The organism is Lysinibacillus sp. BNK-21, from assembly GCF_048684915.1.
Taxonomy (GTDB): Bacteria; Bacillota; Bacilli; order Bacillales_A; family Planococcaceae; genus Lysinibacillus; species Lysinibacillus capsici.
The window spans coordinates 346,030-403,700 of sequence record NZ_JBLQTS010000001.1 but is presented as its reverse complement, the minus strand read 5'-3'; the positions used below and the strand labels follow the sequence as shown (position 1 = coordinate 403,700).

At 38.4% G+C, this 57,671-nt stretch carries 53 protein-coding genes, 3 rRNA genes and 5 riboswitches (2 of these 61 only partly in view); of the genes, 12 read left to right on the top strand and 44 right to left on the bottom strand.

The window, feature by feature from the left end:
- The 26 genes from purL to ACMGGO_RS01885 form a co-directional block, all read right to left on the bottom strand.
- Positions 1 to 129: the 5' end (the start) of a phosphoribosylformylglycinamidine synthase subunit PurL gene (gene purL, locus ACMGGO_RS02010; protein ID WP_112116715.1), read on the bottom strand. The gene continues 2,106 nt to the left of window position 1, outside the view; only the first 129 of its 2,235 coding nucleotides appear in the window; its start codon is at positions 127 to 129; the stop codon falls past the left edge of the window.
- A complete protein-coding gene (gene purQ, locus ACMGGO_RS02005) occupies positions 116 to 799 on the bottom strand; it encodes a phosphoribosylformylglycinamidine synthase subunit PurQ (RefSeq protein WP_048394895.1) in 684 nt (227 codons plus the stop codon). Before purQ ends, purL begins: the two co-directional genes overlap by 14 nt.
- A 2-nt stretch (positions 800 to 801) precedes the next feature.
- Entirely contained in the window at positions 802 to 1,050 is a 249-nt protein-coding gene (purS, locus tag ACMGGO_RS02000; protein ID WP_004225741.1) for a phosphoribosylformylglycinamidine synthase subunit PurS, read from the bottom strand.
- 2 nt (positions 1,051 to 1,052) lie between these two features.
- On the bottom strand, positions 1,053 to 1,763 hold the full coding sequence (gene purC / locus ACMGGO_RS01995; protein WP_048394896.1) for a phosphoribosylaminoimidazolesuccinocarboxamide synthase: 711 nt from the start codon (positions 1,761 to 1,763) through the stop codon (positions 1,053 to 1,055).
- Between the two features lie 128 nt (positions 1,764 to 1,891).
- Positions 1,892 to 3,187, bottom strand: coding sequence for an adenylosuccinate lyase (purB, locus tag ACMGGO_RS01990; RefSeq protein ID WP_004225746.1), 1,296 nt, complete (start codon positions 3,185 to 3,187; stop codon positions 1,892 to 1,894).
- A 13-nt stretch (positions 3,188 to 3,200) separates the two neighbouring features.
- The gene (purK, locus tag ACMGGO_RS01985; protein ID WP_004225748.1) at positions 3,201 to 4,325 is read right to left on the bottom strand and encodes a 5-(carboxyamino)imidazole ribonucleotide synthase; all 1,125 of its coding nucleotides are present in this window, start codon (positions 4,323 to 4,325) and stop codon (positions 3,201 to 3,203) included.
- Positions 4,322 to 4,810 (bottom strand): 5-(carboxyamino)imidazole ribonucleotide mutase, encoded by a 489-nt coding sequence (purE, locus tag ACMGGO_RS01980; protein WP_004225751.1) that lies wholly within the window; start codon positions 4,808 to 4,810, stop codon positions 4,322 to 4,324. Before purE ends, purK begins: the two co-directional genes overlap by 4 nt.
- A 208-nt stretch (positions 4,811 to 5,018) precedes the next feature.
- A riboswitch (purine riboswitch) is annotated at positions 5,019 to 5,117 on the bottom strand.
- Positions 5,118 to 5,210: 93 nt separating this feature from the next.
- On the bottom strand, positions 5,211 to 5,405 hold the full coding sequence (locus tag ACMGGO_RS01975; RefSeq protein WP_036076850.1) for an NETI motif-containing protein: 195 nt from the start codon (positions 5,403 to 5,405) through the stop codon (positions 5,211 to 5,213).
- Between the two features lie 140 nt (positions 5,406 to 5,545).
- Positions 5,546 to 5,812 (bottom strand): hypothetical protein, encoded by a 267-nt coding sequence (locus ACMGGO_RS01970; RefSeq protein ID WP_066038204.1) that lies wholly within the window; start codon positions 5,810 to 5,812, stop codon positions 5,546 to 5,548.
- A gap of 148 nt (positions 5,813 to 5,960) precedes the next feature.
- Positions 5,961 to 6,076 (bottom strand): 5S ribosomal RNA (gene rrf / locus ACMGGO_RS01965).
- A 111-nt stretch (positions 6,077 to 6,187) separates the two neighbouring features.
- Positions 6,188 to 9,115: ribosomal RNA gene (locus tag ACMGGO_RS01960) — 23S ribosomal RNA — on the bottom strand.
- Positions 9,116 to 9,297: 182 nt separating this feature from the next.
- Positions 9,298 to 10,849, bottom strand: a 16S ribosomal RNA gene (locus ACMGGO_RS01955).
- Together the 16S, 23S and 5S rRNA genes form the textbook arrangement of a ribosomal RNA operon.
- Before the next feature lie 425 nt (positions 10,850 to 11,274).
- Positions 11,275 to 12,576, bottom strand: coding sequence for an NCS2 family permease (locus ACMGGO_RS01950; RefSeq protein ID WP_004230532.1), 1,302 nt, complete (start codon positions 12,574 to 12,576; stop codon positions 11,275 to 11,277).
- 131 nt (positions 12,577 to 12,707) lie between these two features.
- A riboswitch (purine riboswitch) is annotated at positions 12,708 to 12,809 on the bottom strand.
- Between the two features lie 209 nt (positions 12,810 to 13,018).
- Entirely contained in the window at positions 13,019 to 13,687 is a 669-nt protein-coding gene (locus ACMGGO_RS01945) for an MOSC domain-containing protein (protein WP_048395027.1), read from the bottom strand.
- A gap of 174 nt (positions 13,688 to 13,861) precedes the next feature.
- Positions 13,862 to 15,415: a glutamine-hydrolyzing GMP synthase gene (gene guaA / locus ACMGGO_RS01940; RefSeq protein ID WP_036076059.1), complete on the bottom strand. Its 1,554-nt coding sequence runs from the start codon at positions 15,413 to 15,415 to the stop codon at positions 13,862 to 13,864.
- A 155-nt stretch (positions 15,416 to 15,570) separates the two neighbouring features.
- Positions 15,571 to 15,672, bottom strand: a riboswitch (purine riboswitch).
- A gap of 32 nt (positions 15,673 to 15,704) precedes the next feature.
- The gene (locus ACMGGO_RS01935; protein ID WP_420281541.1) at positions 15,705 to 17,888 is read right to left on the bottom strand and encodes a DUF4129 domain-containing transglutaminase family protein; all 2,184 of its coding nucleotides are present in this window, start codon (positions 17,886 to 17,888) and stop codon (positions 15,705 to 15,707) included.
- On the bottom strand, positions 17,885 to 19,066 hold the full coding sequence (locus tag ACMGGO_RS01930; protein WP_103118862.1) for a DUF58 domain-containing protein: 1,182 nt from the start codon (positions 19,064 to 19,066) through the stop codon (positions 17,885 to 17,887). The genes ACMGGO_RS01935 and ACMGGO_RS01930 overlap by 4 nt, the downstream gene beginning before the upstream one ends.
- Positions 19,063 to 20,007, bottom strand: coding sequence for an AAA family ATPase (locus ACMGGO_RS01925; protein WP_048395021.1), 945 nt, complete (start codon positions 20,005 to 20,007; stop codon positions 19,063 to 19,065). The genes ACMGGO_RS01930 and ACMGGO_RS01925 overlap by 4 nt, the downstream gene beginning before the upstream one ends.
- A gap of 194 nt (positions 20,008 to 20,201) precedes the next feature.
- Entirely contained in the window at positions 20,202 to 20,882 is a 681-nt protein-coding gene (locus ACMGGO_RS01920) for an ABC transporter ATP-binding protein (protein ID WP_103118863.1), read from the bottom strand.
- A complete protein-coding gene (locus ACMGGO_RS01915) occupies positions 20,879 to 21,679 on the bottom strand; it encodes an ABC transporter permease (RefSeq protein ID WP_420282314.1) in 801 nt (266 codons plus the stop codon). The genes ACMGGO_RS01920 and ACMGGO_RS01915 overlap by 4 nt, the downstream gene beginning before the upstream one ends.
- Entirely contained in the window at positions 21,679 to 22,131 is a 453-nt protein-coding gene (locus tag ACMGGO_RS01910) for a nitrous oxide reductase accessory protein NosL (protein ID WP_231595734.1), read from the bottom strand. Before ACMGGO_RS01910 ends, ACMGGO_RS01915 begins: the two co-directional genes overlap by 1 nt.
- A complete protein-coding gene (locus tag ACMGGO_RS01905; protein WP_374806260.1) occupies positions 22,128 to 23,399 on the bottom strand; it encodes a right-handed parallel beta-helix repeat-containing protein in 1,272 nt (423 codons plus the stop codon). The genes ACMGGO_RS01910 and ACMGGO_RS01905 overlap by 4 nt, the downstream gene beginning before the upstream one ends.
- Positions 23,400 to 23,457: 58 nt before the next feature.
- The gene (locus ACMGGO_RS01900) at positions 23,458 to 24,081 is read right to left on the bottom strand and encodes a hypothetical protein (protein ID WP_374806259.1); all 624 of its coding nucleotides are present in this window, start codon (positions 24,079 to 24,081) and stop codon (positions 23,458 to 23,460) included.
- Positions 24,082 to 24,286: 205 nt separating this feature from the next.
- The gene (locus ACMGGO_RS01895) at positions 24,287 to 24,607 is read right to left on the bottom strand and encodes a hypothetical protein (RefSeq protein ID WP_048395004.1); all 321 of its coding nucleotides are present in this window, start codon (positions 24,605 to 24,607) and stop codon (positions 24,287 to 24,289) included.
- A gap of 159 nt (positions 24,608 to 24,766) precedes the next feature.
- On the bottom strand, positions 24,767 to 25,591 hold the full coding sequence (nadE, locus tag ACMGGO_RS01890) for an ammonia-dependent NAD(+) synthetase (protein ID WP_048395002.1): 825 nt from the start codon (positions 25,589 to 25,591) through the stop codon (positions 24,767 to 24,769).
- An 18-nt stretch (positions 25,592 to 25,609) separates the two neighbouring features.
- A complete protein-coding gene (locus tag ACMGGO_RS01885) occupies positions 25,610 to 27,070 on the bottom strand; it encodes a nicotinate phosphoribosyltransferase (protein WP_374806257.1) in 1,461 nt (486 codons plus the stop codon).
- Between the two features lie 312 nt (positions 27,071 to 27,382).
- Between ACMGGO_RS01885 and ACMGGO_RS01880 the strand changes: the two genes are divergently transcribed.
- Positions 27,383 to 27,724 (top strand): P-II family nitrogen regulator, encoded by a 342-nt coding sequence (locus ACMGGO_RS01880; protein WP_016995352.1) that lies wholly within the window; start codon positions 27,383 to 27,385, stop codon positions 27,722 to 27,724.
- A gap of 14 nt (positions 27,725 to 27,738) precedes the next feature.
- Entirely contained in the window at positions 27,739 to 29,037 is a 1,299-nt protein-coding gene (locus ACMGGO_RS01875; RefSeq protein WP_016995351.1) for an ammonium transporter, read from the top strand.
- A gap of 179 nt (positions 29,038 to 29,216) precedes the next feature.
- On the opposite strand, the gene ACMGGO_RS01870 is transcribed toward ACMGGO_RS01875, so the two are convergent.
- Positions 29,217 to 29,717 carry a methylated-DNA--[protein]-cysteine S-methyltransferase gene (locus ACMGGO_RS01870; protein ID WP_016995350.1) on the bottom strand — a complete coding sequence of 167 codons (501 nt, stop codon included), beginning with the start codon at positions 29,715 to 29,717 and terminating at the stop codon, positions 29,217 to 29,219.
- A 94-nt stretch (positions 29,718 to 29,811) separates the two neighbouring features.
- Here ACMGGO_RS01870 and ACMGGO_RS01865 point away from each other — a divergent pair, with 94 nt between their 5' ends.
- The 3 genes from ACMGGO_RS01865 (at position 29,812) to ACMGGO_RS01855 (ending at position 32,341) form a co-directional block, all read left to right on the top strand.
- Positions 29,812 to 30,543, top strand: a complete 732-nt coding sequence (locus ACMGGO_RS01865) for an ABC transporter ATP-binding protein (RefSeq protein WP_016995349.1) — start codon at positions 29,812 to 29,814, stop codon at positions 30,541 to 30,543.
- Entirely contained in the window at positions 30,540 to 31,292 is a 753-nt protein-coding gene (locus ACMGGO_RS01860; RefSeq protein WP_066038126.1) for an ABC transporter permease, read from the top strand. The genes ACMGGO_RS01865 and ACMGGO_RS01860 overlap by 4 nt, the downstream gene beginning before the upstream one ends.
- 74 nt (positions 31,293 to 31,366) lie before the next feature.
- Positions 31,367 to 32,341, top strand: a complete 975-nt coding sequence (locus ACMGGO_RS01855; protein ID WP_048394992.1) for a proline dehydrogenase family protein — start codon at positions 31,367 to 31,369, stop codon at positions 32,339 to 32,341.
- A gap of 44 nt (positions 32,342 to 32,385) precedes the next feature.
- Here ACMGGO_RS01855 and ACMGGO_RS01850 read toward each other — a convergent pair whose 3' ends face one another.
- The 10 genes from ACMGGO_RS01850 to ACMGGO_RS01805 all read right to left on the bottom strand — a co-directional run bounded on the left by ACMGGO_RS01850 (position 32,386) and on the right by ACMGGO_RS01805 (position 47,524).
- The gene (locus tag ACMGGO_RS01850) at positions 32,386 to 32,997 is read right to left on the bottom strand and encodes a response regulator transcription factor (protein WP_048394990.1); all 612 of its coding nucleotides are present in this window, start codon (positions 32,995 to 32,997) and stop codon (positions 32,386 to 32,388) included.
- A gap of 16 nt (positions 32,998 to 33,013) precedes the next feature.
- Positions 33,014 to 34,162 (bottom strand): sensor histidine kinase, encoded by a 1,149-nt coding sequence (locus ACMGGO_RS01845; protein ID WP_420281540.1) that lies wholly within the window; start codon positions 34,160 to 34,162, stop codon positions 33,014 to 33,016.
- A gap of 130 nt (positions 34,163 to 34,292) precedes the next feature.
- Positions 34,293 to 35,324 (bottom strand): fatty acid desaturase, encoded by a 1,032-nt coding sequence (locus ACMGGO_RS01840; protein WP_048394986.1) that lies wholly within the window; start codon positions 35,322 to 35,324, stop codon positions 34,293 to 34,295.
- 109 nt (positions 35,325 to 35,433) lie between these two features.
- A complete protein-coding gene (locus ACMGGO_RS01835; protein ID WP_420281539.1) occupies positions 35,434 to 35,934 on the bottom strand; it encodes a GNAT family N-acetyltransferase in 501 nt (166 codons plus the stop codon).
- A 95-nt stretch (positions 35,935 to 36,029) separates the two neighbouring features.
- Positions 36,030 to 39,461, bottom strand: a complete 3,432-nt coding sequence (gene metH, locus ACMGGO_RS01830; protein WP_420281538.1) for a methionine synthase — start codon at positions 39,459 to 39,461, stop codon at positions 36,030 to 36,032.
- Positions 39,454 to 41,301 carry a bifunctional homocysteine S-methyltransferase/methylenetetrahydrofolate reductase gene (locus ACMGGO_RS01825; RefSeq protein WP_279496311.1) on the bottom strand — a complete coding sequence of 616 codons (1,848 nt, stop codon included), beginning with the start codon at positions 41,299 to 41,301 and terminating at the stop codon, positions 39,454 to 39,456. Before ACMGGO_RS01825 ends, metH begins: the two co-directional genes overlap by 8 nt.
- Positions 41,302 to 41,390: 89 nt before the next feature.
- A riboswitch (SAM riboswitch) is annotated at positions 41,391 to 41,491 on the bottom strand.
- A gap of 99 nt (positions 41,492 to 41,590) precedes the next feature.
- On the bottom strand, positions 41,591 to 42,985 hold the full coding sequence (locus tag ACMGGO_RS01820) for a protoporphyrinogen oxidase (RefSeq protein ID WP_315062775.1): 1,395 nt from the start codon (positions 42,983 to 42,985) through the stop codon (positions 41,591 to 41,593).
- Positions 42,986 to 43,225: 240 nt separating this feature from the next.
- Positions 43,226 to 44,518, bottom strand: coding sequence for a globin-coupled sensor protein (locus ACMGGO_RS01815; protein WP_054548863.1), 1,293 nt, complete (start codon positions 44,516 to 44,518; stop codon positions 43,226 to 43,228).
- Positions 44,519 to 45,148: 630 nt separating this feature from the next.
- Positions 45,149 to 46,435, bottom strand: coding sequence for a tetratricopeptide repeat protein (locus ACMGGO_RS01810; protein WP_420281537.1), 1,287 nt, complete (start codon positions 46,433 to 46,435; stop codon positions 45,149 to 45,151).
- 72 nt (positions 46,436 to 46,507) lie between these two features.
- Complete coding sequence (locus tag ACMGGO_RS01805) at positions 46,508 to 47,524, bottom strand: YdcF family protein (RefSeq protein WP_420281536.1); 1,017 nt, start codon at positions 47,522 to 47,524, stop codon at positions 46,508 to 46,510.
- A gap of 184 nt (positions 47,525 to 47,708) precedes the next feature.
- On the opposite strand from ACMGGO_RS01805, the gene ACMGGO_RS01800 reads away from it, so the two are divergent.
- Positions 47,709 to 48,170: a hypothetical protein gene (locus tag ACMGGO_RS01800; RefSeq protein WP_048394976.1), complete on the top strand. Its 462-nt coding sequence runs from the start codon at positions 47,709 to 47,711 to the stop codon at positions 48,168 to 48,170.
- Positions 48,158 to 48,445 (top strand): DUF2653 family protein, encoded by a 288-nt coding sequence (locus ACMGGO_RS01795; RefSeq protein WP_004224435.1) that lies wholly within the window; start codon positions 48,158 to 48,160, stop codon positions 48,443 to 48,445. Before ACMGGO_RS01800 ends, ACMGGO_RS01795 begins: the two co-directional genes overlap by 13 nt.
- A gap of 49 nt (positions 48,446 to 48,494) precedes the next feature.
- On the opposite strand, the gene ACMGGO_RS01790 is transcribed toward ACMGGO_RS01795, so the two are convergent.
- The 4 genes from ACMGGO_RS01790 to ACMGGO_RS01775 form a co-directional block, all read right to left on the bottom strand.
- Complete coding sequence (locus ACMGGO_RS01790) at positions 48,495 to 48,863, bottom strand: ion channel (RefSeq protein WP_305193868.1); 369 nt, start codon at positions 48,861 to 48,863, stop codon at positions 48,495 to 48,497.
- A gap of 88 nt (positions 48,864 to 48,951) precedes the next feature.
- Positions 48,952 to 50,577 (bottom strand): S-layer homology domain-containing protein, encoded by a 1,626-nt coding sequence (locus tag ACMGGO_RS01785; protein ID WP_281217474.1) that lies wholly within the window; start codon positions 50,575 to 50,577, stop codon positions 48,952 to 48,954.
- A 109-nt stretch (positions 50,578 to 50,686) separates the two neighbouring features.
- A complete protein-coding gene (locus ACMGGO_RS01780) occupies positions 50,687 to 51,853 on the bottom strand; it encodes an endonuclease Q family protein (RefSeq protein ID WP_420281535.1) in 1,167 nt (388 codons plus the stop codon).
- 72 nt (positions 51,854 to 51,925) lie between these two features.
- On the bottom strand, positions 51,926 to 52,096 hold the full coding sequence (locus ACMGGO_RS01775; protein WP_175400775.1) for a hypothetical protein: 171 nt from the start codon (positions 52,094 to 52,096) through the stop codon (positions 51,926 to 51,928).
- Between the two features lie 181 nt (positions 52,097 to 52,277).
- Between ACMGGO_RS01775 and ACMGGO_RS01770 the strand changes: the two genes are divergently transcribed.
- The 3 genes from ACMGGO_RS01770 to ACMGGO_RS01760 all read left to right on the top strand — a co-directional run bounded on the left by ACMGGO_RS01770 (position 52,278) and on the right by ACMGGO_RS01760 (position 53,598).
- Entirely contained in the window at positions 52,278 to 52,856 is a 579-nt protein-coding gene (locus tag ACMGGO_RS01770) for a TetR family transcriptional regulator (RefSeq protein ID WP_048394966.1), read from the top strand.
- 74 nt (positions 52,857 to 52,930) lie between these two features.
- Positions 52,931 to 53,284 carry a DMT family transporter gene (locus tag ACMGGO_RS01765; protein WP_048394965.1) on the top strand — a complete coding sequence of 118 codons (354 nt, stop codon included), beginning with the start codon at positions 52,931 to 52,933 and terminating at the stop codon, positions 53,282 to 53,284.
- Complete coding sequence (locus tag ACMGGO_RS01760; protein ID WP_259951111.1) at positions 53,284 to 53,598, top strand: DMT family transporter; 315 nt, start codon at positions 53,284 to 53,286, stop codon at positions 53,596 to 53,598. Before ACMGGO_RS01765 ends, ACMGGO_RS01760 begins: the two co-directional genes overlap by 1 nt.
- An 81-nt stretch (positions 53,599 to 53,679) precedes the next feature.
- On the opposite strand, the gene dapF is transcribed toward ACMGGO_RS01760, so the two are convergent.
- From dapF to ACMGGO_RS01745, 3 genes are read right to left on the bottom strand one after another with little or no spacing between them, the layout of a single operon-like run.
- The gene (dapF, locus tag ACMGGO_RS01755) at positions 53,680 to 54,537 is read right to left on the bottom strand and encodes a diaminopimelate epimerase (protein WP_259951110.1); all 858 of its coding nucleotides are present in this window, start codon (positions 54,535 to 54,537) and stop codon (positions 53,680 to 53,682) included.
- 52 nt (positions 54,538 to 54,589) lie between these two features.
- Positions 54,590 to 55,381, bottom strand: coding sequence for a heme ABC transporter ATP-binding protein (locus ACMGGO_RS01750; protein WP_305193870.1), 792 nt, complete (start codon positions 55,379 to 55,381; stop codon positions 54,590 to 54,592).
- Positions 55,382 to 55,386: 5 nt separating this feature from the next.
- On the bottom strand, positions 55,387 to 56,433 hold the full coding sequence (locus ACMGGO_RS01745) for a FecCD family ABC transporter permease (RefSeq protein ID WP_066038133.1): 1,047 nt from the start codon (positions 56,431 to 56,433) through the stop codon (positions 55,387 to 55,389).
- 145 nt (positions 56,434 to 56,578) lie between these two features.
- Positions 56,579 to 56,766, bottom strand: a riboswitch (cobalamin riboswitch).
- A gap of 153 nt (positions 56,767 to 56,919) precedes the next feature.
- Here ACMGGO_RS01745 and ACMGGO_RS01740 point away from each other — a divergent pair.
- Positions 56,920 to 57,516, top strand: coding sequence for a biotin transporter BioY (locus tag ACMGGO_RS01740; protein ID WP_048394956.1), 597 nt, complete (start codon positions 56,920 to 56,922; stop codon positions 57,514 to 57,516).
- 103 nt (positions 57,517 to 57,619) lie between these two features.
- Positions 57,620 to 57,671: the 5' end (the start) of a YdhK family protein gene (locus ACMGGO_RS01735; protein WP_420281534.1), read on the top strand. The gene runs 518 nt beyond the window's last position; only the first 52 of its 570 coding nucleotides appear in the window; its start codon is at positions 57,620 to 57,622; the stop codon falls past the right edge of the window.

The window sequence follows — 57,671 nt, the reverse complement described above, 5'->3', positions numbered from 1 at the left end:
TGTCCAGTTAGGTAGACGTCCTAAAATACCTTCTACCATTGCAAATTCTTCGTCTGACATCCCCATTCCAGCGTATAGCTTCTCATCTTTAATCTGCTGTGCTGTTGGCTCAAACTTAGTTGTTGACATGATTTTCCCTCCACTGCTTCACGATTGATTTAAATACTGCTAGACCGTCTGCGCCGCCCACCAGTGCATCAACAGCTCGCTCTGGGTGTGGCATCATCCCTAATACATTGCCGCGCTCGTTTATAATCCCTGCGATATCTTCTAAAGAACCGTTTGGATTGTCACCTGAGTATGTGAATACGATTTGATTATTATCTTTTAGTGATTGTAAAGTTTCCTCGTCACAGTAGTAGTTACCTTCACCATGTGCGATTGGAATATTGATGATTTGACCTTGCTCATATTGATTTGTGAATAATGTATTGTTGTTTTCAACTTTAAGCTGCACTGTACGGCACATAAATTTTAAGTTTTTATTGCGCAATAAAGCTCCTGGCAATAAACCTGCTTCCGTTAGGATTTGGAAGCCATTACATACACCTAATACAGGTTTACCAGCATCTGCTGCCTTCTTAACTTCTGTCATAATGTTAGATTGATTAGCCATTGCACCACAACGAAGATAATCCCCATAGGAGAATCCTCCAGGTACTAATACACCATCAAAACCACTTAGATCTGTTGCTGTATGCCATACATATTCTACTTCTTCACCTAGCTCGTCTTTAATCGCATGATACATATCGATGTCACAGTTTGACCCAGGGAATACGAGTACTGCGAATTTCATGATTAAATAGCCTCCTCGACTTCGTAACGGTAGTCTTCAATTACAACGTTCGTTAAAACCTTTTCACACATTTCTTTTACTAGAGTATCAATGTCACGTTCTGAATCTTTAATTGATAGTTCAAGATATTTACCGATACGTAAATCTTCTACTTCACCGTAGCCCATCTTAGCTAAAGAACCTTGTACTGCAGAGCCTTGAGGATCAAGAATACTCTCACGTAATGTTACATAGATTTTTACTTTTTTCATTGTTATTTGCCTCCGAGTCTAGAAAGTATAATAGTATAAACTTCAGTTAAATTACCAAGGTCACGACGAAAAACATCTTTGTCTAACTTTTGCTTCGTTGTTGCATCCCAAAGTCGGCATGTATCTGGTGAAATTTCATCTGCCAATAATACATGACCATCCATATCACGGCCGAACTCTAATTTAAAATCAATCAATGTCACATTGACATCTGCAAAGATCGGCTGTAGCACTTTGTTAACGGCTAATGCACCATCATAAATAGCTGTTACTTCAGTTGGTGTGGCAAGTTCAAGAACATCAATATGTTCTGTCGTAATAAGTGGGTCGCCTAAATCATCGTCTTTATAATAAAATTCAACGATTGGTCGTTTTAAAGGTGTCCCTTCTTCAAGACCTAGACGCTTTGCTAAACTTCCAGCAGCAATATTACGAACAACTACCTCAATCGGAATAATTTCTACTTTTTTTACAAGTTGTTGTGTATCGGATAATCGTTTTACGAAATGTGACGCAATTCCGTTAGCTTGTAATTTTTCGAAAATTAATGAAGTAATGCGATTATTTAAAATGCCCTTACCTTCAATTTCCTCTTTCTTTTCACCATTGAATGCTGTTGCACTATCCTTGTACTCAACAAGTAGCACATTTGGCTCCTCTGTTGTGAACAATTTTTTTGCTTTACCTTCATACAAAAGTTGACCTTTAGTCATTTCGTTTTCCCCCTGATATTATGAGATACGCTTGTAATAATGTTCAGAATTGAACCGTATCTCTACGATTCAACTCTGAAACTTTTACTGGTGGCTCTAACATTTATTATTAGATGGCTAAATAAATATTAGTTAAGTCCTAGTCGTTCAAAAATCATATCAACATGCTGTAAGTGGTAGTTGTAATCAAAACAATCATCCAACTCTTCTTTTGTTAAATAAGATGTGATTTTTTCACTTGCATCGACTAATGTACGGAACTGAACTTGCTCGTCCCAAGCCTGCATTGCTAAAGGTTGTACTGTATCATAAGCTTCTTCACGTACTAGTCCTTTATCAATCAATGCTAGTAAGATGCGTTGAGAATAAATAAGACCAAATGTACGATCCATATTACGTTTCATGTTCTCAGGGAATACTGTTAAGTTTTTCACAATATTACCGAAGCGATTTAGCATATAGTTAAGAGTAATTGTTGCATCCGGTAAAATAACACGCTCTGCAGATGAATGTGAAATATCACGCTCATGCCATAAAGCTACATTTTCATAAGCAGTCACCATATAACCTCGCATTAAACGAGACATACCAACCATGTTTTCAGAACCGATTGGATTACGCTTATGTGGCATTGCAGATGATCCTTTTTGTCCTTTTGCAAAAGCTTCCTCCACTTCACGTGTTTCAGATTTCTGTAGTCCACGAATTTCTGTTGCGAATTTTTCAATTGAAGTAGCGATTAAAGCTAATGCACCTAAATACTGAGCATGGCGATCACGCTGTAAAGTTTGTGTGGAGATCGGTGATGCTGCAAGTCCTAATTTATCGCAAACATATTGCTCAACACGAGGATCGATATTGGCATATGTTCCAACAGCTCCAGACATTTTTCCTGTTTCAATTACTTTGGCAGCTGCTTCAAAACGTTCAAGGTTACGCTTCATTTCCTCATACCATAAACCAAGTTTCAAACCGAAAGTTGTTGGTTCAGCATGAACACCATGTGTGCGTCCCATCATAACTGTATGTTTATGTTCTTTTGCCTTAGTAGCAATAATATCAATGAAATTTACTATATCTTTTCGTAAAATATCATTTGCTTGTTTGATTAAATAAGAAAGTGCTGTATCTACTACGTCCGTAGAAGTTAAACCATAATGTACCCATTTGCGCTCTTCTCCAAGTGTTTCAGAAACAGCACGAGTAAAGGCTACAACGTCATGACGAGTTTCTTGTTCAATTTCTAATATACGATTCACATCAAATGAAGCATTTTCGCGAATTTTAGCAACATCCTCTTTAGGGATATCTCCTAATTCTGCCCATGCTTCACAAGCTAAAATTTCAACCTCTAGCCAAGCTTGGTATTTATTTTGTTCTGTCCAAATTGCGCCCATTTCGGGTCTTGTGTAACGTTCAATCATCGCGTATCTCCTTCTATTCTGACCAAATGCCAGAACTCTCGATTTGTTGTAGTGTAGCTTCTAAGTCTTTTGTCATAATCGTCACATGGCCCATTTTACGGTTGACCTTAGCTTCAGCTTTCCCATAAAGATGTATGGACCATTCAGGATATTTAGCAATTGAATTACTGAGTGGCACGACATGCTGCCCTAATACATTGACCATAATGGATGGTGCCCATAGTTGTGGCTTACGTAACGGCCATCCACAAACAGCACGAATATGCTGATGGAATTGTGAAACATTACATGCTTCAATTGAATAGTGACCAGAATTATGAGGTCTTGGTGCTAATTCATTGATAACAATACTACCATCTTCTAATACAAACATTTCTACCGCTAGCGTTCCTACTAAATGTAAATAATCTGCAATTTTCAAAGCTTCTCGTTCTGCAGCTTGAGCTGTGCTTTCAGTTATGCGAGCAGGTACTATTGTCTCGTGAAGAATATGATGAACATGAATGTTCTCTCCAACTGGCTGACAATACGATTCACCATGACCATTTCTTTGAACAATGACCGATACTTCCTTTACGAAAGGAACAAATCCTTCTGCAATACATTGCGAATGCGTGAATAATTCTTTCGCTAAAGGCAAATCTTCAGTTGATTTTAAAAGCTGCTGTCCCTTGCCATCATAACCACCTCTTGCTGTTTTGACTATACAAGGATAACCAATCGAATCAATATTGGCTACTAATTCTTCATAAGTTTTTGCAACAATATATGGTGCTACTGGGCAACCAGCTTTCACAATAGCTTCTTTCTCTGTTATACGGTTTTGTGTAATACGTACCAACTCTGCTCCTTGAGGAACATAAGCCATTTGTGATAAACGCTTTAAGCCTTCATAATCAATATTTTCAAATTCATATGTGATAATATCACTTACTTCTGCAAGTTCTTCTAAAGCAGCTTCATCATCATATGGAGCTACAATGCGAATATCTGCAACCTGCCCACAAGGTGAGTCCATTGCTGGTTCAAGAACAGCCACTTTAAAACCTGACTCCTTTGCAGCAAGTGCCATCATTCGACCAAGTTGCCCTCCGCCTATAATGCCTATCGTTTGTCCAGGATAAATAATCTTCGTCACACTAAGTCACCTGTACTTTCTAATACTTGCTGCTTTGTTGCTTCACGTCTAGCATCTAATTTATTAGCAAGCTCCGCATCTGTTGTTGACAAAATTTGAGCTGCAAGTAACCCTGCATTAGTCGCTCCTGCTTTGCCAATCGCTACAGTAGCTACAGGTACGCCACCAGGCATTTGAACGATGGATAATAGTGAATCAAGTCCATTAAGTGCACGGGATTGAACTGGTACACCGATGACAGGTAATGTTGTTTTAGCTGCCACCATTCCTGGTAAATGTGCAGCACCGCCTGCTCCAGCAATAATTACTTGTATTCCTCGCTCGCGAGCTGCCTCTGCATATTCAAACATTAAATCAGGTGTACGATGTGCTGATACAACTTTCTTTTCGTACGGTACTTGTAATTCATCTAAAATATCACATGCATGTTTCATTGTTTCCCAGTCACTTGAACTACCCATAATGACACCGATTTTCGGATTCATAAATTGTCGCTCCTTTTAAACGATAGAAAAATGATCAATTATTTATTGTGCTAGCCTCTATTTTGAATAGCTACTGCAATTCTTATTTACAAAGAAAATCCCCAAATAAACTACTCTCTACCAGTACACGTGAAAGCAGTTTACTTGAGGATTATTCGGACAAGATCGTCTCCATGTACATAGCTGTACAAAGACCTTCTCACCTTACGCCAAAAGTGCTTTCCCGCATAGTCCAGCATTTACGGTGCCGGGTAGAGACACTAGAGCCAATCCTCTAGCATATATGTGGGATCTATTTGTTTTTCCTTCTCACATTTTAACAAGGGATTGTCTTATCGTCAATCCAAAAATGCGAACATTTTTTATTAGGTGAAAAAAAACGTTCGGTTTTTAGTCAAAATCATTCGATATCTTGAGCAGGTATACCTTTAAACTGAATTTTTTGGCGCAAATAAGCTGGCTCACCATCTACGATATGAAAAAGTGGCTCTTCTTTTCGTCCTATGACCATAAAGCCATCTTTCCGCATTCTTGCCAAGCAATCCTCGATTGACTCGTTTTCCTGTACCTCATACCAAATTTGCTTTTTTCCCAACTTTTTCTTCCTTTCCATTGTACATATTCATTCACAACCAATTTGTAATTCATTATACCTTTTGTTGCTTACAGAAGTATGTAAGAACTTAAATAAATAGAAAAAACTGCAGAATTCCTCTCCGCAGTTTTGATGAATGCTCATGGAACAAAAAATGCCTTTAAATAGATACAAAAAAATAATAGCAGTAGGAACAAATGAAGGACAACAAGAACCATACGATATCCTTTGATGCCAAATAGGGCGCTGGTGATGCCTAAACCACCTAAAATAAACGGCATAAACATATTTACACGATAGAGAAATGTAAAAAAGTTTCCATACCATTTGGTTGAATCATAGCCAAACATAAAGAATATAAGTAGTAGACTTGAGATCGAAATCGCAGAAAAAATGTTCTGCCTCATTTTGATTCCTCCATTATTAAATCCAGAATGTATCTAGGCGAAAGAAATTTCCTTTAAATCCACTTGAAAATATTAAATATATTATAGCATTTTATGAATAGTTCACAAAATAAAAAAAGTCATGGAATAGATCCATGACTTTTTAATTGCCTAGCGACGTCCTACTCTCACAGGGGGAAGCCCCCAACTACCATCGGCGCTAAAGAGCTTAACTTCCGTGTTCGGTATGGGAACGGGTGTGACCTCTTTGCCATCATCACTAGACTATGGTCGACCTTCCATACACGGCGCATTGCTGTGACTAGAAGCTCTCTTTTTAGAAAGATTTGCTCTTTCAAAACTGGATAAACGGCACATTGAATGTTTCAAACTTTTTTGGTTAAGTCCTCGATCGATTAGTATTCGTCAGCTCCATGTGTCACCACACTTCCACCTCGAACCTATCTACCTCATCGTCTTTGAGGGATCTTACTTACTTGCGTAATGGGAAATCTCATCTTGAGGGGGGCTTCATGCTTAGATGCTTTCAGCACTTATCCCGTCCACACATAGCTACCCAGCGATGCCTTTGGCAAGACAACTGGTACACCAGCGGTGTGTCCATCCCGGTCCTCTCGTACTAAGGACAGCTCCTCTCAAATTTCCTACGCCCACGACGGATAGGGACCGAACTGTCTCACGACGTTCTGAACCCAGCTCGCGTACCGCTTTAATGGGCGAACAGCCCAACCCTTGGGACCGACTACAGCCCCAGGATGCGATGAGCCGACATCGAGGTGCCAAACCTCCCCGTCGATGTGGACTCTTGGGGGAGATAAGCCTGTTATCCCCGGGGTAGCTTTTATCCGTTGAGCGATGGCCCTTCCATGCGGAACCACCGGATCACTAAGCCCGTCTTTCGACCCTGCTCGACTTGTAGGTCTCGCAGTCAAGCTCCCTTGTGCCTTTACACTCTACGAATGATTTCCAACCATTCTGAGGGAACCTTTGGGCGCCTCCGTTACCTTTTAGGAGGCGACCGCCCCAGTCAAACTGTCCGCCTGACACTGTCTCCTGCCCCGCTAAGGGGCATGGGTTAGAATTTCAATACAACCAGGGTAGTATCCCACCGACGCCTCCTTCGAAGCTGGCGCTCCGAGATCTCTGGCTCCTACCTATCCTGTACAAGTTGTACCAAAATTCAATATCAGGCTACAGTAAAGCTCCACGGGGTCTTTCCGTCCTGTCGCGGGTAACCTGCATCTTCACAGGTACTATAATTTCACCGAGTCTCTCGTTGAGACAGTGCCCAGATCGTTACGCCTTTCGTGCGGGTCGGAACTTACCCGACAAGGAATTTCGCTACCTTAGGACCGTTATAGTTACGGCCGCCGTTTACTGGGGCTTCAATTCGCAGCTTCGCTTGCGCTAACCACTCCTCTTAACCTTCCAGCACCGGGCAGGCGTCAGCCCCTATACGTCACCTTACGGTTTTGCAGAGACCTGTGTTTTTGCTAAACAGTCGCCTGGGCCTATTCACTGCGGCTCTCATGCGCTTGCACGCTCAAGAGCACCCCTTCTCCCGAAGTTACGGGGTCATTTTGCCGAGTTCCTTAACGAGAGTTCTCTCGCACACCTTAGGATTCTCTCCTCGACTACCTGTGTCGGTTTGCGGTACGGGCACCTCTCACCTCGATAGAGGCTTTTCTTGGCAGTGTGAAATCAGGAACTTCGTCCATACGGACTCGCCATCACAGCTCAACGTTACAGTGTGCGGATTTGCCTACACACACGTCTTACTGCTTGGACGCGCACAACCAACGGCGCGCTTACCCTATCCTACTGCGTCCCCCCATTTCTCAAACGGTGAGGAGGTGGTACAGGAATATCAACCTGTTGTCCATCGCCTACGCCTATCGGCCTCGGCTTAGGTCCCGACTAACCCTGAGCGGACGAGCCTTCCTCAGGAAACCTTAGTCATACGGTGGACGGGATTCTCACCCGTCTTTCGCTACTCATACCGGCATTCTCACTTCTAAGCGCTCCACCAGTCCTTCCGATCTGACTTCAACGCACTTAGAACGCTCTCCTACCACTGACATCGTAGATGTCAATCCACAGCTTCGGTGAATCGTTTAGCCCCGATACATTTTCGGCGCAGCGTCACTCGACCAGTGAGCTATTACGCACTCTTTAAATGATGGCTGCTTCTAAGCCAACATCCTGGTTGTCTGTGCAACGCCACATCCTTTTCCACTTAACGATTACTTTGGGACCTTAGCTGGTGGTCTGGGCTGTTTCCCTTTTGACTACGGATCTTATCACTCGCAGTCTGACTCCCGTGTATAAATATCTGGCATTCGGAGTTTGTCTGAATTCGGTAAACCGGGATGGCCCCCTAGTCCAAACAGTGCTCTACCTCCAGTATTCTCATCACGAGGCTAGCCCTAAAGCTATTTCGGAGAGAACCAGCTATCTCCAAGTTCGATTGGAATTTCTCCGCTACCCACACCTCATCCCCGCACTTTTCAACGTGCGTGGGTTCGGGCCTCCAGTAAGTGTTACCTCACCTTCACCCTGGACATGGGTAGATCACCTGGTTTCGGGTCTACGACCACGTACTACTTCGCCCTATTCAGACTCGCTTTCGCTGCGGCTCCGCCTTCTAAAGCTTAACCTTGCACGTAATCGTAACTCGCCGGTTCATTCTACAAAAGGCACGCTATCACCCATTAACGGGCTCTAACTACTTGTAGGCACACGGTTTCAGGATCTCTTTCACTCCCCTTCCGGGGTGCTTTTCACCTTTCCCTCACGGTACTGGTTCACTATCGGTCACTAGGTAGTATTTAGCCTTGGGAGATGGTCCTCCCGGATTCCGACGGAATTTCACGTGTTCCGCCGTACTCAGGATCCACTCAGGAGAGAACGAACTTTCGACTACAGGGCTTTTACCTGCTCTGGCGGACCTTTCCAAGTCGCTTCATCTAACTCGCTCTTTTGTAACTCCGTATAGAGTGTCCTACAACCCCAAGAGGCAAGCCTCTTGGTTTGGGCTCTTCCCGTTTCGCTCGCCGCTACTCAGGGAATCGATTTTTCTTTCTCTTCCTCCAGGTACTTAGATGTTTCAGTTCCCTGGGTCTGCCTTCAAGACGCTATGTATTCACGTCAAGATACTACGCAATTAAACGTAGTGGGTTCCCCCATTCGGAAATCTCCGGATCAAAGCTCACTTACAGCTCCCCGAAGCATATCGGTGTTAGTGCCGTCCTTCTTCGGCTCCTAGTGCCAAGGCATTCGCCGTGCGCCCTTAATAACTTAACCAAGTTATTAAGCCTATAAAAAACTTAAAAAAATAAATGTGTTTGTTACAATTTCAATGTCGTTTTATCCAGTTTTCAAAGAACAAGTTTTGAAGTGTTTCATTCAGATAGAATGAACCTTCAAAACTGAACGCAAAACGTAATCTTACAAACCCAAGGTTTGTATTCCGAAATAATCCTTAGAAAGGAGGTGATCCAGCCGCACCTTCCGATACGGCTACCTTGTTACGACTTCACCCCAATCATCTATCCCACCTTCGGCGGCTGGCTCCAAAAGGTTACCTCACCGACTTCGGGTGTTACAAACTCTCGTGGTGTGACGGGCGGTGTGTACAAGGCCCGGGAACGTATTCACCGCGGCATGCTGATCCGCGATTACTAGCGATTCCGGCTTCATGTAGGCGAGTTGCAGCCTACAATCCGAACTGAGAACGACTTTATCGGATTAGCTCCCTCTCGCGAGTTGGCAACCGTTTGTATCGTCCATTGTAGCACGTGTGTAGCCCAGGTCATAAGGGGCATGATGATTTGACGTCATCCCCACCTTCCTCCGGTTTGTCACCGGCAGTCACCTTAGAGTGCCCAACTAAATGATGGCAACTAAGATCAAGGGTTGCGCTCGTTGCGGGACTTAACCCAACATCTCACGACACGAGCTGACGACAACCATGCACCACCTGTCACCGTTGCCCCCGAAGGGGAAACTATATCTCTACAGTGGTCAACGGGATGTCAAGACCTGGTAAGGTTCTTCGCGTTGCTTCGAATTAAACCACATGCTCCACCGCTTGTGCGGGCCCCCGTCAATTCCTTTGAGTTTCAGTCTTGCGACCGTACTCCCCAGGCGGAGTGCTTAATGCGTTAGCTGCAGCACTAAGGGGCGGAAACCCCCTAACACTTAGCACTCATCGTTTACGGCGTGGACTACCAGGGTATCTAATCCTGTTTGCTCCCCACGCTTTCGCGCCTCAGCGTCAGTTACAGACCAGAAAGTCGCCTTCGCCACTGGTGTTCCTCCAAATCTCTACGCATTTCACCGCTACACTTGGAATTCCACTTTCCTCTTCTGCACTCAAGTCCCCCAGTTTCCAATGACCCTCCACGGTTGAGCCGTGGGCTTTCACATCAGACTTAAAGGACCGCCTGCGCGCGCTTTACGCCCAATAATTCCGGACAACGCTTGCCACCTACGTATTACCGCGGCTGCTGGCACGTAGTTAGCCGTGGCTTTCTAATAAGGTACCGTCAAGGTACAGCCAGTTACTACTGTACTTGTTCTTCCCTTACAACAGAGTTTTACGATCCGAAAACCTTCTTCACTCACGCGGCGTTGCTCCATCAGGCTTTCGCCCATTGTGGAAGATTCCCTACTGCTGCCTCCCGTAGGAGTCTGGGCCGTGTCTCAGTCCCAGTGTGGCCGATCACCCTCTCAGGTCGGCTACGCATCGTCGCCTTGGTGAGCCGTTACCTCACCAACTAGCTAATGCGCCGCGGGCCCATCCTATAGCGACAGCCGAAACCGTCTTTCAGTCTTTCACCATGAAGTAAAAGAGATTATTCGGTATTAGCCCCGGTTTCCCGGAGTTATCCCAAACTATAGGGTAGGTTGCCCACGTGTTACTCACCCGTCCGCCGCTAACGTCAAAGGAGCAAGCTCCTTTTCTGTTCGCTCGACTTGCATGTATTAGGCACGCCGCCAGCGTTCGTCCTGAGCCAGGATCAAACTCTCCATAAAAGAAATTTGATTAGCTCAAATTGTTTTGCTGGCATCATGTTTGATGTCCAAAATTTTTGTTTTGTTCACTAGCAAAACTAGCTACTTAAAACTTTATTGATTACGTTTTGCTTGTTCAGTTTTCAAGGTTCATTTACTAGTTACACTAAGTAACTTTTTATAATTTAACATAATGTTAACTCGTTGTCAACTGTTTATGTTAATATTTTTTAAGTTGTTCGTTTATTTCGTAACAACGTGTTTAAATATATCATCATAAATTTAAGTTTGCAAGTGTTTCATTAAAGTAAAACTATTCGCATTATTTAAAACCGAGTTTCTTCTATATAAATGTAAAAATAATACCTTCTTTTATTTTGGATCAACTCAATAAAAAACACCTTTAATTGTTAGCAACTTACTAACAATTAAAGGTGTCTGTTTAACTAACGTACCCAAATGAAGTATGCAAGGAAAACAAAGAATAGACCATACATCATTGGGTGAATTTCTTTTTTACGACCTGCTAATAACATTGTAATTGGGTAGAATACAAAGCCGATTGCAATACCAGTAGCAATTGAATAACCAAGTGGCATCATTAATACTGTAAAGAATGCAGGTACTGCTATTTCGAATTTGTCCCAATCAATTAAGCGTAAGGACGATACCATTAGTACCCCTACGATTACTAAAGCTGGAGCAGTAACTGCTGGTGTTACCACTGCTAGTAATGGTGAGAAGAATAATGCAACTAAGAACAGTACTGCTGTTACGACTGCTGAAAATCCTGAACGAGCGCCTGCAGCAACTCCAGAAGTTGACTCTACGTACGCTGTTGTTGTTGACGTACCAAATAAAGAACCGATAGTTGTTGCTAGTGCATCTGCCATTAAGGCACGTCCTGCACGCGGTAATTTATTATCTTTTACTAAACCTGCTTGTGTCGCTACAGCCATTAAAGTACCAGCTGTATCAAAGAAATCAACAAACAAGAATGTTAACACTACTACTAAAAACTTCACGTTAAATAATGTACCGAAGTCACCAAGTGGTTCTAGTGCTACCATGAATGTAGAATCTACACTTGGAATAGCTGATACAACGGCTGTCGGAGGATCAATGATACCTGTGATCATCCCAATAACTGCAGTAATCACCATCCCTAAGAAAATACCGATACTGCGCAATTTAATAATAAGAATAACTGAAAGAATAATTCCGAATACCGCTAATAATGTAGCGCCTGTGAAACTTCCTAAAGTCACTAAAGTAGCTGGGCTATCGACAATGATCCCTGCTCCTTGTAAACCAACAAAAGTTATAAATAAACCAATACCTGCAGAAACTGCATATTTAAGTTGTACTGGTATAGCATTAATAACAGTTTCGCGGATACCAGTTAAAGATAAAATAATAAAGATAATCCCTGAGAAGAACACGCCTGTTAAACCAGTTTGCCACGGAATACCGTATGCTCCGACTACAGTAAATGCAAAGAATGCATTTAACCCCATCCCAGGAGCAAGTGAAATCGGGAACTTAGCGAAAATCCCCATAATCAAAGAACCGACTGCTGCTGCTAATGCTGTTGCTACGAAAACAGCACCTTTATCCATCCCTGCATTTTCTAGAATACCTGGGTTAACAGCTAGAATATATGCCATTGCAAGGAAGGTTGTAATACCGCCTATTATTTCGCGGCGATAATTAGTTCCTAATTCATCGAACATGAAATATTTTTTCATTATCAAAAAATCCTCCGTGTGGTCGTCTTCAATATCGAAAACAAAAAAGACACGCTGACTACTCTACTAGTCGCATGTCTACGATATATTTCATCACAATTAGTGTGTGAAACAAATTAGTGTTTATACATTTATGTATAAACCTAAATCGTAGTCAAGTTATTTACGGTAACTTGGTAGAAACTCACGGGCCTTATCCCCGACATTATACGACGACGTATTTAATTTACATTTGTAATATATCATTTCGTTTTTTAGAATTCAACCCTATTTCCGAACATTTTTCTAAAAAGAAATGCGAAAGTTCGTGTAAAATTCTTATTTAATGTTCAGGTTCTCTTAAATGTATTACTAAAGAGGCTTTGTACTGAACATTTCAGCAATTAGTTTAAAGAAAAAATCCCCTAGAAATTCTAGAGGATCCTTCTTTTGAACGTATGTTTTAACTCATCACTTTACTTTGCAAGACTTGAATTCTTTTTTCTAATTTTTCTTTCCAATCTTCTGCTAATGCATCTACTGCTTGTATTTGTTTCATAGCGATTGCATCATTGTTTTTGAAGTACACTTCATTGCAATACAAAACAGAGATACGTGCAGGATGCTTTTCTACAAGCTCAATTGTTGAATCTGCACAGATTGTCCCTTCTTCAAGTACACGCGCAAGGAAACCTGTATAGCCTGTTTCGATTAAACGTTTGAGTAATGTGTTTGCCTCGGTATATCTATCAATCGTACTACATGGAATACGTCCCTGTGTAATTTGAATGACAGCATCTCCAATTTTATAAATATCACCAATACAAACATCTGATTCTAACATATTTGTTACGGTTAAATTTTCGCCAAATGCAGCAACGGGTAACGTTTTTCCAAGTTCCTGTTCCCATTGTATGTAATGCTCCGCAGGATATAAACAAACTGCTCGATCAGGGCCACCGTGATGTTTTTTATCTGCCACATCATCCCCTTCAAAGCCTTGAGAGGACAAATAAACTTCTTGCACTCGTTGCTTTTCAATCCCTGTAATCATTGAACGTCCTTTACTATCAACCAATTCTTTTGGCATCCCAACCGTTAATGTATGAATCATTGGTTTATTTTTCTCCATTTAAATCCCCCCTAATCTGAATAGTATAATTTCTTGTGCATTCATTTAGTTTACTACATACAACACTTTACCAGCAATTTTTGCAGTTGAGATACTTCATTAAGCCATAAATTCAGAAGGAAATAAATCAAAAAAAGCCCTAAAAACCTCTCAGGGCTTTTAGGGCTTTTGCTATTATTCCCACTCAATCGTTGCTGGTGGCTTAGATGTAATATCATACAGCACACGGTTCACATGTTTTACTTCGTTTACAAGGCGGACGGAGATTTTCTCTAGTACATCCCAAGGAATACGTGCCCAGTCAGAAGTCATACCGTCGATAGATGTAACGGCACGGATACCGATTGCATAGTCATACGTACGAGCATCGCCCATTACACCTACTGAACGGATATCAGGTAATACCGTGAAATATTGCCAAATGTCACGATCAAGGCCAGCTTTTGCGATTTCTTCACGTAGAATGAAATCAGATTCGCGAACGATTTCTAATTTTTCTTCTGTTACTTCACCAAGAACACGGATACCTAATCCAGGACCTGGGAACGGTTGACGCCAAACGATTTTTTCGTCTAGTCCAAGCTCTAAGCCTAGCGCACGTACTTCATCTTTAAATAAAGTTTTCAGTGGCTCAATTAGTTGGAATTGCATATCTTCAGGAAGACCACCAACATTATGGTGTGATTTGATTGTTTGTGCAGTTGAAGTACCAGATTCAATAATATCTGTGTAAAGAGTTCCTTGTGCTAAGAAATCCATACCTTCAAGCTTAGATGCCTCTTCATCAAATACATAAATGAATTCATTACCGATAATTTTACGTTTTTTCTCTGGATCAGAAACCCCAGCAAGTTTGTCCATGAATCGTTTACGTGCATCAATTTTAATAAGATTCATGTCAAAGTCTTCTGTGAATGTTTTCATTACTTGTTCAACTTCGCCTTTACGGTTTAAGTTGTGGTCTACGAACATACAAGTTAATTGATCGCCTATTGCTTTATGGATTAACACCGCTACCACTGATGAGTCTACACCACCAGAAAGTGCACATAATACTTTTTTATCGCCAACGATTTCACGAATTTTTGCAATTTCAAGCTCAATGAAGTTTGCCATTGACCAATCGCCTTTCGCTTCGCAGATGTCGAATACGAATTGACGTAATAGATCATTACCATATACAGAGTGACGTACTTCTGGATGGAATTGTACAGCATATAGTTTACGTTCAACGTTTGCCATTGCAGCAATCGGACAAGATGCACTAGTTGCGATGACTTCAAATCCAGCTGGAACTTCTGTTACATGGTCACCATGGCTCATCCAAACGATTTGTTCTGTAGGTAATTCACCAAATAATTTGTTTGGTGTTGTTACTTGAATTTCGGCTTTACCATACTCGCGTGTTTCAGCACCTTCAACTTTACCGCCGTTTGTATGGGCCATTAATTGCATACCATAGCAAATACCTAAAATCGGTAAACCTAATTCGAAGATAGCTGGATCCACATGAAAGGCATTTTCATCATAAACAGAGTTTGGACCACCTGAGAAAATAATACCTGTTGCGTTCATATCTTTAATTTCTTCTGCAGTTACCGTATGTGGATGTAATTCACTGAAAACACCAAATTCACGAATACGACGTGTAATTAATTGGTTAAATTGGCTACCGAAGTCTAGTACAACGATTTTTTCTTGCTCTTTTAATAAAGGGCTAGCTGTCAAAATTTCCACCTCTTCTATTATTTTTAAAGGATTTTTCATGTGTTCAAAGAAAAACGCGAAGAAAGTAAAAAAACTTTCTACGCGTTCATAAGCTCTAGAATATTGATAAAGGCGAATGCGTAGCAAAGTAAAGTGATTTACTATACTTTTCACCTAACGAAAACATCCGCCTTCATAGAGAAATCATTTAAGGTGATTTCGTAGAAACATCCGAACCCTATTATCGAACTTATATGAAAGCAATCCTTGCATTTAATTTTTTTCATTTTACTCTTTGTCTACGTTAAAATCAACTGATAGTGCGATTGATTAAATATTCCCAACTTTCTTTCAGCTTCACAAAATCAACATCTTCTTTGTCTTTCCCATAAATATGTTGCTCGTAGACTACCGTCAGCTTTTGCATTTCATCTGTTTCTAATGCTGAATCTACACGCTCTGCGAATGCACTTAACGTTTCTCCATCTTTTCTGCGCAAACCAATACGAGATAATTGCTTCAGTAAAACATGGTAGGAAGAATCGAAATTTGACCAATCCGTTACTTTTTTACGGTATGCTCGAACATGCATCTTAGGAATCCACGTTTTACGCTGTAAGAATAAAGAAATACCTGTGATTATTAATAATACAACAATTATCACCCAAACATAGGCAAACTTTTTCATCCATAACCACATTGCATCAAAGCTAAATGTTGATTTTGTCTGTTCCTTCTCGGTTACCTGTTCTTGCGGTTGTGGCTGCTCGGGTTTTCGTTCTGGCTGCGCCACTTCCTCCTCATCAGACGCATCTAACGGAATATCATAATCGATGTTAACATTCCCAGAAAAGCCGATTGTAGGCTCAAACTCCATCCATCCCGTTCCAGGTATAAAAGCTTCTACCCATGAGTGCGCATTGTCATTCGTGATGCGATATTCGCGTAATCCATCTGACACAGGTCCTGCAGTCCCAGGTGCAAAGCCTTTCACCCATCTAGCTGGGATTCCTACTGAGCGTAAAAGTACCACCATTGAAGTGGAGAAATTATCACAATACCCAACTTTTGTATCGAACAAAAATTGATCGACATAATCCTGATTTTCACCAGGAATGGCAGCTTGCGTTTTATCGTACTTAAAACCATTTGTTCTAAAATAACTTTCTACAGCCTTAATTTGTTCATAAACCGTATCTTTCTTTTGCGTTATTTCAGACGCTAAGTCCCTTACACGCTGAGGAAGTTGGTTAGGTAACTGCAAAAATCGATCAAAGGAAGAATCCATTGTTTCAAGTGTTGCTGGATATGACAATTGGAGCTGCTCCATACTATAAACAGGCTCACTATAAGACAATGAATAGTTTGATAATGATTTCGATTCCCCTACCTGTTGTTCTATATTCATTTTTTCAGTCTGCTCATCTTGAATAAATAAAGTGGAATCTTGAGCCGAAACAGAAAGCATACCATATGTTTGAATTAAAAATGGCATTGGAACAGCAATATCTAATTGAATCTGACGTTCACTTTCGGGCGGCCCTACTTGTAAAGAAGTCAGAATGGGTGTATTTGACTCATAAACATTTTTCCCAAAGTTCCCCTCTGAAACAATCCAACCTTTTGAGGTATACGTATCTTTTGTTTCAATACGCCAATAATGACGATCACGGGAAGAGGCAGTGAATATTAAAGTATTATCTCCTTGGAACGGACCACCTAACTGACTATCATCCTGGCTATAACCAACTGATTTTTGACCATTTCCATTTCCGTCTTGTCCAGTAACCCCTTGGATAAACGGCACCGGATCTGCCCATGTTGGCCCAGTCTTTGGTAAAAAGTATGCTACAGAACTAACGAGTAATACAGATACTAGCATGGGAATAACAATTTTCCATTTCTCCATTACCGTACTTGTAGTTTCTACTTGAAGCCATAGGCGCTTGACAAAAAGAACACCTGTCATGATTAATCCTAAAACAACAACTTTTACAATTGCCGCTTTACCGTCATAGTCACTAAATGTATCCAAAGTTGCAATAAAGAATACGGTCATGGCAAAGAAGTAGAATATATTTTTTCGCACCGAAACCCAATGGTGAATTAAATAGACCAGCATCCAAATCAATACAAGAAATAACACTGTTCTGAAAACATCTGAAACCTGTCCAAAGTCACCTGTTAGAATCGTGGCCATGTTCCCTCTCCATTCAGCCAATAAAAAAGGCAATGTATCACCAGATAATACAGGACTAGGGCTATAGATAAAAACGACAAACCAGGTAATATAACCAAACTTCACTAATCCTGATAATAAAGGATGTACGCGGAAAAGACTTAGCGCTAAAGACATACCGATAAACACTAAGAAAAGATGCATCCCACCTGTATTCGTTAATTGCATAATGGGAATAAGCCATTCACGCAAAATGAAAAATACAATAACATAAGCTATGGCTAATTCTAAAAATTCTCCTAATGATTGCTTCACGGTCTTATCACCTCCGTGAATAAATGATAGAAATCTGCTGGATTTACATAAATAACTTGTATATGTTTATACCGCATCGCAAGCTCAGATTGCACTGGTTGCTGCTTTGCCACTACAAAACAAATACAGCTTTTCACTATATTCGCAAGAGTATGTAGGAATTCATCTGAAACATCACTTGTCACATAAAGCAGTGTTGCAACTTGTTTAAAGGCTTGTTGGTCATGAAATCGAAACTTGACATTCTCTGTAGGTTTTATCGCAGCTAAATGATACATGACTTGATCTAAATGCTTGTCACCCTGTATAGCTGGGAATACTTTCGTCATTGCTCCAGCAGAAATAAATGATAAATCTCCTCGTTCCTGAACGATCATTTGTAGCATTGAAGCTACTAACTCTACTTTTTCTTCAAACATCGAGGATTTTGTAGCGTCTAGCACTAACATTAGTTCAGATGATTGTCGATCCTCAAATTCCTTAGACTGTAACTTTTGTGTACGTGCAAATGATTTCCAATGAATCCACGAAAAACGATCTCCTGGAACGTACTCTCGTAATCCAACAGCCATCGATGTGTCCTTCACAATAGAGTATGGAGACATCATCAAGCCAACATCATATTTTGTTTGAAGCGCAGCATATTTCATCTCTTGTACTCTTGGGTAAACTAAAATAGTTTGGTCCTTTTCTGCTACGACAACCTTTTTAGCCCAGCCAAAAAAATCATAGAAAACAATTGTAACACCTAGGTAACGATGTTCACCACGTGGCATATTTTCCAATTCATATTGCCAGCTAAAGGTTTTTTTAAATCCAACGAACTTAATGGCATTCGCATTTTGTATTTTAGCTTGCACTAATCCCTCACTATCCACAAGTTCCTCCATTACGATATAGGCAAATGGAAAACGTGTTTTACGTTCTATCGTAATAAGCACCTTCGCTGATTGACCTCGTTCTATATGAATCGGGTCAATCTTGCGTTCGATTAGTAAAATATCTTCTCTAACGACAAAGAAAATGAATGCATATACTAAAAATGGGCTAACCGTAAAAAATACAAACCAGCTCACAAACCCACCTTGGAACATTGCATAACAAAATGTTATGATCATCAAGAAAGCGATTAATAGGAAATGTTTACTTTTTTCTACAAAAGCTTTCCATTGCCTCATTGTTCTGCAAACCTCTTTGTCGGAACTGGTGTTTTAGCAATGATCCGCTGGATAATTTCGTCTGCTGTCACGTTATCATAGCGTGCATCTGGTTTTAAAACTAAACGATGATTAAAAACAAATGGCACTAAATATTGAACATCATCAGGGGTAACATAGCTTCGTCCTTTTAAAAATGCGTAAGCTTGAGAAGCTTTCATTAGCGCTATTGTGGCACGTGGACTCACACCTAAATAGACATAATTATTTTCTCTTGTTAGGGTAGCAAGCTCCACCATATAATTTTTAACAGAATCTTCTACATACACACCTTGAACAAGTTCCTGTAATTCGATTAATTGCGCTACCGATAATACTGCTTCGATTTTTTCAATGGCTTTACCATTCTCAGCTCTTCGTAAAATTTCAACCTCTTGCCCCCTAGATGGATAGCCCATTTTTATCTTTAAGAGAAATCGATCTAGTTGTGCTTCAGGTAAAGGATAGGTACCTTCATGTTCAATCGGGTTTTGTGTAGCCATCACAAAAAATGGCTGATTGATCATCAGCGTTTTCCCATCAATTGTAACAGAAGCCTCTTCCATCCCCTCTAACAACGCTGATTGAGTTTTCGGTGACGTTCGGTTAATTTCATCGGCTAATACAACATCCCCCATGATTGGCCCTGGACGAAATTCAAACTCCATTGTTTTGGGATTATAAATAGAAATACCGACTACATCTGATGGCAATAGATCTGGCGTAAATTGAATACGCTTAAATTGTGCATCAAACGATTTTGCAAGTGCTCGCACCATCATTGTCTTTCCTACTCCAGGTACATCCTCCAATAAAACATGTCCCCTTGCTAATAATGCGACAATACTGAGCTCAGCAACTTCTCTTTTACCAATCATTACCTTTTCTATATTTTCTAAAACATTCTGTATTTGAGCATTCATTAATCGAAAAGCCTCCCATTCCATCAAGCAATTGTGTGAATTGCAAGCAAACTTAATCTAAGCATAGCGAAATCTGTCTTGTAAAACAATTATCTGAAACTTCTACTTCCTACGAACATTCATAAAAAAGGCTTGTTTGATAACATCCAAACAAGCCTAATCCTTATTATATAACGTCATTAACCATTAGAATGTTACAAATTCAATCTTTTTAACCATATTTCTTCTAAAGATGTAGAATTTTCTTGCAAGAAAATTTCAGATATCGCCCCAGAAATGATAATTTCACCTTCATGTAAAACTAATACATCATCTGCTATTTCTTCAGCAAAAGATAGCAAATGAGTAGAGAAGATAACGGTATTGCCTTTTTTCTTCTCCTCCAACATCATGTTTTTCAACTGTGCTATCCAAAAGGGATCTAGACCATTCGTTGGCTCATCTAAAATTAACAATGACCCGTTACCAAGTAAGCTCTGGGCTAGGTTTAGCCGTTGGAGCATCCCTTTGGAAAAGTGTTTAGCTCTTTGCTTCCGAACATCCCACAAGGAAACACGCTTCAGTACATTCTCTTGCTCATATTTATCTACTTGTTTTAAAGATGCCAACAGCTCTAATATTTCAGCTGCAGTTAGCATAGTTGGAAAGTTTACATCATCAGGCATAAAACGGATTGTTTGTGGTTGATGCCATATTATTTCACCAGATTGCTGTTTCTCTTGACCCGTTAACAAACGAATCAAAGTACTCTTTCCAGCCCCGTTTCCTCCAACCAATGCAAGAATTCGACCAGCTTGCAGCTGAAAGGAGGCTTCTTTTAATCCTCTATCATTTTCATAAACCTTAGCTACATTTTTTCCCTCTAACAGAATCATCGCCGCTCCCCCTCCTTTAACAGCTTCGTAGCAAGCATTAACGGTAGTACAATCCAGAGTATTGTTATTATTCCATACACCACCTGACCAAGCGGTGATAAGTAAAACCTCGTTACATCATAAAAGGCTGGACCAAGCACACTAGCTTGATTACTAAATATAAAATAGCCGAAGCGCAGCCATTCTACTGGATTAATATGTATCGTTATGATGATGAGCTTTTGTAAAAGATGTCCTGAAACAACTGCACCTATAGCCATTAAAGCATAAGAAATGAGCAATAAAAGAAAGGACCATACTACAAGTGATAATGCAAGTGCAAATAATCTTGTTTTTGCAAATACCCCTAGCAAGATTCCTAAAGACACAAAGATAATAATACATAATAGCGTAAGAATAACTAAAACAATTGGTAACCGTACCCCACCTAGTAACCCACCTACGGTTAATACAAAACCAAATGCCACTACTATTACTAATAAAAACGCAAGTACCGTAGCTACATATTTGCCTGTAATATATTGCTTCCGCTTCATAGGGTATGTTTTTAATAACGATAACCAACCTGATTCTATATCACCAGCTATACTCATACTACCAATGGTGAGGATAAATAGCGGCAGCAGAAATAATAACACACTTAAAAATGATGCAGTTTGACGTGTAAAGCCTTCAATATCTGGTAAAGCCATTTGTTGAATGACGACTATGGCAACGAAAACAAACGCAAACAGAAAGGCTACTAGTTGCATCCATCGACTTCTTAAAATCTGCTTCAGCTCTATTTTTACAAACATCACTCATGAATCCCCCAATTCAATGTCAGCAAATCACGATAGGCAAATAGTTGACCTTCTTCTTCATCATTCATCCATTCTTTGGCTTCGTCTTTTGTAGCAAATGCAATAACACCATAGTTCATCGGCGTCCAATAATTTTTGTTGTACACATAAATCGCTTTATAAACGTCAATCCATTCATTCGTTGCTTTATTTTTAATATAGGCTGCTCCCACTTCACCATCGCCATTTAGCTCAATGTAATCCATTAAGCATCCAATATCATCAAAAATCTCATAGTCTCCATTTTTCAAAACAATTTGCCCTGCGTATTCATTATGAACAATACTCATATTACAAACTTCACAAACATCTGTTTCACTATTAATTTCACGTGGAAGGTATGTTTTTTCACCACAGCCTACTAAAATAACGCCACATATAATTACTATCATTATCCATCTAGTCACACTCGTATCCCCCTTTTCCAAAGCCATAAACTTCCCATAAACACGATAAAACCAATCACTAATTGTAAGATATTGAATGAAAACTCTATCTCTTTCATATTGCTCAGTAATTTTGGTTCATTATCTACCAGTAGATTTCGTTCTGTTTTATTAATCTGTTGATCTAGTGACGTCAGGATAACAACGCTTGGTGATGCCACAAAAAATTGATAAACCGGCTGTCTCACCATCCATTGTCCAAAACTTGACACAGCCACATATGGAACATCTCCAAAACCATCACCTGTAACATCTAGCCCTGTATAATCATCATAAAAATTATGAATTAAACGTAACCCCCGATTGTCTGACCTTGCTGTTAATATATTGCCTGTAAACTGATTATCCATAATGATCGAACGCTCATCGACTTTTGTACCTTCTAATGCAGTTTGATTCATCTGAAAGCGATTTTCTTGTATTTGAATCACTGAACTCTTCTGCAACGCTACCCCTACACGATTATGTAGAAAGCTATTTTCTCTTACCATTGCCTCCTGTGTGTCATACATCATAAGTCCATAACTATTGAAGCCATTATGAGCACTAATTGTATTACTACTTATTTCTAAATTAGTAGTCATCATCACCATAAGACCTGTAACATTCTGTAAATATGTATTGAACAACACCTTCACATTACTTGAATACATAAAATGTGTTCCATAACGGCTATTTGTTACCTTGTTTCGCTGTACATCTATTCGCGTCCCTTCTTCAACATATATACCATCCTGGACTTGTTCGATCGTATTTTGATCGATCACGACATCTTCACTTTTAAAAATCGCAATTCCATTTCCTTTTTCAGCAAAGTGAGATTCATTTCCAATGATCCTATTTTCTAAAATTCGAATATGCCTTGATTGTTGAAGATATATACCAACTCGGATATCTTTTAGTTCAATAGCTCTTAGCTCTAAATTATCCGCCTCATTAGCAACAATTCCTTTATTTTTTGCTGTTATCCTTATATTTTCTATAGAAACATTCGATACATGTTCAATTTTTAATACAGGTTCATCATTTTGAGCATAAAGCTCAGTCCCTTTTTGTCCGTACAGTTTGATCGGTTTCTTCACCGTGAAATTCCCTTGGTAACGACCAGCAGGAATATGAATACTATCTCCAGCTTTTGCTTGATCGATAGCATATTGAATATCAAATTCTGCATACGCCGTTTGACTTGTCATGAGAAAAAATAAAAAGAACAACATGATTTGCTTCATCACTTTCCACCTCCTCATTCAGCAAGAAAAGACTAGAGGATTTCCCCTAGTCTATGATTTAATGACCGTGCCCTTCTTGATTCATCTCATTCGAATGCATAGAACCGGATGCATCTTTTTCATCCTCAGCCTTTTTTTGCATCATTTTCTTACGTCTCTCCAATGCATCATCTTTAATTTTTTGTAGTTCCTCCTCATAAGCTTTCGAATTTTCTTGCATATATTTATCTGCTTCAGCCTTGTCCACGAAATAAATATAGCCCCAGTTCATCGGAGATTTCAGCTCTGTTTTTATAATTGTTACATCTTCAATCTTTGCCCAATCTTTCGACACAAAATCACGTACAAATTTTTCGTTTTTTTCTTCATTAGCAACCTCTGCATTTAATAAACAGCCAATATCGTCATAAAAAGCGATTGTTCCATCTTCTTTTATTGCCTGTGCTGAAAATACACCCATATCATGGTCTTTCATATAAACTTTCATATTACACATTTCACAAGTTGTCTCTTCTTCTGGCTCTTGTAACCGTGTATCTACTAATGAAGCAACTTGCACGGTTTCTGATTCATTTTTCGTAACTTCTTGCTCAATTTCCGTTTCTTCTACCTGTTTTTTTTCGCTACCACAAGCTGCAAGTACAAATAATAATATTAGTGCAGGTAACCATAATTTTTTCACAACTTTATCCTCCAAGTTTAGTTTTTTGTTGCCACCTCCTACATTACAGATTAGTTGTGAAATTAGTTAAAAATCGCTGTGAAGAAATGGAAAAATTACCTTGAACATTCCATGAACATCTTCACTTCAAATATTTTGAATTTAGTACTTTCATTTACTTCCCCTCAAAAATAAAAACTCTCCACACTGATGTGGAGAGTTTGGCTTATATGGAAGAACGGTAACTATTGAGACGCTTCTTTTGTTTGTTTAAACGACTGAGCTTTAATGCCGTCTCATTTAATTCACGGCGAATTTCCAAATCACTAGCGCTATCTATATGGATAGGTGTAATCGGTTGCTGCTGTTGTGAATTAACAGAAATAGTTGTTGAATTGTACGTCTTCTCTTTATTTTTTTGTAATCTATTCCGAAATTGCTTTTGTGGATTTTGCCCAAAGTTATGGCTGAGATCACCAGCATGTAAATACTGTTGTTCCTGCCGAAAAACACTACTTGTCGTTGCACTCACTCTAGAAGTCCTCATAAAAAGTTACCCTCCCCTACATTTTATTATCCTTATAGGTAATTATATCGACATTATATGCTGACAATTAACAACATAGAACCATAATACATAAAAAAAGAGCGAAAAGAGCTATTTTTAAAAGTGAAACCACTTTCTTTATAACCCTTTTCGCTCATCTTACTTCCAAAAATCATCAAATATTGTAATTGGCATATGACGTTTATGTTGGGAACGCAAATAATACCCTTCTAATCTTTGGCGAGGTTCTTCTGGAATTTCTTTCCCCTCTAAATAATCATCTATTTGATCATACGACACACCTAGCGCCACTTCGTCTGGCAATGAGGGACGATCTTCTTCTAAGTCTGCTGTAGGCACCTTTTTATAAAGATGCTCAGGGCATTGAAGTTCTGCTAACAATTGCTTTCCTTGTCGTTTATTTAAACGAAAGATTGGCATTAAGTCTGCTCCACCATCACCAAACTTTGTATAGAAGCCTGTAATAGCTTCCGCAGCATGATCTGTTCCTAATACAACCGCTCCATTCATTGCAGCAATTGAATATTGGACCTTCATACGCTCACGAGCCTTTTCATTCCCTTTCACAAAGTCATTCAGCTCAACCCCCGCATTTGTTAGAGCTCTCACACTAGCATCCACTGCGTCTTTTATATTTACTGTATAAACCTTCGTTGGCTTTATATAATCAATGGCATCTTGGCAATCCTGTTCATCAGCTTGTACGCCATATGGTAATCGTACAGCGAAAAACGAATACTTCATTTCTCCCTCTTCTGCATTTAATTCATCAATAGCCAACTGCGCTAGTTTTCCTGTTAATGTTGAATCTTGACCACCAGAAATACCAAGAACAAAACCTTTTACAAAACTATAGCGTTTTGCATATTCCTTTAAAAAATCAATTGATTTACGTATTTCCCTCTGTACATCAATGTTAGGCAGTACGCGTAATTCCTCAATAATTTGTTGCTGTAAAGTCATTGCACCCGTCACTCCTTTTTACATTCGTTTAACCATCGCATGCACTTCTTCAATATTACGCATCTTATTATCCCAGCATTTTTGACTGAGATCGACCGGATATTCTTCAGGATTCATCGCACGCTTATATTCATCCCACAACAGCTCTAAATTCTCCGCCGCGTAATCACGCATTTCCTCTAATGTAGGGTTTTGATAATTGATCGCTCCATTTTTAATAACATGCTGATGTAAATTTTTTGCTTCAAAATTTGTGACAAACTTTGAGACAAACGTATGAATCGGATGGAACATTATGATACGTTCCTCAGCTTGAGGATTTTCATCGTGCATTGTGATGTAGTCTCCTTCTGCCTTTCCATTCTTTTTATCGATAATACGATAGACATTTTTCAAGCCTGGCGTTGATACCTTTTCCGCATTAGCTGAGATTTTTATTGTATCTTCAAGTTGCCCTTCGCTATTCTCGATAGCCACCATTTTATATACTGCACCTAACGCAGGCTGGTCGTAAGCTGTAATAAGCTTTGTACCAATTCCCCAAACATCCACTTTTGCTCCTTGAGCTTTTAAATTTAAGATGGTGTATTCATCTAAATCGTTTGAGACAATGATTTTGGCATCATGGAAGCCTGCAGCATCCAACATACGACGAGCTTCTTTTGATAAGAAAGCAATATCGCCGCTATCTAAGCGTATGCCAATAAAGTTAATTTTGTCTCCTAGCTCTTTAGCTACTTTAATTGCAGTTGGCACCCCTGATTTCAATGTATTATAAGTATCTACCAAAAACACACAATCGCGATGACGTTTTGCATAAGCATGGAATGCATCATAATCATTTTTATAAGCTTGCACTAATGCATGGGCATGTGTACCAGAGACAGGAATTTTAAAAAGTTTACCTGCTCGAACATTACTTGTGGAAGCAAAACCACCGATAAACGCGGCACGTGTTCCCCAAATAGCAGCATCCATCTCTTGTGCACGCCTTGTACCAAATTCCATTGCCACTTCATTTTTAATAATTTGCTTGATACGGCTAGCCTTTGTAGCAATTAATGTTTGATAGTTAACAATATTAAGTAAGGCTGTTTCAATTAGCTGCGCCTCTACTAATGGAGCTTCAATTCGGACGATTGGTTCATTAGCGAAAACAAGTTCCCCTTCTACCATGGAATACATTTCTCCAGTAAATCGGATGTTCTTTAAATACTGGATAAAGTCATCTTTATAACCTACTTCATCACGTAAATACGCAATATCCGATTCACTAAAATGAAAATCACGTAGATAATCAAGCATTCGCTCTAACCCAGCAAATATGGCATAGCCATTACCAAAAGGTAATTTTCTAAAATACAATTCAAAAACCGCTTTTTTATTATGTATGCCATCCGCCCAGTAGGATTCTGCCATATTGATTTGATATAAGTCTGTGTGTAGCGCTAAGCTATCATCTGCATAGTTCGATCTCAAAAGAAACCCCTTCTTCCGCTTTGATAATTAGTCCTAGTATACACTATATACCCAAATTCTTGCGTATTACATTCCCTCTTGTAGATGTTAGGTTTTCTAACATAAATAGTCAGAAAATTTAGAACCGTACACATTTTAGACACAAATTTTAGTACCGCTTTCATTCCCTTTATAAAAACCTTTTTTCTAAAATACTTCGAGACTAGAAATATTCTATGTAAACTAACCTTACATAGAATTCAAAAAAACAATTGCACTGTTTTTAATACCGTTTTAACATGTAAATTAAATTTACGCAAGGAGCTGGTACTCATGAAAAAAATTGAAGCAATCATTCGTCCTGAAGTTTTTGGAGCTGTTCGGGATGGTCTTGCACAGGAAGGAATTGCAGGGTTAAGCGTTTCTGAAATCGCTGGTTGTGGTCGTCAGCTAGGTCGAACAGGACTCTTCCGCGGCAATACGTATGAAATTGAATTTTTACCTAAATTAAAATTAGAAATGATTGTAGACGATGGCAAAGTTGATGCCATTGTAGAGATTTTATTGCGTGAAGCAGCAACCGGTAAAGTTGGGGACGGGAAGATTTTCATTTATCCAGTAGAACAAGCAATTCGTATCCGAACAAAAGAAGTCGGATCGATTGCAGTAGAATAAAGGGGGCGATATAGATGGATGAGGTACTATTATCTGTTAATTTAATTTGGGTGATGCTTGGCACTATTTTAGTATTCTTTATGCATGCAGGTTTTGCTATGGTTGAGGCTGGATTTACCCGCTCAAAAAATGCAGTCAATATCATCATGAAGAATTTTCTTACCATTTCTCTTGGTGGAATCGTCTATTTTTTATGTGGCTATGCCATTATGTTCGGAGACTCAGTAGGTGGCATTTTCGGCACAAGTGGCTTTGCTTTAAAAGGAGTAGATGATCTTTCTTTCTTTATCTTCCAAACGATGTTTGCTGCAACTGGAGCAACTATTTTATCGGGGGCTGTTGCAGAACGTACTAATATTTTCGCTTATGTTGGAGTTATTATACTTATGTCTTTAGTTGTTTATCCTGTAGTAGGCCACTGGGTTTGGAGTGGTCAAGGTTGGTTAACAGATTTAGGTTTTGTTGATTTTGCTGGCTCGACAGTTGTCCACTTAACAGGGGCTGTTGCAGCATTTGTGGCAGCAGTTATGGTTGGACCTCGACTAGGCAAATATGAAAATGGGCGAGTAAATGTTATTACAGGACACAGCATTCCATTAGGTGCATTAGGCGTATTTTTACTTTGGTTTGGTTGGTTCGGCTTCAATGGCGCTTCTACATTAGCAGCTGATCCAGAGCTAGTTCCTAGTGTTATTGCTAATACGTTTTTTGCAGCTGCAGCTGGTGTCGTTGCCACTGCTTTCTATACAAAATTTAGATACGGACATATCGATGGCTCTCTTACATTAAATGGTGCATTAGCTGGGCTTGTAGGGATTACTGCTGGTGCAGCGAATGTCAGCATTTTTGGCTCACTTATCATTGGTTTAATTGCTGCCCCTTTACTTGTGGAAGGTGTACGCTTCCTAGAGTGGAAGCTAAAAGTTGATGATCCTGTTGGAGCAATTGCTGTTCATGGTATTTGTGGTATTTGGGGAACACTGGCAGTTGGACTATTTGATATTGGTGGGCAAGGCTTATTTTATGGTGGGGGTTTTGGTCTATTAGGTATTCAAGCAATCGGCGTTATTGCAACTATTGCTTGGGTTAGTGTATCTGTAGCTGCAGGTTTATTGATCATCAAAGCATTTGTCCCATTACGAGTAACAGCTGAAGAAGAAATTGCTGGATTAGATGTAATGGAACACGGAACGCCTGCCTACGAATACCAAGATATTTTCAAAAGCTCCGCTGTGCGAGGCGAAACCTTCGCTCATCGTTTAACACATTTCGGTAAAACGCAGAACAATGTTCAAGAAGAACAACATGTATAGCTAGTTCATCTGCTCCTTTATCTTTGGATAATGGGGCAGATTTCTTTTGGTGCACTCCTACATGTGAAACTGTTCGTTTACAGAGAAAGAAGATTACTTTGTTTGAAGTGATCTAATCCATAGAAAAAGCGCTCTTTCCATTATTTCGCAAGAGACTAACATTTACCGCTTCACTCGTTCTATTCCTTCTCTAACTCAAGTAAAAATTGTTTCATAGCTAAGCCGCTTCTGAAGCCTGTTAATTGACCATTTTTGCCAATAACCCGATGACATGGAATAATTGCCAGGATTGGGTTTGCTCCAATAGCAGTCCCCACCGCTCGAACCGCTTTGGGATTACCAATGCGTTGAGCAATATTTCCATAAGTTGTTGTTGTACCATAGGGTAATTCTTTTAATGCATCCCACACTGCTAATTGAAATGCTGTCCCTTTCACATGGATTGGAAGATTAAATTCAATAAGTTCCTTCTTAAAATAGGCTGTTAACTGCTCTTTATATGGGAGCAACTTTTCTGAATTCTCTTCAAAACAATATCCTTTAAATGGTTTTATAGCCCACTCCTTTACTTCATCGAATGGTGCATTTGGTGTACCTATATAAACAAGTCCTTTGTCTGAAGCCACAACATACATATCGCCTTGTGCATATGTTAATGTATCGAAATACAATATTTCCATTCCCAAATCACCTTCTTTCTTTTATTTCAACACCATCTTCCAGTCATTTCATGCTACAGTTATTTTACTGACTAAAGTAAAGGAGTTTCAATAGATGAATATGTTATATGAACCTGCCATTCACTTTCAACAAGTTCATTTTTCAGTAAATGACAAAATGATATTAAAGTCAATTACTGGGTCATTTCCGAAAGGGCAAATCACCACTCTCGTTGGCCCCTCTGGCGCTGGTAAAACAACATTACTTAAATTATGTAATGGCCTTCTCTCACCATCAAATGGGCATATACTCGTCGATAATCAACCTATTTCTACATATGATCCAACAGCTTTAAGAAGGCATGTTGGTATTGCTTTACAGGCAGCTCCTATGATAGCAGGTACAGTGTTAGAGAATCTTGCACTTCCCCGTACACTGCAAGGACAAAAACTTTTGCAGCAGGAGGCTATTCAATATTTAGAGGACGTTGGGTTAAACGAAAGCTTCCTACATCAATCTACAAATGATCTATCAGGCGGACAACGTCAAAAGGTATCCATCGCTCGAACACTTATCAATAAATCCTCTATTTTATTATTAGACGAAATAACGTCTGCCTTGGATCGTCAATCCGTACAGGATATTGAAAAATTGATTGTCACCATTAACAAAAAATACAATGTTACCATGATTTGGATTACCCATAATTTGCAACAAGCGCTAACGATTGGTCACTATACATGGGTTATGATGAATGGGGAGCTCGTTGAAACTGGTAAAAGTTCATTACTCGATGCACCAACAAATCCACGTGTTGCCGAGTTTGTACAGGGGGTAAACAAATGACATATACAGCCTTATCACTGACATTAATTTTTGTTTGTATCCCTTTACTATTATCCAAAATATTAAAATTAGACCTTGAAAAAGATACGCTTATTGCAACATTACGCTCCATCATTCAATTGCTTGCTGTCGGCTATATATTAAAGTTTGTGTTTGATGCAAATAGTTATAGCTATATTTTACTGATGGTAGCACTAATGATTATCGTAGCCACGTTAAATGCACGAAAAAAAGGAGCAGGTATTAAAGGAATCACCTGGAAGATAGCACTGACTCTTGTCATGATAGAAATAATTACACAAGGTGTTTTGCTAGGCTTTCATATTGTTCCAGCAACCGCTCAGTATATCATTCCCATTAGCGGGATGCTAATTGGTAATTCCATGGTGCTATCCATTTTATTCTTAAATCGTTTTACAGCTGAAATTATTAACCATAAGGATCAAATGGAACTAATACTATCCCTGGGTGGCACACCAAAACAGGCTATTCATCGTCAATTAATTAATGCCATAAAAGCTAGTATGATTCCTACGATTGAGAGTCAAAAAACAATCGGGCTAGTACAGTTACCAGGTATGATGAGTGGTCAAATTATTGGGGGAGCCGACCCTATTCATGCAGTCCAATTTCAACTTTTAATTATCTTTGCTCTCTTAACTACTGCAACATTATCCAGCGTTATGATTGGCTTTTTAAGTTATCCTGCACTATTTAATGAACGTATGCAATTACTCGAAATGAAATAATTGTTAGGCTGAATGTAATATAGTTTAAAAAATTTATGTTATACTAAAAAGAAAATGCAGTTAGGAGAATGACCATGTTATTACGCGATTTTTTCATCCACTTATCTGAGAACCAACTATTAAATAGTGCTGCAAAGAAATATGGCCTAAAATTAGGAGCACAAAGTGTAGTAGCTGGTACAAATATCGAAGAAACAATTGCAAGCATCAAAGAACTAAATGCACATAATATTTCTTGTACAGTAGATAACCTAGGTGAATTTGTTTCAAGTAAAGAAGAAGCGACTGCTGCTAAAGAAAAAATCCTTACTGTGATCGAAGCTATTCACGAAAATGGTGTAGCGGCACATATTTCATTAAAGCCATCTCAATTAGGCTTAGATATTGATGTTGATTTTTGTTATGACAATCTGTATGAGATTGTAGAAAAAGCCGCTTCATACGATATCTTTGTTAACTTTGATATGGAAGACTATGGACGTCTACAAACTTCCTTCGATATGGTGGAAGAATTATCGAAAACATTTAATAATGTTGGTACAGTCATCCAATCATACTTTTACCGTGCAAAAGATGATATTGAAAAATTTAAGGACTACCGTTTACGTATCGTAAAAGGTGCTTATAAAGAGCCAGTTGAAGTAGCCTATCAAGATAAATTAGATATTGATTTAAACTTTATTGAGTTGATTGAATATCACCTACTAAATGGTAAATTTACATCAATCGCAACTCACGATCACAATATTATTGCGCACGTAAAACGCTTTGTAGCTGATCATAATATTCCGCTTGATAAATTTGAATTCCAAATGCTATATGGTTTCCGTACAGATATGCAAAAAGAACTTGCAAAAGAGGGCTATAACTTCTGTGTGTACGTTCCATTCGGTGAAGATTGGTACGGTTATTTCATGCGCCGTTTAGCTGAGCGTCCTCAAAACCTTAATCTTGTCACAAAACAAGTATTTACGAAAAAAACGAATACTGTTCTTGCAGTAGCAGCAGGTGCATTCGTTCTTGGCCGTTTAACTAAACGTAATAAGTAAAAAAAAGAGAACCTTTTCGCTTATGATGCGAAAAGGTTCTCATTTTATTTATTCCATCCTTTTTCTTTAAAGCGTGCAATGGCCTCAATTCGATTGCCGACGTTTAGTTTTTCTAAAATCGTCGAAATATAGTTACGAACTGTGCCAGCAGACAAAAACAGCTCAGCAGCAATTTCCTTTGTCGTCTTGCCCTCTGCTACAAGTGTCAGAACTTGACTCTCTCGCTCCGTTAAAGGATTTTCACTATCATCTTCATAGACAAAATCAACGAGCTCTGGCGCATAAATGCGTTTACCGTCCATGATTGTACGGATTGCGCTCACTAACTCCTCTATAGGGCTATCCTTTAATAAATAGCCTCTGACACTCGCTTTTCTAGCACGTTCGAAATAACCAGGTCTAGCAAATGTAGTTAAAATAATGACTTTACAACCTGAGCCAGTGCTATGCATTTCTTCTGCTGCATCTAGTCCCGTTTTCACTGGCATTTCAATATCCATAATACAAATATCAGGCTGATGCTCTTCCACAAGCATCAATGCTTCCTCACCATTTTTTGCTAAGCCAACAACCTCCATATCCTCCTCCATACTAAGTAAAGAGCGAAGCGCGCCTAATAGCATCCCCTGATCTTCAGCAATCACAATTCGTATCATGTCACAATCCTCTTTTCTATATGTTCTTCAGATTGTCTTTGACATTCTGATGCGTAATAGCTACTGGGATAGTTACCGTTAATGTGGTGCCCTCAACACTTTCAATTTTAAAGGACCCATTAATAAACTCTAAACGTTCCCGCATTCCTTTCAATCCATTACCAGTTCTCCAGGCTTGTTTTTTTGTAATGCCCTGTCCGTTATCTCGCACTACTAAATAAACTTCTTTAAAATTTTGATGGAAGGCAATTTCACATTTTGTTGCTCCACTATGTTTGACAACATTATTAACCGCCTCTTTTAAGCACATAGATAAAACATTCTCTACAAGTGGTGGAACTTGCAGTGCGTTTTTATCCCCCTCAAAGACAAACTCCATTTCAGCTGCCTTTAGCATTTGTGAAATACGCATGATCTCATCTTCAAATTTTGCCGTGCGCATATCTGAAACTAATTCCCGAACCTCTTTTAAAGCAATACTAGCGGTCTGGCGTATATCCTTAATCTCAATCAAGGCCTGCTGGGGATTTCGTTCAATCAGCCTAGAAGCTAGATCACTCTTCAAACCAATCATGGACAATTTTTGACCTAATGTATCATGTAAATCTCGAGCTATTCTTTGTCGTTCCTCAAAAACAATTAACTCAGCAATACGTTCATTGGCTGTTTCTAACTGTCCCTCTAAATTTTCACGTTTATTTTTGGAATAAAGCGTTAGCGGTAAAAGGACAACAGCTAAAATTGTTAATACAACGAAAGGCAACTGCGATAAAAATAGGTTGAGCTCTACAAAGAATCCAGCACCAGTTGAAATAACTGTAAAGCCAATATGTAGACCATACATAATATAAAAGCCGACGGGTCTTCGGATATTCCCAATAAAAAATGCTGTAAAAATGGACAAATAGACATAGCCATACAAGATGGTCATAATAATGTTTATGACCATTTCAAAGCTAATCCACATGTAAACTAAACCGCTTTTCGAATTCATGGCAAATCGATAGAAGATAAAATAGAGCATTAAAAATGTAATGCCTATCGAAATTTCGATGTAAGAAGATTTCCTAAAAATGAAGAAAAACGGTAGGAAACAAAAAATTATCCACAAATATACACTGAGCATCGGACTATTCGGAATAATACTATGCCATTTCCTCAACATAATCTCACGCTCTTTCCTACTTTTCCCTTATTATAACAAGAAAATTAAATTTATGCCTGTACATGCTTTGACCCATATTCTTCTCTTTACATAAAACAGCCATCTCTCTTGCAGAGATGGCTGTTATCAACTAAGCGGCAATACTGCCTCTTTCTTTACGTTTTATAATTTCATTTACTTCTTTAAACGTCACAAATTTACCTTGATCTTCATCATATAACTTGTAACGTAGTGATTCTAAACTCGTACGTAAAGTAATCGTTGTTGCCATGTGTAATGGCGGTGTCTCATTGTGTGCCTTTTCAAGATTATAATTAGGTACACGAGGAGCTAAGTGATGAACATGATGGAAACCAATATTCCCTGTTACCCATTGTAAAAGTTTTGGCAATTTATAATAGGAGCTTCCTTCAACTGCAGCTTTCACATAATCCCACTCTGAATCGTGTTCAAAATAAGAATCTTCATACGTGTGCTGGATATAAAATAACCAAATTCCTAAAGAACCTGCAATAAATAAAGTAACGCCTTGCACTAATAAAAACGCTTGCCAGCCCATGAAGAAAATTAAAGCGGCACAAATTCCCACAATGACAATATTCGTCAAAATTGTATTGAGACGTTCCTTCTTCTTCGCATCCTTACGATTAAAACGATTTAAGACAAGAACCATATAAAGTGGGCCTAATCCAAACATCACAAATGGATTACGATAGAAGCGGTACCATAGACGTTGCCCTTTTGAGGCTTGCATATATTCTTCAACTGTCATCATATCAATATCACCGATACCACGCTTGTCTAAGTTTGAGCTTGTTGCATGGTGAATTGTATGTTCACGTTTCCATTTTTCATAAGGGAATGATGTTAGCACCCCAGTAAAAAATCCAACCCAGTCGTTTGCCTTTTTACTTTTGAAAAATGAGCCGTGTGTACAATCATGAAAAATAATAAAAGTTCGTACGACAAAACCTGCTGAAATAGCACTTAAGCCGACTGTTAGCCAAGGTGATACATCCACTAACAAGTAACCAGCCACCCATAATGCAATTAACGGTACAATTGTATTTATAATCTGAAAAACACTTTTACGCGTATCTGATTTGGCAAATGGCGCTACATCTTGGCGTAACTTTTTTGTTTTTTCTTTAATAGTTGCCATCTTTTACTCCCTCGTTTCTTTTTTTCTTATGACCTCATCATAAAACAAGAATACAAGTCAGTAACAGACGCAAACATCACAAAAAGGATATGACATTTGTCATATCCTTTTATGATTTCGGTCCAGTCAAATGAAGTTGATAGAACACAAGGTCTAGCCATTGTTCAAATTTATAGCCTGCATTTTTAATGGTTCCTGCATATTCAAAGCCTAATTTTTCATGTGCTTTAATACTACCAATGTTTTCTCCATCAATACCAGCAACAAGCGTTTTGACACCATTTTCTTCAGCGATCGCTATCAGCCTGTTCATGAGCTTTGTCGCAATCCCTTTTTGATAATGTTCTTTATGCACATAGACAGAGTGCTCCATTGTATATTTATAACCTGGGTAAGGACGGAATTGACTATAGGTAGCAAAGCCAGCGACAAGCCCATTATCCTCAAATACAAGTAAAGGATTATCTAATGATTGTTGCTCCCTAAACCACTGTACTTTTTCATCTAAAGTTTGTATTTCGTATCGATAGACAGCCTTGCTTGTTAAAATAATATCATTATAGATAACCAAAACCTCGGGAATATCTCTTTCTTCCATGAATCGTATCATTCTGCTCACTTCCCTTAACCAAATTGTTTTCTTCTATAAAGAAACAGAGATAGACAGTCATTGAATAGACTATCTATCTCCTCTTATTTTATGCCTTAAACATTGAAGTAGCGAGCATCAGGATGAGCAAAAACGATTGCAGATACAGATGCTTCAGGCTCCATCATAAAGCCTTCTGTAAGATGGACACCAATATCCTCAGGTTTTAATAGGCCGAATAGTTTCTCTTGATCCTCCAAGTTCGGACATGCAGGATATCCGAATGAAAAGCGTTGACCTTGATATTTTGCAGCAAAACGATCTCTCATAGTGAAATCTGTTGCATCAGGGAAGCCCCATTGGTCACGAATTTCCTGATGCATACGTTCAGCAAAGCCCTCTGCTAATTCTAAAGCAGTCGATTGCAAGGCATGACTTTCAAGAAATTTCCCAGCCTCTTTTAACTGGCGTGCTTTAGCCATAACTCCTTGACCTGCTGTTACAACCATGAGTGCAATATAGTCTATTTCACCGCTCTCTACCGTTTTTAAGAAATCTGCAAGACATAAAAATGGTTCAACCTGCTGACGAGGGAAGGTAAAACGTTCAATTTCTGTCTTACTATCAGCAGGATCATACACAACGACATCATCACCATCTGCTTGAGCAGGGAAAAATTGATACAAACCTGATGGCTTTAATAGATCACTTTTTAAATAATCATCTACTAAATCCTTGAGCTCTGTTGCTCTTGAATCGCCCGCATCAAGCAATTGCTGAACTTGCCCTTTCAAGCCTAGATGGTGTCCCAGTAATGTACGCATATTAACATAAGGGTATAAATGAGATACAGAATAGTCTTTTTTCACATGACGTCGTAAATCCGCTGGTAAAAATACTGGCGCTCCTTTTACTGTTCGTGCAGGCTTTATTGTTACCTCTTTTGCCGGACGAGCAGCTCGTTTTTCATCGGCCGCTAAACGTTTTTGACGGGATTCTTCAATTTCTGCTAAGAAATTTTCACGTGTCCCTTCACCCATTAATAGATTCGCTTGCTCTAAGCCTTGCATAGCATCCTTTGCATAAATAACAGGACCACCATATTCATCTGCAATTTTTGTTTCAGTAAAACGACGTGAAAGTGCAGCACCACCAACTAAAATAGGAACATCAATTCCCGCCTCTTTAAAATCCTGAGCAGTAATAACCATCTGTTGCGCTGATTTCACGAGTAAACCTGACAGCCCAATAAAATCAGGTTTTTCCTTACGAATCGCTTCAATCAATTGGGCAGGAGTTACTTTAATGCCCAAATCGACTACCTTATAACCATTATTACTTAATATAATATCAACAAGGTTTTTCCCAATATCGTGAACATCACCTTTTACTGTAGCAAGTACCATTTTCCCTTTTCCAGCACTCTCTTCATCCTTCTCCATGAATTGCTCTAAATGAGCCACTGCGGCCTTCATCACACCTGCTGATTGTAAAACCTCTGCTACAATGAGTTGATTATCATTAAATAATCGACCTACCTCAGCCATGCCCTCCATTAAAGGACCATTAATTATATCAAGTGGCGCCTCGAAGATTTCCCGTGCAGCGTCTAAATCCTCAATTAGCCCTTCTTTTGTACCTTCTAATATATAGTAAGCTAAACGACCTTCAACCGTTTTTGGAATATCAGCTTCCGTTTTTTCCTTCTTTTTATCTCGATAAAAATCTGTAAACACTGCTAATGTTTCATCATTTGTATTAAAGAGCAGGTCATTTGCGAGTTTGATTTCCTCTTCAGGGATGGATGCATAACGCTCCAATTTCTCTGTATTAACAATGGCATAATCTAAGCCCGCCTGTGTACAATGATAGAGATAAACAGCATTCAGTACTTCACGACCAACAGGTGGTAAGCCAAATGAGATATTACTTACGCCAAGTACAGTCAATGTCTGCGGCAATTTTTCTTTGATGAGACGAATGCCTTCAATCGTTTCTAGCGCTGAACCAATATACTGCTCATCCCCAGTTCCTACAGGGAACATTAATGGGTCGAAAATGATATCCTCTGGTGCAATCCCCCATTTTTCCGTTAAAAGTTGATAGGAGCGCTCGGCAATTTCGAGCTTTCGATGACGGTCAACCGCCATCCCCTTTTCATCTATCGTTCCAACAACTAATGATGCACCATATTTTTTCACGAGTGGTAATACTGCATCAAATCGTTCTTCACCATCCTCTAAATTAATAGAGTTAATGATGGCTTTCCCTTGTGAAAACTTTAATGCTTCCTCAATTACTTTTTCATCAGTTGAGTCAATCACAAGAGGCACCTTAACCTTTTTTACAACCTCCTGCATAAATCCACGCATATCGGCTAATTCATCGCGATCAGGGTTGGCTAAACAAATATCAATAACATGTGCACCATTTTTGACTTGAGCACGTGCAATCTCTGCGGCCTCCTCAAATTTCCCGTCAATGATTAAATTCTTAAATTTACGAGAGCCGATTACATTTGTTCTCTCCCCAATAAATAACGGACGCATAGAATCGTCATACAATAACGGTTCAATTCCTGATACCGCATGACCATGTGTTTTTTCTGGTAATTGACGAGGTTTTTCATCTTTTAAGATCTCACGAATGGCTGCAATATGAGCGGGTGTCGTCCCACAACATCCACCTACAATATTAAGCCAACCCTTTTCTGCAAAGCCTTTTAATTTTTGCGATAGCGATTCTGGTGATTCATGATAACACCCTTCTTCATCTGGTAAGCCAGCATTTGGGTAACAGCTAATATAGCCTGTTGAAAGCTCTGCTAATGAACGAATGTGATCCGTCATAAACTCAGGTCCCGTCGCACAGTTTAGGCCAACTGATAATGGTTTAATATGCTCGATCGAAATATAAAAGGCATCAATTGTTTGCCCTGCAAGCGTTGTACCCATCGGTTCTATTGTTCCTGAAATCATGACAGGTAGCTCTTTTCCCGTTGATGCAAAAGCGCGCTTTACGCCAAGTGTGCCTGCTTTGACATTGAGCATATCCTGACTTGTTTCTAATAACAAAACGTCGGCTCCTGCCTCAATTAATGCTTTTGCCTGTACATAAAAATTTTCCTCTAGCTCTTCAAATGTAATACCACCTGTTACTGATAACGTTTTTGTTGTTGGCCCCATAGCCCCTGCAACAAAACGTGGCCAATCCGATGTGGAATAACGATCCACTGCTTGGCGAGCAATTTCCACTGCACGCTTATTAATTACTTCTGCTTTTGTGCCAAGATCATATTCATTTAACACAAGAGGCGTCCCACCAAATGTATTTGTACAAATAATATCTGCGCCTGCCTCTAAGTATTTATGGTGAATTTTTTCAATAACATCTGGTCTAGTAAGCACAAGATTTTCATTACAGCCATCAAGTTCCTCGCCACCAAAATCCTCTGCTGATAAATTTTCATTTTGTAGCATTGTTCCCATTGCGCCATCAAGAATTAAAATACGTTTCTCTAGTTGCTCTTCAATCGAGTGCTTAGCCATGTATACTTACTCCTTTTTTCTGTTCATCCAATTGCTCTATATATTTCATCAACTCTAGTGTCACATCGTAACGTAAAAATGGTGTAATAAGGTAAATCCCATTGAAATATTGCGTAGCCACTTCTACTAATTCTTTGGCAATAGCAATCCCTTCCAATGTTGCCTTTTCTTTATCTTCTCCACATGCTTTCATTCTTGTTAAGGCATCTTCAGATAATTTGATACCTGGCACTTCATGATGTAAAAATTCAGCACTTTTATAACTCGTAACAGGCATAATACCGATGTAAATTGGAGCTTGTAAATGCTTTGTTGCCTCATAAATCTCTACAATTTTCTCTTTCGTATATACTGGTTGAGAAATGAAGTAGTCTGCCCCATGCTCAATTTTCTTCTCCAAGCGTGTCACAGCACGATCTAACACACGGACGTTTGGATTAAATGCAGCAGCAACTGAGAAATTTGCTTTTTTACGAAGTGGCTTACCTGAGAAAGAGACCCCTTCATTTAATTGCTTAATTAATTGGATTAGCTCCATGGAAGATACATCATAAACACTTGTCGCACCTGGGAAATCTCCTACTTTCGTTGGATCACCCGTAACGGCCAACACATCATGAATACCTAAAGCATTTAACCCCATTAAATGAGATTGTAGACCAATTAAATTACGGTCTCGACATGTAATATGAGTTAGTGGGCGTACACCATGTGAGCTCTTCAACAATGCGCCCATTGCAATATTGCTAATACGTGGAGAGGCCAATGAATTGTCTGCCATCATAACTACATCTGCACCTGCATCATATAATTGCTTTGCTCCTTCAAGGAACCCATCAATCTCTAAATGTCTAGGCGTATCCAACTCTACTATGACAGAGCGTTCACGTTTAACCTTTTCATGAAGAGGCTCATACTTTGTTGGCTCCGCTTCCCGAACAATCTCAATCTTTTTAGGCTTCGCATGCTTCTCCTGAACCGGTGATAACTCTTCTAAATACTTCTTTGCTGCTGCAATATGTTTGGGTGTTGTACCACAGCAGCCCCCTATTAAACGTACACCTTGATCACGCAATTCAACAGCCGCTCGACCAAAATAATCAGCTTCTGATTCATAAACGACACGCCCATCCTCTAAGTCCAGAAGTGATGCATTTGGATAGGCCGACATAAATGCCTTATTAGGAAGTTCTACACCTTCAAATGCCTGAATTGTATGGTGTGGACCTAGTCGACAATTGACACCAACAATATCAGCACCTAGAGCTTCAAGCTCATGGAGAGCATTATTTAAAGACATCCCATTTTGTAGAACACCGGGCTCATGCATAGAAACTTGTGCAATAATCGGCAATTTTGTTTTTTCTCGTAGCATCTTTAAGGTTGCTGTTAATTCTTCAAAATCATAATAAGTTTCAAGTAAAAGGCCATCTGGATTCCCTGCAAGTAAGACGCTTGCTTGTTCTTCAATAGTCGCTAATATTTCATCCAAGGTTGCATCACTTTTACGAATTCCCCGAATACCACCAATTGTTCCTAAAACAAATTGACCGCCATCAGCCGCTGCTCGTTTTGCGATGGTGATAGCAGCTTCATTAAATTGTTGGACACGTGATTCCAATCCATAGCGAGCTAATTTAATGGCATTTGCACCGTACGTATTCGTTTGAATGATGTCAGCACCAGCCGCAATATATTCTCTATGAATCTTTTCAATTAACTCGGGTCTCTGAACATTCATTTCCTCATGGCAATACTCCAATCCATAGCCATATAGCACTGTGCCAAATGCACCGTCTGCCGTCAATACATGCGTTTTTAACCTTTCAAGCAATCCCATAAAATTAGCCTCTCTTCCTATGTCTCTATATAATAAAAAGCCTTCTTTCATAAAAAAAGAAGGCTTTAACGATTCATCATTGTTGTTCCTTCTCATCTTCGACTCAACGGTCTTCTGGATTTAGCACCTGACAATAAAGTTGGTTGCTGAAGCTTCAATGGGCCAGTCCCTCTGCTTCTCTTGATAAGAATTAAGTATGAATTTTTTAAATAATTAAAAGAATCATATCGTTTACTGACGAATGAGTCAAGACTATTTCACATAACAAAGTTTTTTTCCACTTAAAACCTTAGAAATTGGCAAGTTCCTTTGCAAGCTCTTCACCAATTTTTTTCCCGTTTTGAATGCAAGCACCAATACCTACGCCAAAATACGAGCACCCTGCAATCGATAAATTAGGATATTTCTCATGTAATTCTTGTAGTAAGCCTTGTAATGCTTCACGATGCGCTAGATCATATTTAGGCATTTGATCAATCCATTTTGTTACATTCACAACGGTTGGCTGCTCCTCTATTCCTAGGCTCTTTCTCACATCTTCTAAAGCAACTGCTGCCAATTCTTCATCCGTCATGGCGCGTAGTTGCTCATAGGCTGGATTGATGCTCTTATAAAAGAGTCGCACAAGTAATTTATTTTCTTTCGATGTATGCTTCCATTTACGACTAGTCCAAGTTGCCGCATTACAAGTTACGTCTGAATTATGGGAAACAATATAGCCCGTTCCATCTGCTGGCAATTTAGCGTCTGGCACATCAAAACCTAAATAGATAGTAATCGCTGACGCTGTCGTAAATTGGTCAAAATAGCGGTTTAAAGATTCATCCTGTAGCAGATTTTGTACAGTATCGTTCGGTAATGCTAAAACGACATAATCTGACTCAATAATTTCACCATTAGCTAAGGAAATTGTGTAGTTCTTATCTTGTTTTTGAACATTTAGTGTAGTAACACCCTTGATAATTTCTACATCGGATAAGGTTTGTTCAAGTCGATCAATTAAAGAAGATAAACCATTTTTAAAGGATATAAATTTTTTGTTCGCTGCTTTAACAAATTGCTCACGATTCGCATCAAAGCCTTTAATAATACTTCCAAAATCATTCTTATAATCAATTAAATACGGTAAAGTAGAGCCAATAGAAAGCTGATGTAAATCTCCCGAATAAACACCTGCAAGGACTGGTGCAATTTGGTTTTTCACCAGTTCCTCTCCTAAATAGTAAGTTAAAAATTCACCGATAGAACTTTCCTTTGTGAAGCCATTGTTTGGCAATGTTAAATCCTTCAACGCTTCTTTTTTTCCCTGCTCGGAAATAAGTGTACTTTCCTCTAAGGATGCTAAACTCATCGGTATTCCGAAAGTTGAATCTGCCGGAATAGCATGTAACTCATTATTCGTATAAATATAAGAAATACCTGTTTCGTTGTAAACTAATTCCGCCTCAAAATCAAGCTCCTGCACGAGTTCCATAACGCCTTGATGACGGGCTACAATAGAATCAGCACCCGTTTCCATGATGAAACCTTGTTCATGTGCTGAATATAATTTGCCTCCTAAATATGTATTTTTTTCTATAAGCACTAGACGAACATTTAAATTATGTTCCTTCACTTGACGTTGCAAATAATGCATTGTACATAGTCCTGTAATACCGCCGCCTAAAACAACAACTGTTTTCATCATAACCGCCCCTATTATTCATTCTTTCTACAGTATAATCTTTTTTTCATTGAAAATTACGTTAAACCCTTTACAAATTTAGCAAAAATAGAGCTATTTCATCAGTGAAATAGCTCTTACTTTCTGAATCTCTATAAAATTGATGCTCTATAGCGATAACTTCACAACAAACATTTAAATAGGTACTATAGTGTTTATTACGTCTAAAAATATGAAAAATAGAATGTAAATGTTAGTAGTCTATCCTTTTAAATTTTGCGCAAAGCTCGCTAATTTTTCAGCTGAATTTGTTACCTCAGTAAATGAAGTGCCTAATTCACTTAATATGCCTACAATTGCTTGTATTTTTGTTGCCATACACTCATTTTGATCTTTTGCTTCTGTCATGGCTCCCAATATACTCGTAAATTGGCCTTCAGTTTGTAACATATTTTCTTCACCTGCTGCAACTTCATCTTGAATGTTGGTCAAAGAATACTCTAATTTCTCTGTTCGTTCACCTGTCTTTTTCAATAACAAAGCCACCGCTGTAACAGATTCTTTTGTCTGAATTGATAATTTACGTACTTCATCGGCCACTACGCTAAAGCCCTTTCCCGCTTCCCCAGCACGTGCTGCTTCAATTGCAGCATTTAAAGCCAAAAGATTCGTTTGATTCGCAATATTGGTCACAACACTCATAATTGTTTCCATTTCCTTAGACATACCTGATAATTGTTCAATATTTTCTTCTATATCATGAAGAGAATGACTAATATTGAGCATATTTTGTGATTGATTTTTTAAACGCTTGCGACCCTCAAGTGCTTGGTTTTCAGCCAGCGTAGACACATCGAGTGATTTTTTTGCCAAATGTTTAATTTCGTCAGATTGCTTACTTAAGCAGCAAAATGAATTATTGGTTTCCTGCGAGATAGCTGCAAGTGCTTCCGAAGAATCTACAATCTGTCGTTCAATCGCTTCTTTTTCATGAACCATTTTTTCTTTCAGTTGTTCCACAGTGTTTTCAAAAGCTTCTAAAACGAGTTGTTGCTCAAAATTACAAATTTTCGATATAGCTCTGATCGTATTAAATTGATCTTGTGGAAATTCTATATTTTTTTCGACTAAATCAATAAATGATATCGATAAATCTTGGAATGCGCAGATATACCACTGTGTTCTAAGCCCAATGTGGACATGCACCTTTGCAATTTTTACACGCCTTTGGTAATACATCTCATCAATGGTTCCGTTAAACATTTCAATAATATGTTGCCGTAATGTTACTTTAAGCTTTTCTACAGAACTATGATGACTGATAATATCTACCAAATGATGCTCTGTTCCAATCATGTTGTAAAAACGGTTTACGATGTGATCTACATTATCCATAACTATTGGCTGGAAAGCTTTTAAATATTGTAAGTCGTTCTTCGTTAAGTTCAGCATTTCAATTTGCTTCGCCATCGATTGACGAGAGGACAAATCCATTTTCACTGTGTATTGCTGTAAATCCAATACCTTCGTCTTTCTCTGTTTTTGAAAAATCACACATCTTCCCTCTTTCATTCCGTTTACTTTCATCTTGGCTGAGAAACATCAAATCCCTTTTAACATATTGATGGATACACGAAAAAATACCGATAAAATCTGATTAGTCAGATTTAATGGTTACAATCGATAGCGCAATTTCGTATGACAGACTTCCTCCAAAAGTATGTCGGGTACCCCTTTGCTCAATTTATCCTAAGGTCATTTGCTCTCAGCAAACAGATATAGTCCTACATGACTAACAGTAAATTATTTACGTATGCTTCTTTTCAAAATCACTCATTTACATTAATCATTTTATAAATGACTGTCAATCTTATTAATACCATTATTTTACACAAAATGTATAAAAAGTCCTTGTTGTTAAATAAAGCGTAATAAACTATAAAAAAGCTACCACAATATTATTGGGTAGCTTTTTTAACTATTTTTTTGTTTATTATGCTTACTTGCTTTATATTTATTCTACTTTTTTATCGATCATCTTCAAATTTCACTATACTAATATTTTTTATCCTCAATCATGATCTATCTAAATACTCGTAAACAGCAGTCTATTTTAGACCAAAATACCCTCATGCCATAGCAACATAAATAATTCTAAAAACCTATGTTTTTTTAACACTAAATTTACAATCCTTTAAGTTCCTGTAATATTTTAGCCGCTTCTTCGGATCCTGCATCTGCCGCGAGTCCATACCATTTAATAGCTTCTTTCAGATTTCTATCTAACCCTGTATCTTTATTAAAAATATGCCCTAATTGTAGCTTGGCTTCCACATCTCCTTGAAGTGCAGCCTGCTTAAACCAATGAATACCTTTTTCGAGATTGCGTATTCCTGCCAGACCATTACTCCATATATAACCTAAATCATAAAAGGCGTCTACATGATATTGCTCCGCAGCTCTTTCATACCAAAACAGACCACGATTGACATCTTTCGCTTGGCCTAAGCGCCCCTCTAAATAAATTCCACCAAGTCGATATTGTGCTTCCACATACCCTGCCTCAGCTGATTTTTTATAGGCGTTAAAAGCTTCTTTCTCATCTACCTCAACGCCTAACCCCTGCTCATAAATTATTCCTAACGTAAACATTGCCTCTGCCACATTCTTTTGTGCAGCATAATCAAACCATTTTTTTGCTAATGTATAATTCGTTGCTACGCCCTCGCCATTAAAGTACATATCTGCTAAATTATTGGCAGCATCCGCATGTCCCTGCAAAGCTGCTTTTTCATAGTATGAAAAGGCAAAGGAATAATTTTCCTCCATACCTATGCCCCCAAAGCAAAAATTCCCAAGCATATATTGAGCATCTGCATTTCCCTGGGCAGCGGCTAGCTCAAACCATTTCAATGATTTTTCAGGTTGAAAATGTTTACCCTCTCTAGAATTATAGTATTCACCCAGTTGATATTGGGCATCCCCATCCTGCTCTTCAACCGCTTCTTTATACAAATCAATAATGAGCTCATGATCTAAGTCCTCTTCATCTAGAGCAGCAACTTGTTCATCTTGATGGCGAAAATACCACTCTACAATATCAAGCACATCATCTACTACTTCTATACTGTTTTTTAACTTTTCTAGCGAAGAAATTTGCCAAATGAGTATATAGATAGGCTGTGGAATGGCATCGCGCAAGACATCATCATATTCTGCCAACAGCGTTAATACATTCTCCTGTATCGATTGAGATTGTACTGTATGGACAATCTGTAAATGTCGTTGTTGCTGTTCTTTTAATAACCCTCGTACTACTTGATACAGTATTTTCTGCAAGGCTGTTAGGTTAACTTCAGCGAATGTAAGTAATTTTATACTTTGAGCAAACCACTGATCTTGAGTTTGTGTAAGATTTTGTAGGGAAATTATTCGTTCTTTATTTCGCTTGGCTAAAATTTGCTCGTACATTATTTTCCTCCCTTGCACACTATGTAAAAAAACTGCCTTACCACTATTATATGGAAGACAGTTGAAGTTTGGTTACACATATGCTCTCAATAGTAAGCCTACGAATAGCGTAATAATTAAAAATACTGTGACATGGGTCCATTTATACATGGTTAATAAACCTATAAATTCTCGTGTGAATGCATTAGGAACATAGTAAAAAGCAGTTTTTGAGCCAATCCCTTCGGCATCTAATGCTGCTTTCCTAGCATAAATACTTGCGCGAAACACATGGAAATTATTCGTAACAAAAATGGCACGATAGTTCTCTCCATGAGAATGGTGGTCCATTATTTGCTTTGAAAAGATCATATTTTGTTCTGTATTGGCTGAACAATCCTCCATTATTATCTTGTCAGTCGGAATATGATGTACTTCTATTAGGTATTGTTTCATTGCATATGCTTCTGATACCTTTTCATCATTTCCTTGACCACCAGAGACAATGATATAAGGCTTCATCTCATACTTTATATATTGCTTTACTGCTTCATCTAAACGGCTTGCTAAAAGTGGAGGTACTCTATCGCCAATTAATCCTGAACCTAATGCAATAATGTAATTTGGTTTATAACGTATTGGTGTAAGAAGATACAATATTGAATAAGCAAGGACACTAGTGTATAAGAACATTGTATAACCAAAAATCAAAAACGCATAGAAGAAAAGAATATGCCAAAATACATTTTCAATTTCAATAAAAATGACGAATACATACCATAACATCATAATAACAAAACTTAGCCCTAATATGGCTAACATTAAGTTACGGAATTTGCGTCCTTCCTTTTCCAATAATACTTTACTATTGAAAAACATGGCTATCGATAAAATAAACATAATACTTGGAAAGCTTCCTAATATAATGAATATCCCCATTTCAGAAATAATCCCCTGATCATTTGGTAGCAATAAAGGATAATGAATAATAAACGCTCTGACAATATATATCCCTATCACGCCAAGGGCTACAACGTTGAGAAAGCGCCTTTTTTCTGTTAGGTACAAAATGATAAAAATGGTAAGGAAGATTGATAAAGTTAGTAGCATTTTTTCACTCCTTCCTATTGCATAATTTCTACAATCATTACATCTGCCACTATTTGTCCATATTTTTTGATATAGCTTAATTTTTGAAAGCGTTTGTTTTATTTTTTAATATAGTTCATGTAATATTACTATATAAGAACTAGTTTATGATTAAATTAAAAATTATATTGGAGGAATGTATGTAATGAAAAAAATTCTTGCCGCTCTTTTTGCAGCGACACTGATATTTTCGACTGTTGGTGCAACATTATTTATTTCTGATACACCAACGGCAGAAGCTAAATCCTATAAATCGGGTAAAAAGGGCTTCTCTAACAATAATAATAGCTCGAATATCCAAAAGTCGGATACTACTAAAGATCAAAACAATGCAACAACAAATAAAAACAACTCAACATCTACTAATAAAGCAGATACTACTAAAAAAGGTGGTTTTTTCTCAGGTGGTCTGATGAAAGGATTAATGCTTGGTGGACTTGCTGGATTATTATTCGGTAGTCTATTTAGTGGTATGGGTATACTGGGGAATATTTTAGGTTTACTTATTAATGTGGCAGCAATTGTTGTTATTGTGATGCTTGTTGTGAAGATAATAAATATGTTTAAAGATAAAAAGCGCAAAGAGGAAGCACAATGGCACAAATAATCAACGAACAAGATATTATTAATGCTATTTGTTTATCTCAAGCCTACTATCAAAACATTCGCCCTGAGGATGTTCTTGTTGAATTAACTTACGAGGATGATGCAGGTTTTGGTGCAGAGGTCGAAGTCAACGGTCAAATCGAGGTGCTTAATACAGCAGCCATGATTGGTGCCTTACGTGTTTGGATCAAGGATGTTCTACACGGTGATCCATTCTCGACAGGGATTGAACTAGTTTTAGATGACGAAGAAGGCATTATTGCCAAACTATCATAAAAAAATAGCAGTACAATGAATCGTCCAAAAAATTCATTGTACTGCTATTCTACTTTTTCAAACGTTTTTTAACCTCTTCTTTTTCTTCTTCATTCAGAGAAAAATCTACGATAGAGCGTCCCAGCATTAATAACATGATAAACATTACTCCTGTACCAACAATTAAATAAATCATTGTAAATACTTTAGAATAAGCCGTTGTTGGATATAGTCCTGTTTCGACTCCAGTTGGAATTAAGCTCACTACAGCAAAATACATGGCATCCAACCAGTACCATCCTTCTGTTCCCTTGTAGAATAGAGTTCCTGAGAGAATGATTAAAAATAGTGAAGTAAATAATGATAGGAACTGTGGACGTTTAAAGGACCTCCACAGTCCTTTTCCTAATCTTTTAGCAGATAATATAAATGACAGCATCCCATTCTCCTTTATTTAGATAGACTATATTTCGTTTTTTACGAAAACATCAAAAGGTAGAGGAGACAATCCCCCTACCTTTTAATGATTATTGAATGAGTAGCTGACTAAGATTGGTAAATATTTTAGCTGCTTGACCTCTTGTTGTGACAGCCTCAGGTGAAAATTTCCCTCCATCCCCTGTCACGATTCCTAATTCATACAGCATTGTGATTGCACGTTTGGTTTCTGCATTATATGAAGCGACATCTACAAATGGCACATCGCCTTTTGCAATATACGGCTGATTAGATTGCTGTTCATAGGCGCGATGAATCATTAAAGCTAATTGAGCGCGTGTCACAGGGTGTCCAGGCTTAAATTTTCCATCTGTTCCTTTAATAAGACCATGTACATATGCTGCCGCAATTTCTGCCTGTGTTGCTGCATCATAATTTTCGATATCAGTAAATGGTGCTTTTTCTTCTGTAGTTAAGCCAAGGCTTCTTACAAGAATAGCTGCAGCTTGGGCACGTGTTACACTACTCTCAGGTCTAAATGTCCCATCAGTATAGCCGTTCATTATACCTATATTTGCAGCTGTTTGAATATAATCTTTTGCCCAATGATTCTGTGTATCTGTAAAGCTAACTGTTCCTTTCGTAGTGAAAGTTACTGTAGGATTTTGAACACTTTCATTACCAGCAGCATCAATTGCTTTGATAGATACATTGTAGGTTGTATTTTCTGTTAAATCTTTGAGCGTAATTGTAGTAGTGTCAGCATTTAATGTTGAAGTTAATTTTCCATTCACATAGACAAGGTAATTTGCTACGCCTACATTATCTGTCGCTTCTTGCCAGCTAACCTTAACAGTTGTACGATCTTTTACCTCTACTCCAATAGCCTGCGTGACATCCCATAAAGAGCTTGTTTTAATGATTGGTAAAAATGCTTCATTTGCTACTGCTAAATAACCAGCTTCACTTAAATGAATATTTTCAGGGTTTGGTAGATAGTTGGCAACATCCTTTGCAACAACATCATATGTAGGAACAAAAATAGCGCCCGCTTTTTCAGTAGTTGTTTTAATTGTTGCATTCAATGTAGCTAATAACAAATTAAATTGTTTTTGTAAGTTCTCACTATAGTATGGGAAGGAATTATAATAGCCCATTACATATACTTCAGCTTGTGGATTAATCTTTTTGATTTCAGATAGAATAGTAGCAATGTTCGATACAGCTTCTTTAGTAGCTTTTATGATAGCCACAGTGTCAATTCCCGTTGCTTGAGATTCTTTTAATATTGGCAATAGATCATTTGCCCCAGCTGTTAATGTGATGATTTCAGCTTCTTTAATAGAAGCCCGTAACTTTGCCTGTTCGTCTGTATAGCCAAAACCAGTCACTGTTTTTGCAACATCATTTTGTAGATCAGCTAAAACATTTTTAGTTGTGTAGCCTGACATAGCAAAGCCCTTATTAAAGGAAGTAAGGAGGCCGTCTTGCTGTAATGCCTGTGCAATAAAATCGGTATAGCCTAATCCAATTACACCTACTTCATTCATCCCATGTGCTAATGAATCACCAAGTGCCACATAATCGGTTTGTACAACCCAACTTGGTGCTATATGGTCACCCTGTCCTTCTTCTGCACTAGCTGCTACAGGTATAGCTAATTGCAAAGCCAATACACTTGAAGCTAAAAAACGAAATTTCTTTGATAATCGCATTTACTCTCTCCTCTACTTATAAAATAGTCGTTATTTTCACTATTTTACTAGAGGAACGATAAAAATAGATTAAATTACAACAATCTTTTTGAAACATTTCATTTTTTATCTAATCAACCTGTATCTTTCCATAAATCCCACCACCACCAACTTCAATGGCTAATTGACCCGTTCTCGCTAAATCGATTAAATGGGCTAGTTTATGTGGCACAATTTGTTCAAGCTGGTCGATTGTTACACGATGCAAAATATTCATTTCTGTACCAAATGCTTCGATTAAACGTTCCATCATTTTAGGACCAATACCTGGAATGAAATCAAGTGGTATCTGATGAATATAAGGTGGTCTATTTCGTTTATTGGGAAAGTCTTCAGATAGCTCCTGTATACGGGTAGCTACTCCCTTTATAATTTGAGTACTCCCACATTTTGTACAAATGGTAGCCTCTTTACTTAGCTGTTGACTACATTTTGCACAAACTGTTTGATGATATTTGCCAAGCAAAGGGTTTAGGCCATAATTGGCTATTACCGCTCGTCCCTCTTGCTCATGCAGGGCCATTTTTAATTCTGTAAAATTCGCTTCTGCTAATCGTAACTTTTGATACTCTCGTGCTAATTTCCCAAGCGAATGTGCATCAGAATTGCTAACGAATGTATATGCTTGTAATTCTTTAATATGACTTACCATATTTGTATCAGAGCTTAAACCTAATTCAATACCATCAATAAGCTGCGGATCAAAGACTTCAGTTAAACTTCGACGAACCCCTTTGCCAAACAAGCTTTTAAATGGTGTAAATACATGTGCAGGAATAAAAATACCTCCCAATTCATGTACCTTTTGCTGCAAGGTCTGACCATCACAATAAATACGCTGTGAACTTAAATGGATATTCTTCATATGTTGTGACATCCATTCTGAGAACAGCTTCATGAGCTCTAGTGTAGGAAAGTAAGCAAGCACATGAATAGGACCCTGACAATGTTGATCATAAATTTCGATCTCTGATCCGGGAATTAAAGTTGTTTCCTGAAATCGCAGACCACCTTCTTTAAGTTCTTGTAGTTCTCCGTGTTCAATCATCCTCACCATTTCTTCGATTACTTCAGGTGAGTGACAGTCAATGATCCCAATGATGTCTAATCCCTTTCTTGCACTAGCCGTCTCTAAAATTCGTGCTAATGTTAACGTTTTACTGCCAGTAATTTTCACTGCCCTTCCACTAGAAGTACGTCCAATATGAATATGTAAATCAGCATAGAATTCATTCAATTCAAACACTCCTTTAAATACATTCTATAAAACGAAAATACCTTACATTACTGCAAGGCATTTCTCACTTCATTATGATGGATGATTTGTAGTAGTGCTATTATTTGACTCAAAAGCGCCGGAACCGTGTGATGGTGTGGAGGAAGCATCATAGGCAACTAATGTTACACCAATCTTTTCTTCAAGCTCATTAATTTTTTCTAGTTGCTGCGGGTCTAATTGTGCAAACTTAATTTCTTTCATGGTCATCAATCCTTTCAATTATACAATTCCCCGAAATATAGAAAATATACTCCTTCGCATAATTGTGGAATTACAAACGAACATTGGATAATAAAAATGACTGATAATCAGTCATTTTTATTGACATTATTTTTCTTATTCTATAACATAATAATTAAGTAAGGCAAAAGTGAGGGATTGCATGTCAAAAGAAGAAAAAATTATTCAAGCTGCCATTGAGGTTTTTCGAGAAAAAGGTATAGAAAAAACAAAAGTTTCAGATATCGTTAAAGCTGCTGGGATCGCTCAAGGAACATTTTATCTTTATTTCCCATCACGCCTTTCTGTTATGCCTGCTATTGCAAAAAATATGGTAGAAAGAATTATTGCTACCTTAGATGAAGGTATTTCAAGTCATAAGCCCTTTGAACAGCAACTTGAAGAGGTTGTGGAAATGGTTTTCTTAATCACGAAAGATTATGGAGATATCGTTGCACTTATTTATGCAGGTATTGCGCAAACTGAGCATTTAAAAGAATGGGAAAATATATATGCACCCTATTATGACTGGATGAGTCATTTCTTATTATCTGGCCAGCAACAGGGAATGATACGTGATTCAATTGACCCAACACGTTCTGCTAAACTGATGATTGGTCTAATTGAATCTGCTGCTGAACAAATTTATTTATTTGATGATAGCAAGGACGAAACAATGAAATTGCTCAAGCTTGAGCTTATAGACTTCCTATCTCACGCACTTGGCCTACGTCACCCATAAAAGTGACGTTCTCTTTTACCTCGAAAATGACTGAATGTCAGTCATTGTATTACCTAATAGAAAGGATTTTATTGATGAAAAAAGAATGGATGTACGTCGTTTTAACAAGTTTATTTGAATTGCTTTGGGTATTTGGCTTTAACGTAGCAAGCTCATGGTGGCATTGGATAATTATTGTGACAATCATTGCTATAGATTTTCATTTCTTATCGAAGGCTTGTGAGAGCTTACCTACTGGTACAGTCTACGCTATTTTCGCTGGAGCAGGTGCAATCGGTACCACATTAATGGATATTTTCATTTTCGAAGGAGAATTTAATGCCATTAAAGGACTGTTCATGATTATTTTATTATTAGGTGTGATTGGTCTAAAATTAGCGGATAATTCCTCTAAAGAGCAGATGCAAACGAAAGGAGAGAATGTATAATGGGTTGGATACTTATTATCTTAGCTGCATTGTCTGAAATTATAGGTGTGGTTGGCTTACGCTTCTATAGTCAGCATAAAACATTACGAAACTTAATGTTATATATTGGTGGTTTTGGTGTGTCTTTTGCCCTTTTATATGCATCCTTCAACTATTTGCAGTTAAGCATTGCCTATGTTGTTTGGGTAGGAATTGGTACTGTTGGAGCTGTACTCGTAAATATCATTTTCTTTGGCGAATCTAAAAATCTATCACGTATTATCAGTATCATAGCAATTATCATAGGTGTAGCAGGCTTAAAAGCAGTATCTTAATGGCTTTACAATATAGGACGCCACTCTTAAATCGGAGGCGTCCTGTATTCATTTATTTAAAATGGCATGAAATGGGAGTAATTAAGATAAAAATTCATAAATACCATCCGCTATAAATTCTGCAGGTCCACGCATCCAGATATGGTCATTGTCAGCCCATCGAATGACTAAGTCACCGCCCCTAAGTTGGACTACTATCTCTTCTTCCTTCTGACAAAAACCATTTAATATAGCAGCCACTACCGCTGCACAAGCACCTGTCCCACATGCCTCTGTTATACCCGAACCTCGTTCCCAAACGCAGCATTTTAATGCCTTCTCATGAACAACCTCTACAAACTCAACATTGCAACGATAAGGAAATCTCATATCGTTTGCTATAATACCGCCTAATGTTCTTAATGGTGCTTGCTCGATCGCATTCACAAAAACTACGGTATTGGGATTGCCCAAAAACAAAGCTGTTACTAAAAGAGATTGTTGGGGTAAAGGAAATATTTCATTGATGACAAGCTCATTTGGGTTTCCTAACATCGGAATGTCTTTGCGCAATAAGAGAGGTTTGCCCATATCGACAATCACTTCTATTACACGATTGTCTTGCACCACTACCTGTGCCAGCATAATCCCGGATTTCGTTTCAATCGTAATTAGCTCTTGTCGTACAATATGACGTTCAAAAATATACTTAGCAACACAGCGAAGACCGTTACCACAATTTGTCCCCTCAGATCCATCTTTATTAAATACACGCATACCACAGTCAGCAATTTTAGAGGGTTGGATAATAATCAATCCATCTGAGCCAATACCAGTATGGATATTGGCCATTTTTTGAGCCAATTCACAAAAGATATCTTCCTTGTAATCATGTTGGAAAAGATCAAGGTAGATATAGCTGTTGCCAATACCATGCATTTTCGTAAAGGCTATTTGCATACAGTCACTCCTTAAAGGATGTTTTATGTATCTAATAGAAGATGACACTTTTCTATATTTGGCTAACCCCCTTCGTGAACTGTTCAGGTACATATGTAAGATACGGCTTCCCTGTCATTGGATGTATTTGAATATCCGCAAAAACACCAAATACATCTTGCAGCACTGTTGGCGTAAGTACTTCCTCTGGTGTACCATGACAAACTATTCGCCCTTGCTGTAAAACGTAAATTTGATCGCAATACATAGCAGCAATATTCAAATCATGTAAAGCTGCTACTACGGTTAAATGCAAAGTCTGAATTAAATCCATAAGTTGAAGTTGATGTTGAATATCTAAATGATTCGTCGGCTCATCTAATATTAATATCTGTGCTTGTTGAGCGAGTGCCCTTGCAACCATGACACGTTTTTTCTCGCCACCAGAAAGCGAACTAAAGCTTCGTTTCTCTAAATGCGATATGCCCGTTTGCCTAAGAGCCTCTTTAACAATTTGAAAATCTTTCTCTTGATCAAGCTCTAACAGCTTTTTATGTGGGGTTCTTCCCATACTGACTAAATCATGCACAGTGAAATCAAATAATACGGGTGTCTCTTGGCTTACAACAGCCAAATTTTTCGCAATTGCTTTACTTGATTGCTTTAATATATCTTGCTCATTTAATACTACCGATCCACTTTCAGGTTTTAGGAGACGATACATATTTTTTAACAATGTTGATTTGCCGCTCCCATTAGGACCAATTAATCCAACAAATTGCTTTTCTTTTATTTGAATGCTTACATCATGCAGTATACGCTGATCGTAAATGGAGAATGATACTTGTTTCGCTTCTAATGTCATGGAAGTTAATCTCCTTCACCGAAAGAATAGTTGTTACGACGGAGAAGCCAAATGAAAAATGGTCCTCCACAAAAAGCTGTAATAATACCAATTGGCATTTCCTGAGGAGCAATAATAATTCGAGCAAAAGCATCTGCCCACACTAAGAATATTCCACCTATTAAAGCACTGATAGGTATTACGTATTTATAGTTTGAGCCCACAATTAAACGCACAATATGGGGAATAATCAATCCCACAAATCCTATAGAACCACTAACTGCGACAAGCACACCTGTTAATAGAGATACTAGTAGTATTAACTGAATACGGAATTGCTGAAGATTAACGCCTAATGTCACTGCCGCCTCTTCTCCTAGTAATAATAAATTTAAATTGCGATAGTGTAGCCACAGTAGCCCAAATACAACCAAGAATACGAAAGCTGGAATCACAATATTATTCCATTTGGCTCCAGCTAAACTACCTAGCATCCAAAACATAACAGCCTTTAAGGCCCCTTCTTGCTTTGACATCATTAAAATAAAGTTAGAGATAGCCGTTAAGATAAAGGACACAGCCATGCCTGCCAATAGCAAGCGGAAAATAGAGACACGTCCCCCAACACGTGATAAGAAAAAGACAAGTGCAATGGCAAGTAATGAACCAAGGAATGCGGATACTGAAAGAGCGTAAATACCTAAAAATGAAAAGGCTCCTAAAATAATCACAGAAGTAGCTCCGACAGCTGCCCCTGAAGAAATCCCTAGAATATACGGGTCTGCAATAGAATTACGTACTAGTGCCTGAATGGCCGCCCCTGCAATAGCTAACCCCGCTCCTACTATCGCAGCTAGCAAAACACGAGGTGCTCTTATTTGCCAGATGATGATTTCCTGAGAGCGACTCCAATCTTGCTCGATCGAATTTTGTATAAAAGGAATTTTAGAAAGAATAACTTTCCATACATATAACGGTGTAACTGAAACTGAGCCAACCATTACAGCAAAGGTCATTGAAACAATTAATACCATGAAAAGTACGAAGGAAAATAACATAAATTTTTTATTCATCTGTTTTAAACTCCTACTGAATATTGATGAATGAAGCAATAAAAAAAGGTATCCCATGCGAAAATGCGCATAGAAATACCCAAGATTAAACAAAGTCAGAAAAATATCCAGCTATTGTCCGTAATTGCTTGCATCCTCGTGGGCATTACAGGTATTACTAAATGGCAGGTCTCCTGGCTTCGATTCACTATCCTATAATTGCCTTCCCATTCTTAAACAGTGGCAAATCATATTATAGGATTCATCGTTACAGTTGCGGGACAGCGTCGGACTTCCACCGACTTCCCTTTTAAGTGACATTCAAAATGTCACACCAATAGTATTTGAAGTTATAAAATTGTGACGATTCTATCATACATTTTTATAGATAGATAGTCTACTTCAATTTAATTCAGTAATTGCGTTAACTTATACAAATAATAAAGTTGACACAAATGTATTCGTTTTTTACACTAGCAGTAATAACTTATAAAACGAGGTGAAATCATGGCAACTGTTACACAACATAGTCACCATAAGTTAAGAACTGTCGACATTACCTACATTGGATTATTTACAACGTTAATGATGGTGGGTGCTAATATCACTTCCTTTGCACCTTTTATGGTAGTTGGTGGTGTACCCATTACGCTTCAAACCTTCTTTGCAATTTTAGCAGGGCTTATTCTTGGTAGTAGAAAAGGTGCGCTCGCCTGCACAATTTATATGTGCGTAGGATTGGCAGGAGCTCCTGTCTTTGCTCGTTTCGGTGGTGGAATTGGCCAAATTTTAAGCCCTACCTTTGGGTTTATTATTACATTTATATTTGCGGCATTTGTTGCGGGGTTAATCGTAGAACGAAGCGGAACAAAGAAAAGTTTTATCGTAGCTGCTTTGGTAGCAACGGCTATAAATTATTTGATAGGAACAAATTGGATGTTTTTTGCCTATAAGCTATGGGCAAGTGCGCCAGAGAATTTTTCATATAAGCTCGCTTGGCTTTGGATGATTCCTCCACTACCAAAAGATATTATTTTAGCTATTTTTGCTGGTATCTTCGCCCATAGATTACAAAAAACATTGAAGATCATGCCCATTCAATAGCATATCTCCCCGCCAGACTAAAGAAATGTTTTTCATAGGTTATATCCATCGTTTCTGCACATTTATTTGCTACATTAGGAGCACATAGTGAGGAGGATATCATATGAAATTCAATAAAAGTTGGTCAGTCGGACTATTATCAGTAGTCGCTCTAA

Coding starts and splice junctions, on each gene's coding strand:
- ACMGGO_RS01800 (WP_048394976.1), top strand. CDS start 47,709: ATGAAAAAAATTCTTGCCGCTCTTTTTGCAGCGACACTGATATTTTCG.
- ACMGGO_RS01850 (WP_048394990.1), bottom strand. CDS start 32,997: ATGATACGAATTGTGATTGCTGAAGATCAGGGGATGCTATTAGGCGCG.
- ACMGGO_RS01860 (WP_066038126.1), top strand. CDS start 30,540: ATGACATATACAGCCTTATCACTGACATTAATTTTTGTTTGTATCCCT.
- ACMGGO_RS01865 (WP_016995349.1), top strand. CDS start 29,812: ATGAATATGTTATATGAACCTGCCATTCACTTTCAACAAGTTCATTTT.
- metH (WP_420281538.1), bottom strand. CDS start 39,461: ATGGCTAAGCACTCGATTGAAGAGCAACTAGAGAAACGTATTTTAATT.
- ACMGGO_RS01765 (WP_048394965.1), top strand. CDS start 52,931: ATGAAAAAAGAATGGATGTACGTCGTTTTAACAAGTTTATTTGAATTG.
- ACMGGO_RS01795 (WP_004224435.1), top strand. CDS start 48,158: ATGGCACAAATAATCAACGAACAAGATATTATTAATGCTATTTGTTTA.
- ACMGGO_RS01790 (WP_305193868.1), bottom strand. CDS start 48,863: ATGCTGTCATTTATATTATCTGCTAAAAGATTAGGAAAAGGACTGTGG.
- purQ (WP_048394895.1), bottom strand. CDS start 799: ATGAAATTCGCAGTACTCGTATTCCCTGGGTCAAACTGTGACATCGAT.
- ACMGGO_RS01895 (WP_048395004.1), bottom strand. CDS start 24,607: ATGAGGACTTCTAGAGTGAGTGCAACGACAAGTAGTGTTTTTCGGCAG.
- ACMGGO_RS01880 (WP_016995352.1), top strand. CDS start 27,383: ATGAAAAAAATTGAAGCAATCATTCGTCCTGAAGTTTTTGGAGCTGTT.
- ACMGGO_RS01925 (WP_048395021.1), bottom strand. CDS start 20,007: ATGAATGCTCAAATACAGAATGTTTTAGAAAATATAGAAAAGGTAATG.
- ACMGGO_RS01745 (WP_066038133.1), bottom strand. CDS start 56,433: ATGAATAAAAAATTTATGTTATTTTCCTTCGTACTTTTCATGGTATTA.
- purS (WP_004225741.1), bottom strand. CDS start 1,050: ATGAAAAAAGTAAAAATCTATGTAACATTACGTGAGAGTATTCTTGAT.
- ACMGGO_RS01775 (WP_175400775.1), bottom strand. CDS start 52,096: ATGAAAGAAATTAAGTTTGCACAATTAGACCCGCAGCAACTAGAAAAA.
- ACMGGO_RS01785 (WP_281217474.1), bottom strand. CDS start 50,577: ATGCGATTATCAAAGAAATTTCGTTTTTTAGCTTCAAGTGTATTGGCT.
- ACMGGO_RS01820 (WP_315062775.1), bottom strand. CDS start 42,985: ATGAAAACAGTTGTTGTTTTAGGCGGCGGTATTACAGGACTATGTACA.
- ACMGGO_RS01905 (WP_374806260.1), bottom strand. CDS start 23,399: ATGAAGCAAATCATGTTGTTCTTTTTATTTTTTCTCATGACAAGTCAA.
- purB (WP_004225746.1), bottom strand. CDS start 3,187: ATGATTGAACGTTACACAAGACCCGAAATGGGCGCAATTTGGACAGAA.
- ACMGGO_RS01845 (WP_420281540.1), bottom strand. CDS start 34,162: ATGTTGAGGAAATGGCATAGTATTATTCCGAATAGTCCGATGCTCAGT.
- dapF (WP_259951110.1), bottom strand. CDS start 54,537: ATGCAAATAGCCTTTACGAAAATGCATGGTATTGGCAACAGCTATATC.
- ACMGGO_RS01760 (WP_259951111.1), top strand. CDS start 53,284: ATGGGTTGGATACTTATTATCTTAGCTGCATTGTCTGAAATTATAGGT.
- ACMGGO_RS01840 (WP_048394986.1), bottom strand. CDS start 35,324: ATGGCAACTATTAAAGAAAAAACAAAAAAGTTACGCCAAGATGTAGCG.
- ACMGGO_RS01870 (WP_016995350.1), bottom strand. CDS start 29,717: ATGGAAATATTGTATTTCGATACATTAACATATGCACAAGGCGATATG.
- ACMGGO_RS01950 (WP_004230532.1), bottom strand. CDS start 12,576: ATGAAAAAATATTTCATGTTCGATGAATTAGGAACTAATTATCGCCGC.
- purE (WP_004225751.1), bottom strand. CDS start 4,810: ATGAATCCGAAAATCGGTGTCATTATGGGTAGTTCAAGTGACTGGGAA.
- ACMGGO_RS01915 (WP_420282314.1), bottom strand. CDS start 21,679: ATGTTTGTAAAAATAGAGCTGAAGCAGATTTTAAGAAGTCGATGGATG.
- ACMGGO_RS01740 (WP_048394956.1), top strand. CDS start 56,920: ATGGCAACTGTTACACAACATAGTCACCATAAGTTAAGAACTGTCGAC.
- ACMGGO_RS01970 (WP_066038204.1), bottom strand. CDS start 5,812: ATGAGGCAGAACATTTTTTCTGCGATTTCGATCTCAAGTCTACTACTT.
- purC (WP_048394896.1), bottom strand. CDS start 1,763: ATGACTAAAGGTCAACTTTTGTATGAAGGTAAAGCAAAAAAATTGTTC.
- ACMGGO_RS01835 (WP_420281539.1), bottom strand. CDS start 35,934: ATGATACGATTCATGGAAGAAAGAGATATTCCCGAGGTTTTGGTTATC.
- ACMGGO_RS01810 (WP_420281537.1), bottom strand. CDS start 46,435: ATGTACGAGCAAATTTTAGCCAAGCGAAATAAAGAACGAATAATTTCC.
- nadE (WP_048395002.1), bottom strand. CDS start 25,591: ATGACTTTACAGCAACAAATTATTGAGGAATTACGCGTACTGCCTAAC.
- ACMGGO_RS01825 (WP_279496311.1), bottom strand. CDS start 41,301: ATGGGATTGCTTGAAAGGTTAAAAACGCATGTATTGACGGCAGACGGT.
- ACMGGO_RS01930 (WP_103118862.1), bottom strand. CDS start 19,066: ATGAGGCAATGGAAAGCTTTTGTAGAAAAAAGTAAACATTTCCTATTA.
- ACMGGO_RS01750 (WP_305193870.1), bottom strand. CDS start 55,381: ATGACATTAGAAGCGAAACAAGTATCATTCTCCATTTACGATCAGCGT.
- ACMGGO_RS01920 (WP_103118863.1), bottom strand. CDS start 20,882: ATGATTCTGTTAGAGGGAAAAAATGTAGCTAAGGTTTATGAAAATGAT.
- ACMGGO_RS01770 (WP_048394966.1), top strand. CDS start 52,278: ATGTCAAAAGAAGAAAAAATTATTCAAGCTGCCATTGAGGTTTTTCGA.
- ACMGGO_RS01875 (WP_016995351.1), top strand. CDS start 27,739: ATGGATGAGGTACTATTATCTGTTAATTTAATTTGGGTGATGCTTGGC.
- ACMGGO_RS01855 (WP_048394992.1), top strand. CDS start 31,367: ATGTTATTACGCGATTTTTTCATCCACTTATCTGAGAACCAACTATTA.
- ACMGGO_RS01805 (WP_420281536.1), bottom strand. CDS start 47,524: ATGCTACTAACTTTATCAATCTTCCTTACCATTTTTATCATTTTGTAC.
- ACMGGO_RS01945 (WP_048395027.1), bottom strand. CDS start 13,687: ATGGAGAAAAATAAACCAATGATTCATACATTAACGGTTGGGATGCCA.